Origin of the sequence: Pseudomonas sp. NFACC24-1 (assembly GCF_900115235.1) — a bacterium.
GTDB classification, from domain to species: Bacteria; Pseudomonadota; Gammaproteobacteria; order Pseudomonadales; family Pseudomonadaceae; genus Aquipseudomonas; species Aquipseudomonas fluorescens_AA.
Genome location: NZ_FOVS01000036.1, coordinates 1 through 57,671 on the forward strand (window position 1 = coordinate 1; position 57,671 = coordinate 57,671).

The window sequence follows — 57,671 nt, forward strand, 5'->3', positions numbered from 1 at the left end:
CTGCCTTGGTGTTGGGGATCGCTTCCAGTCGATCTGTTTCTGCGTGATAAATCACCAACTCATCTTTGGCGACATCAACACCCACGATCGGCTTTGCGACAGAAACCGGCATTGCCATTGAAAATCCTCCGGGCTAAGGTTTGAACACTTGAAGGGTTCACCCAGAGGCGCAGGCTTGTTCCTATCGTCGGTCTAGGCCAGATGCATTCTTTATCGGCGCTTGGGTGAAAGGAGGAGGGGTGAAATCTCCCACGGTCTGTACTGCGGCTAACAGTCAGAATCGAGCTTTGTCCCTCCTCCTCCCTTCAAGTCCTACCATACAAGCGAGCTTGCTCGCGATGAGGTCAGCCCAGACACCACAAGAGCATTACTCCACCCGCGTTTCCCCACTGAACACCAAGGTATTGCGACAGCTGCGGCACAAATATCGCCGCCCCTGGCGCACCAGGCTGTGGCGCTGGGCCGAGAACGGGAAGTCGCTGCCATCGCAAGGGCACTTGTAGATGTAGCGGGTCACACTGCGGCGTTTGATTTCGTAGGTGTGGCAACGGTTGGGCGGCAGTTCGTACACGCCGCGCATGATCAGTTGCCACTCTTCGCCATGGGGCTGGATGCGTTCGCCAAACAGTTGGTGGGCGATCAGGTGCGCGACTTCGTGGGCGACGGTCTGCTTGAGGAAGTCTTCGGCGTTTTCCCGGTACAACTGTGGATTGAAGCGCAGCAGGTTTTCATGCAGGTGCGCGACACCGGCCTTCTGGCCACGCAATTTGAAGCTGACCACCGGGCGTTTGAAAGGACGTTTGAAAAAGGATTCGGCTTGTTGGTAACACTCTTCGACGCGGGTATTGAGTTGCTCGAGCATGCTTTACGGGTCTCCAGAAGCCCGAGTATGCCGCAAGCGTCGGCCGTTGCGAATCGCCCAGGCGCCCAGTGGTCGTTTCAAACACAGGAAGGCCGCCTTGCGGCGGCCTGTGTCGGCAGATCCTGCTTTTTTATTGGAGGGCACTACGTCAATTGGTATAGACCGGGCCGACGCCCAGCCCCCAGACGATCACCGTGAACGCCATGATGGCCACCAGCACCACCAGGCCGACCGCGAGCACCGAACTGGAAAACAGAAAACCTTCGTCCTGGGGTATGTTCATGAACGTCGGCAGGCCGACGTACAGCAGGTAGACGGTGTAGCAGATTGCCGCCGTGCCGACGATCATCCCCAGCCACATGTGCGGGTAGAGCGCCGCCAGGCCGCCGATGAACAGAGGTGTCGCGGTGTAGGTGGCGAACGCGACGCAACGGGCCAGGCTCGGATTGGCATCGTAGGTGCGGGCCATCCAATGGATGAAGGCACCCATTACCGCCACGCCGCCCAACATGGCCAGGTACGACATGATGGTCATCCACAGCGCGCTTTCCTGCGTGAGCATGACCGGTGGACGATTGCCGATGACCCATCCCACTTGCGTGGTGCCGATAAATGCCGAAACCGCGGGAATAGCCGCCAGGATCAGCGTGTGGGTGAGGTACATGTGGCTGATGCTTTCCTCCTGATCGCCACGGATTTCTTTCCATTCTTGATCAGGGTGGGTAAAGAGCCCCACGACATGATGGATCATAGTCAGTCACTCCTTTGTTATTGCCATCGCCCCCCAACGGAGCGCCTACGGGCCAAACGGCCAAGTAAGTAAAGGTCTGGATATGTGTGCGACCTTATGTCGCAGTATAGAAAGGAGTTACCCCGAGGGGGATGGAGGGCTTAGAGCAAATCGCGCTGTAGGAGGGTGTATTAATCGCCGATGAGTCTGTGGCGAGGGGATTTATCCCCGTTGTGGCGCGAAGCGCCCCCCCATCCATTGACTCCCCAGTAGGTCAGCCCTGATGAGGGGGCTGCTGCGCAGCCCAGCGGGGATAAATCCCCTCGCCACAATAGCGTTCGTCATGAGCCTTCGCCGAAAATGGGTTTTTTGCGTAAAATGCCGGCCTTTCGTCACACCTCACGGATTTCGCGTCATGGGCACTCTTACGGTCAACCAGAACAAACTGCAAAAGCGCCTGCGCCGCCAGGCCGGTGAGGCGGTCGCCGATTTCAACATGATCGAGGACGGCGACAAGGTCATGGTCTGCCTGTCCGGCGGCAAGGACAGCTATACCTTGCTCGATGTGCTGATGCATTTGCAGAAGGTTGCGCCGATCAAGTTCGACATCGTCGCGGTGAACATGGACCAGAAGCAGCCCGGGTTCCCCGAGCATGTGCTGCCGGCCTATCTTGAGTCGCTGGGCGTGGAATATCACATCGTCGAAAAAGACACCTATTCGGTGGTCAAGGAACTGATTCCCGAAGGCAAGACCACCTGTTCGCTGTGCTCGCGCCTGCGGCGCGGCACGCTCTACACCTTCGCCGACGAGATCGGTGCGACCAAGATGGCCCTGGGGCACCACCGCGACGACATCGTCGAGACCTTCTTCCTGAACATGTTCTACAACGGTTCACTCAAGGCCATGCCGCCCAAGCTGCGGGCCGATGACGGGCGCAACGTGGTGATCCGCCCGCTGGCCTATTGCAGCGAGAAAGACATCCAGGCCTATTCGGATTTCAAGCAGTTCCCGATCATCCCCTGCAACCTGTGCGGCTCCCAGGAAAACCTGCAACGCCAGGTGGTCAAGGAGATGCTCCAGGAATGGGAACGCAAGACCCCGGGCCGTACCGAGAGCATTTTCCGTGGCCTGCAGAATGTCATTCCGTCGCAACTGGCGGACCGCAACCTGTTCGATTTCACCAACCTGCGCATCGACGAAAACGCCACACCGCGGTTCGTCAATGTGGTGAACCTCTGACGGCGCCAACCGCTCTATTCACGGCGCCAGTGGCTATAAGGGCCACTGGCGCCGTTTTCATTTACAACCCCAGGAGAGGGCATGCGCGATTACAAGTGGCTGCACGAGTATTGTCTGAACCGCTTCGGTTCGGCGGCTGAACTGGAAGCCCACCTGCCGGTTCCCAAGACCCCGGCGCAACTGCGCAAGATCAGCGACGACCGCTACCTCTCGACCATGGCGCTGCGGGTCTTCCGCGCCGGGCTCAAGCACAGCCTGGTGGATGCCAAGTGGCCGGCATTTGAGGAAGTGTTTTTCAAGTTCGACCCGGAAAAAGTCGTGCTGATGGGCGCAGAGCATCTGGAGCGACTGATGCAGGACACGCGGATCATCCGCCACCTGGGCAAGCTCAAGAGCGTGCCACGCAACGCGCAAATGATCTTGGACGTAGCCCATGAAAAGGGTAGCTTCGGCGCGCTGATCGCCGACTGGCCGGTGACCGACATTGTCGGCCTGTGGACCTACCTGAAAAAACACGGCCATCAACTGGGCGGTCACTCAGCGCCGCGCTACCTGCGGATGATGGGCAAGGACACCTTCACATCCAGTTATGACGTAGTGGCAGCGCTCAATGCCCAGGACATCATCGACAAAGTCCCCACCAGCCAGCGGGACCTGGCGACGGTGCAGGGGGCCTTCAACCAGTGGCATGAAGAAAGTGGTGGGCGACCGATGTCGCAGATATCGATGATGCTGGCTTTTACCGTGAATCATTGAGACCGCGTTGCCGCCATCGCGAGCAAGCTCGCTCCCATAGGGTGCCATCGAGCCCTTGTGGGAGCGAGCTTGCTCGCGATAGCGGTTTATCAGGCGACGGAGATATCTCCCTCACCAGCCAACCGCCGGTTCAACTGGAACCGCCAGCGCACATACAGCAGGGCCGAGCAGAACACCGCCACGCTCGCCGCCATTTCCAGCACGCCGAACCATTGCCGGTTCGGGTCATAGGCCGCCAGTGCACCTTTGATGAAATACAGGTTCACCACGAAGCACATCCATGAGTGTCCACGGGCGCTGCCGCTGAGCATGCCGGGCGCGAGTATCAGCAGCGGCACCAGTTCGATCAGCAGAATCACCCAGGGCCGCGCGCCGTGCAGGTCGGCGATCAGCAGGTAGTAGGCGCTGAGCAACCCCACCAGGCCGAAAAAGCACAGCAGGCTGAGGACGCGGGCCAGGCATACGCGCGGTTCGAGCCATTGGATGGAAGGCAGGATCTTCGGCTTCTTAGCCACGGCCGTTCTCCAGCAGCAGGGCGGTTTTTGCAAGGCGCGAACCCAAGGCGCGGCACAGGGCGACTTCATGTTCGTTCAAGCCGCTTTTACCGTCGGCCCCGGCATGATGGCTCGGACCGTAGGGCGTACCGCCGCCCTGAGTGTCGATCAGGGCCGATTCGCTGTAGGGCAGGCCGGTGATCAGCATGCCGTGGTGCAACAGCGGCAGCATCATCGACAGCAGGGTGGTTTCCTGGCCGCCGTGCAGGCTCGCGGTGGAGGTAAACACCCCGGCCGGTTTGCCCACCAGGGCGCCGGTCAGCCACAGGTTGCTGGTGCCGTCGAGAAAGTACTTGAGCGGCGCAGCCATGTTGCCGAACCGCGTCGGGCTGCCCAAGGCCAGGCCGGCGCAGTGTTTCAGGTCATCGAGGCTGGCGTAGAGCGGGCCTTGCTCGGGGATGTCCGGGGAAACCGCTTCGCACTCGGCGGAAATCGCCGGCACTGTACGCAGCCTGGCTTCCAGCCCGGCCTGTTCGACACCCCGGGCGATCTGCCGGGCCATTTCGTTGGTGGAGCCGCTGCGGCTGTAATACAGCACCAGGATGTACGGCGTGGTCACGGCAGGATCTCCAGAATCTTCTCCGGCGGCCGGCCGACCACGGCCTTTTCACCGGCTTCCAGAATCGGCCGTTCCATGAGTTTCGGGTGGGCGGCGATGGCCGCGATCAACTGGGCCTGGCTCAGGCTTTCGTCGGCCAGGTTCAGGTCTTTGTATTCATCCTCGCCGGTGCGCAGCAATTGCCGGGCGGTGATGCCGAGCTTGCCCAGCAGGCGTTCCAGTTGCGCGGCGTCGAGCGGTGTTTCCAGGTAGCGGACCACGGTGGGCGTCAGGCCGCGGGCCTCCAGCAGTTCCAGCGCACCGCGGGATTTCGAGCAGCGCGGGTTGTGATAAAGCGTCAGATCGGTCATGAGCGGGTCGCATCTTGCGTAAGGTGGCGGCTATTCTACTGTGCCGCGAAGTCCCTAGCACCTTAGAGAGGCGACGGGTCGCAGCAGCGTTCACATTTCAGACAAGGATTGGTACATGACAAGGCGATTGATGGCGGCACTGACATTCATGGGCATCCTGTTGCTCGCCGGTTGCGGAAACGACTACGGAGTGGACCAGAACGGCCAGGCCATCGACTCGCAGCGGCTGGACAAACAATGGCTGGTGCTCAACTACTGGGCGGAATGGTGTGCGCCGTGCCGCACCGAAATTCCGGAATTCAATGCCTTGGCCGAACAGCTCAAGGGGCGCAACGTCGGTGTGTTCGGGGTCAACTTCGACCAGGTGCAGGGCGAAGAGCTCAAGAGTGCCAGCGACAAGATGGGGATTCGCTTCACGGTGCTGGCCCGGGATCCGGCCGAGATCTTCGACCTGCCTCGCAGTGAAGGCTTGCCGGTGACTTACATCATCGATAACCGGGGCAAGGTGCGCGAACAGATGCTGGGGGAGCAGACGGCGGCGGGGGTAATGGCCAAGCTTGAGGCGTTGCAGGCGTTCAAATAACCCCCTGTTTTGACAGGTGGGATCCCTTGTGGCGAGGGGATTTATCCCCGTTGGGCTGCGCAGCAGCCCCCTGCGTCCCGTCTGACAAACTGCAGCGGCAAATAGATCTGGGGCCGCTTCGCAGCCCAGCGGGGATAAATCCCCTCGCCACAGGGGATTCATGCCGGATTCAGGATCTTCTCCTGGAGGCCTCAGCCCTCTTCCAGCCACCACCGCAGCGGCTTGCCCTGGGCCGGCCAGAAGCGCATCTGCTCGATGGGCGAGATGTCCCAGCGTTCGACCTTTTCCAGGGCCTGCAAGAAGCGCGTCTCCTGCTCCATCAGCGCCGGGGCGCAGAGCTTGCGGGTGCTGCCGATCTTGCCGAAGCTCAAGCGATGGCCTTCCAGGGTGTAGGGCGCGAACCAGTGGTTGCAACCGCCGTTGCCGTAGGCCCGGCCATCATCTCCAAGGGTGATGGTCAGGTGGCTGTAGTCCATCAATGGCCGTTCGCCGATCCATTCCAGGATATAGCTGCGGTTGTGTTGCAACTGCACAGGTTCCGCGGCACACCCCATCAGGCTCATGCCGATCGACGCGGACAGGGCCAAACGTTTCATCAGGCGGCTTCCTGGCATGTCGGGCACAGGTGTTTTTCACCCACGGTGGTCCAGCCCAGTTCGGCGATCCGTGCGCTGGCGGCCGGTTTCTCGGCCTTGACGCCGAGTTTGGCATCGACGGCGAACTCGAAGCTCAGTGCCTTGGCGCAACCGTCGCAGTTGACCTGCCAGGTATGGATCGCCAGTTCGCCGAACACCGGGCCGGTGGTCATGGCCGTCCACTGGCCCATGGGTTTGAGCAGGTGCCGCACGGTGTCCACGGTCAGGCGCATGGACAAATCCTTGCTGCCCTTGAGCGTGACGAGCAGTACATCGTTGGCCTGGATCGAACCGCCATTGCCGGTGACCTGGTAGCGGCCCGGCGCCAGGGCGCGGACTTCGGTCAGGGTGTGCTGCGGGTTCATCAGGGTGTAGCGGAAATCGTGTTCGGCCATGGGTCCTCCAAATAGGCGCGACATGCTAGCACGGGGCATGGCTTGGGATGGTCAACCACGAATCTTGCCGACGAAACTCCCTTCTGTGGGAGCGGGCTGTTTGCGAGAAGGTTTAGCGGTCCACCAGGTTTTTCGGTGTGCCGGCCGCCCAGGCCGCTATGTTGTCCAGGGTGGTCATGGCAATCGCCGCCAAGGCTTCATGGGTGAGGAAGGCCTGATGGGCAGTGATCACCACGTTGGGGAAGGTCAGCAGGCGTGCCAGCACATCGTCTTGCAAGGGCTGGTCGGAGCGGTCCTTGAAGAACAGTTCGGCCTCTTCTTCATAGACATCCAACCCCAAATAGCCCAGTTGACCGCTCTTCAGTGCCTCGATCAAGGCTGGTGTATCCACCAGGCCACCGCGTCCGGTGTTGATCAACATGGCGCCGCGTTGCATCGACGCCAGGGACCGGGCGTTGATCAGGTGGCGGCTCTGCTCGTTCAGCGGGCAGTGCAGGCTGATGACCTGCGCTTGCGCCAGCAATTCATCCAGAGGCAGGTAGCGCGCGCCCAAGGCTTGCACCTGAGGATTGGGGTATGGGTCGTAAGCCAGTAACTGACAGCCGAAACCGGCCATGATCCGCGCGAACGTCGCGCCGATCTGCCCGGTGCCGATCACCCCGACGGTCTTGCCCACCAGGTCGAACCCGGTCAACCCATGGAGGCTGAAATTGCCGTCCCGGGTGCGGTTATAGGCGCGGTGCAGGCAGCGATTGAGGGCCATGATCAACGCCACGGCATGTTCGGCCACGGCATGGGGTGAGTACGCGGGCACCCGGACGATGCTCAAGCCCAGGCGCTTGGCGGCGGGCAGGTCGACGTGGTTGTAGCCGGCCGAGCGCAAGGCGATCAGCCGGGTGCCGCCGTTGGCCAACCGTTCCAATACCGGGGCGCTCAGGTCATCATTGATGAACGCACAGACCACTTCATGCCGTTCGGCCAGGGCCACGGTGTCCAGGTTCAGGCGGGCGGGCTGGAACTGCAGCTCGAGACCGGCGGGCGCCGGGGCTTTGATGAAACTGTCACGGTCGTAGGTCTGGCTGCTGAAAAGAATCGCGCGCATGGCGGCCTCCTGGCAAAAAAATAAACCTGTAGGTCGAGGTCGGAGCGTGGATTTTCAGCGATTCCGATTTCCAGGGTATTGCCCTGGATCAGGCGCTGATACGCGCCTCGCTGGCCAGGCGATTGATCGCACGCTCCAGATCTTCCAGGGCCGCAGCGGCTTTCGGGTCCTGTTGCTTGAGCAGGGTTTCGCTGCGCTGGCAGGCCGCCCGCAACTGCGGCACGCCGCAGTAGCGGGTGGCGCCGTGCAGGCGGTGGACCCGTTCGATCAGGGCGTTGTGATCGTTGGCCTCGCTGGCCTGGCGGATCGCTTCGCGGTCGGCTTCCAGGGACGCGAGCAGCATCGCCAGCATGTCCGCTGCCAGATCGGCCTTGCCGGCGGCCAGGCGCAAGCCTTCTTCATGATCGAGCACCAGCAGTTCGCTGCCTCCCTGGGCATCGCTGCTGCGCTCCGGCGACTGGTTGCGCAGGGCCAGGCCGGTCCATTTGAGCACCACCTGGGCCAGTTGCCGTTCGCTGATGGGCTTGGTCAGGTAGTCGTCCATGCCGCTTTGCAGCAGAGCGCGTTTTTCGTTGGCCATGGCGTGGGCGGTGAGGGCGACGATGGGCAGCGGCGTGCAGTGCCGCTCGCTTTCCCACTGGCGGATCGCCTCGGTGCTCTGGCGACCGTCCATGCCGGGCATCTGCACGTCCATCAATACCAGGTCGAAGGTTTCCTTCTGCACCGCCTTGACCGCTGCGTAGCCGCTTTCCAACGCCAGCACCTTGGCGCCCATGTCTTCGAGCAGGGTCTGCACCAGCAGCAGGTTGGCCGGGTTGTCGTCCACGCACAGCACTTTCGGGGCACGGCTGGAAACCGGCTCACTGGGTTCGCTGCGGGGTGGGCGCGGGTTGACCAGGTCGGACAGCGAGCGGCGCAACTTGCGGGTGCAGGCCGGCTTGGCCTGCAACTGACTGTGGGGGTTGGGCACCGAGAGGTGGTACAGGGTCTGTTCGGTGGTGGGGCACAGCACGAGCACTTTGCAGCCCAAGTGCTCGAGGTCCCAGATGTGCTGGTTGAGGCGCTCCGGCGGCATGTCGTTGCTGGTGATGCCCAGCACGGCCAGATCGATCGCCTGGTCGGTCTGGTGGGCGACGGTGATGCCGTTGGTCAGGCTCTCCAGGGTGTTGAACGGCGTCACTTGCAGGCCGCAGTCTTCGAGCTGGTGCTGCAAGGCCTGGCGGGCCAGTTCGTGGTTCTCCAGCACCGCTACGCGCCGGCCCAGCAACGGCGGGCCCGGCAGGTCTTCGGCATCGTCACGGGTCTTGGGCAGGCGCAGGCTGATCCAGAACTCCGAACCTTCGCCCGGTGTGCTGTCGACGCCGATCTCGCCACCCATCTGCTCCACCAGGCGCTTGGAGATCACCAGGCCCAAGCCGGTACCACCCGGTTGCCGGGACAGCGAGTTGTCGGCCTGGCTGAACGCCTGGAACAGTGCCCGCACGTCCTGGTTGGACAGGCCGATACCGGTGTCCTGGATGCTGATGCGCAACTGCACGCTGTCTTCGTGCTCGTCTTCGAGCATGGCCCGGGCGACGATAGTGCCCTCGCGGGTGAACTTGATGGCGTTGCTCACCAGGTTGGTGAGGATCTGCTTGAGGCGCAGCGGATCGCCCACCAGCGACAGCGGTGTGTCCCGGTAGACCAGGCTCACCAGTTCCAACTGCTTGGCGTGGGCGGCCGGGGCGAGGATGGTCAGGGTGTCTTGCAGCAGGTCCCGCAGGTTGAACGGAATGCTGTCGAGCACCAGTTTGCCGGCCTCGATCTTCGAAAAGTCGAGGATCTCGTTGATGATCCCCAGCAGGCTGTCGGCGGATTTCTCGATGGTGCCCAGGTAATCGAGCTGGCGCGGGGTCAGCTCGCTTTTTTGCAACAGGTGGGTAAAACCGAGAATGCCGTTGAGCGGTGTGCGGATTTCATGGCTCATGTTCGCCAGGAACTCGGACTTGATCCGGCTCGCTTCCAGGGCTTCCTTGCGGGCCAGGTCCAACTCGATGTTCTGAATCTCGATGGTTTCCAGGTTCTGGCGCACGTCTTCGGTGGCCTGGTCGATGCTGTGCTGCAATTCTTCCTGGGCGTTCTGCAAGGTACTGGCCATGCGATTGATGCCCGAGGCCAGTTCATCCAGCTCCTGGCTGCCCAGCGGTGGCAGGCGGGTTTCCAGGTGACCGTCCTTGAGTTGGGCCACGGCTTGCTTGATCTGGCTCAGCGGGCGGTTGATCGTGCGGCCCATGCGCAGGGCCAGCAGCGCGGTCAGGCACAGGCCCGCGGCGATCAGCAGCAGGCTGGCGAACAGGCTGCGATAGCCGCGCAGCAACATGCCGCTGTGGGACAACTCCAGCTCGACCCAGCCCAGCAGGCGGTCGGCTTCTTCGGGAATCAGTTCGCCCGCCAGGTTGCGGTGCTTGCCGAATACCGGCAGCAAGTAGCGCGTGGCGTCGTTGCCGGTGCGTTGCAGCAGTTGTGCACTGTTGCCTTCCGGGGCCCGGTTGAGCATGGTCGGGCCGGCGTGGGCCAACGGCGCGCGGTCGGGGGCGAGGAACGTCACGGCGCGCACGTCCGCTTGCTCCAGGGACTGGGTGGCGATGCGCTCCAGCAGATCGGTGTCCTGGCGGCTCATGGCCGGGGCGACCAGCGGGGCCAGTTGCTCGGCGATCATCTCGCCACGTTGCAGCAACTGGGCGTGCAGGTCCGATTGCTGCATCCAGGTGAAATAGCCGCCCAGGACCAGCGCCATCAGGCTGGTCGGCAACAGGGTCAGCAACAGCACGCGGCCTTTGATTCCCAGTTTCTTGAGCACACTTGTCTCCTGCATCCAGCGGTCTGATTGAGCTGTGCGCGCATCCGGCACGCACCACCTGCGCAGTGTAGCGATTTGCAGGCGGGCGATCTTCGTAAAAATCATGTCGCTGTTCTGATATTTTCGCCCGCTCAAGCTTTGGGGCCGCTGCGCAGCCCAGCGAGAGCTAGCTCCCTCGCCACGGGCCGTGCTTATTCCCATAAGCCATAACCACCACACTTTGCGTGATATGGCCGCGCCAGGTTTGCCGGTATGATAGGCGCCCCCGCAGTCCGGATTGCGAATACGCCATGACTTTGCAGTACCCCACCATCGCCGATTGCGTCGGCAACACCCCGCTGGTCCGCTTGCAGCGCTTGCCCGGCGAGACCACTAATACGCTTTTGCTCAAGCTCGAAGGGAATAACCCGGCGGGTTCGGTCAAGGATCGGCCGGCGCTGTCGATGATCACCCGTGGCGAGTTGCGCGGGCAGATCCAGCCTGGCGATACGCTGATCGAGGCGACTTCCGGCAACACCGGTATCGCCTTGGCGATGGCGGCGGCGATCAAGGGCTACAAGATGATCCTGATCATGCCCGACAACTCCAGTGCCGAGCGCAAGGCGGCGATGACGGCCTATGGCGCCGAGTTGATCCTGGTGACCCAGGAACAGGGCATGGAAGGTGCCCGGGACCTGGCCGAGCGCATGCAGGCCGAGGGGCGTGGCAAGGTGTTGGATCAGTTCGCCAACGGCGACAATCCCGAGGCCCACTACACCACCACCGGCCCTGAGATCTGGCGCCAGACCGACGGTACCATCACCCATTTCGTCAGCTCGATGGGCACCACCGGTACCATCATGGGTACCTCGCGTTACCTGAAAGAACAGAACCCGAACGTGCAGATCATCGGCCTGCAACCGATGGAAGGCTCGGCCATCCCCGGCATCCGTCGCTGGCCCGAAGAGTACCTGCCGAAGATCTATCAGGCCGACCGCGTGGACCGGATCATCGACATGGCCCAGAGCGAAGCCGAGGACGTGACCCGTCGCCTGGCGCGTGAGGAAGGCATCTTCTGCGGCGTGTCTTCGGGCGGTGCCGTGGCGGGGATGCTGCGCCTGTCCAAGGAAGTGGAAAATGCGGTGATCGTGGCGATCATCTGTGACCGTGGCGACCGTTACCTGTCGACCGGCATTTTCGACGCGCCCAACTGATGGCCAAGCAAGAAAGAGGCTTGCGCTTCCAGCCCAGCGGCGGAAGCCGGGCCCCGCAAGTGCCCACCGGTAAAAAGCAGCGCCTGACCATCGAACGCCTGGCCAATGATGGCCGGGGCATTGCCTTTGTCGACGGGCGTACCTGGTTTGTCATCGGTGCCCTGGCCGGCGAAGAGGTCGAGGCACGGGTGCTCGGTGCCCACGGCAAAGTGGTCGAAGCACGTACCGAGCGGGTGTTCCTGTCCAGTGAGCTGCGTCGCGCAACGCCGTGCATCCATGCCGGTCGTTGCGGCGGTTGCAGCGTCCAACATTTGCCCCATGACGAACAGCTCGCCCTGAAACAGCGCATGCTCGCCGAGCAGCTGTCGCGGGTGGCCGGGGTCGAGCCGGATGAATGGGCCGCGCCGTTGAGTGGGCCGGAGTTTGGTTATCGCCGTCGTGCCCGCGTGGCGGTGCGCTGGGATCAGAAGGCGAAAAAACTCGAAGTGGGGTTCCGTGCCGTCGGCAGCCAGGACATCGTCGCCATTGGCGATTGTCCGGTGCTGGTACAGCCCTTGCAGTCGATCATGAGTCGCCTGCCGGAGATGCTTCGACGCCTGGGCAAACCCCAGGCGCTGGGGCATGTGGAATTGTTCGCCGGCTCGTCCCTTGCGGTATTGCTGCGCCACATGGCGCCGCTGTCGGAGGCCGACCTGATCATCCTCAAGGATTTCTGCGCGTTTCATGAAGCCCAGTTGTGGTTGCACGGTGAAGGTGAGCCGCAACCGGTCGAACCCGGACAGGCCCTGGGCTTTCGCCTGGATGCCTGGGACCTTGAGCTGGCGTACCGGCCCGGGGATTTCATCCAGGTGAACGCCGGGGTCAACGACGCGATGATCGCTCAGGCCCTGCAATGGCTGGCGCCGCGTTCCGAGGAGCGGGTGCTGGACCTGTTCTGCGGCCTGGGCAATTTTGCCTTGCCGCTGGCCAAAAGCGTGCGTCAAGTGGTGGCCGTGGAAGGTGTGCAAGCCATGGTGGACCGTGCGGCGGCCAATGCCGTCAGCAACAATTTGAATAACACTGCCTTTTTTCAGGCCGATTTATCCCAGCCTCTGGCGGATGCCGAATGGATCGGCGAAGGCTTTTCTGCGGTACTCTTGGACCCACCCCGTGACGGTGCTTTCGAGGTGGTGCGCAAGCTGTCGTCCCTGGGGGCCAAACGGTTGGTTTATGTTTCGTGCAACCCGGCAACTTTGGCCCGGGATACGGTCGAACTGATCAAGCAGGGCTACCGGTTAAAACGTGCCGGGATTCTCGATATGTTTCCTCAAACGGCGCATGTCGAGGCCATGGCGTTATTTGAAGCGAGCCAGGATGGCTTGTCCGACTGACCCGTTCGTGCCAACCCGCCACAGCCCTGGGCGGAAACACGGGCAGCGAAGGTCAGCGAAGTTGACGCATTGAATCTGCGTCGTAGGGAAGGTAAGTAAAGATGGTACAGGTGAGAGCACACCAGCCGATCAACACCGACGGCAGTATCAATCTCGAGGCTTGGCTCGATCATGCGGTCAGCGTCGACATGGCACTGGATCGCGAAGCCTTGAAGGCCGCCTGCGAGTTCGCTCGCGAGGCGGAGCAGCAACACAACGCGGCGAAGAACCTGTGGTCCGAAGGCACCTCGAGTTTCCAGACGGGCCTGGAGATCGCCGAAATTCTCGCTGACCTCAAGCTCGACCAGGACTCCCTGGTGGCGGCGGTGCTTTACCGCGGCGTGCGCGAAGGGCAGATCCAGCTACCGGTGGTCAGCCAGCGCTTCGGCACCGTGGTGGCCAAGCTGATCGACGGTGTGCTGCGCATGGCCGCTATCAGTGCCAGCCTCAGCCCGCGCCAGTCCATGGTGCTGGGCACCCAGGGCCAGGTGGAAAACCTGCGCAAGATGCTGGTGGCGATGGTCGACGACGTGCGCGTCGCGCTGATCAAGCTGGCCGAGCGCACCTGCGCGATCCGCGCCGTGAAGTCCGCCGATGACGAAAAGCGCAATCGCGTCGCCCGGGAGGTGTTCGACATCTATGCCCCCCTGGCCCATCGTCTCGGCATCGGTCATATCAAGTGGGAGCTGGAGGACCTGTCCTTCCGCTACCTGGAGCCCGACCAATACAAGCAGATCGCCAAGCTGTTGCATGAGCGGCGCCTGGATCGCGAGCGCTTCATCACCGATGTGATGACCCAGTTGCGCGAAGAGTTGCAGGCCACCGGCGTGGAAGCCGACATCAGTGGCCGGGCCAAGCACATCTACTCGATCTGGCGAAAAATGCAGCGCAAGGGCCTGGAATTCAGCCAGATCTACGACGTTCGCGCCGTTCGTGTACTGGTCCCGGAAATGCGCGACTGCTACACCGCGCTGGGGATCGTCCACACCTTGTGGCGGCACATTCCGAAGGAGTTCGACGACTACATCGCCAACCCCAAGGAAAACGGCTATCGCTCGTTGCACACCGCGGTGATCGGCCCCGAAGGCAAGGTACTGGAAGTGCAGATCCGCACCCATGCCATGCACGAGGAGGCCGAGCTGGGGGTCTGTGCCCACTGGAAATACAAGGGCACCGACGTCAAGTCCGGGTCCAACCACTACGAAGAGAAAATCTCCTGGCTGCGCCAGGTGCTCGAGTGGCATGAGGAACTGGGTGACATCGGCGGCCTGGCCGAACAGCTGCGCGTCGACATCGAACCGGACCGGGTCTATATCTTCACCCCCGACGGCCACGCGATCGATCTGCCCAAGGGCGCGACACCGCTGGACTTCGCCTACCGGGTCCACACCGAGATCGGCCACAACTGCCGTGGCGCCAAGATCAACGGGCGGATCGTGCCGCTCAACTACAGCCTGCAGACCGGTGAGCAGGTCGAGATCATCACCAGCAAGCACGGTACGCCGAGCCGCGACTGGCTGAACCCGAACCTGGGCTACATCACCACATCCCGGGCGCGGGCGAAAATCGTCCACTGGTTCAAGCTGCAGGCCCGCGACCAGAACGTCGCCGCCGGCAAGACCCTGCTCGAGCGTGAGCTCGGTCGTCTGGGCTTGCCGCAGGTGGACTTCGACAAACTGGCTGAAAAAGCCAACATGAAAACCGCCGAGGACATGTTTGCCGCCCTCGGTGCCGGCGATCTGCGCCTGGCGCAGTTGGTCAACCTGGCCCAGCAACTGGTGGAGCCGGAGCGTGGCAACGAGCAACTGGAACTGATCCCGCGCAAGGCCACCGGCTACAAACCGGGCAAGCGCGGCGATATCCAGATCCAGGGCGTGGGCAACCTGATGACCCAGATGGCCGGCTGCTGCCAGCCATTGCCGGGGGATGCGATCGTCGGCTACATCACCCAGGGCCGCGGCGTGAGCATTCACCGTCAGGACTGTGCCTCGGTGCTGCAACTGGCCGGTCGCGAGCCGGAGCGGATCATCCAGGTCAGTTGGGGCCCGGTGCCGGTGCTCACCTACCCGGTGGACATCGTCATCCGCGCCTACGACCGATCCGGTCTGCTGCGTGATGTGTCCCAGGTGTTGCTGAACGAGCGGATCAACGTGCTGGCGGTCAATACCCGTTCGAACAAGGAAGACAACACCGCGCTGATGTCCCTGACCATCGAGATTCCGGGGCTGGATGCACTGGGGCGGTTGCTGGGGCGGATTTCCCAGTTGCCGAACATCATCGAGACCCGGCGTAACCGGACGCCAGGTTAAGCGCAGTCCAAAAATGTGGGAGCGAGCTTGCTCGCGATAGCGGTCTATCAGTGACAGAGATGTTGACTGGTGTTCCGCCATCGCGAGCAAGCTCGCTCCCACAGGGCTTTTTTGTGATGGGATGGATTGATGTATAGCCTCGAAGACCTGCTCCACCTGATGAGCCGCCTGCGGGACCCGCAGTACGGCTGTCCGTGGGACATCAAGCAAACCTACGCCACCATCGTTCCTCATACGCTTGAAGAAGCCTACGAGGTGGCCGATGCCATCGAGCGCGGCGATTTCGATCACCTGCAGGGCGAGTTGGGCGACCTGTTGTTCCAGGTGGTGTATTACAGCCAGTTGGCCCGGGAAGAAAATCGCTTCGAATTTGCCGGCGTGGTCGACAGCATCACCCGCAAGCTGATCCGTCGTCATCCCCATGTGTTTCCTACCGGTGACCTGTATGCGCCCGTGGATATCCCGCGCTTGAGCGAAGAGCAGGTCAAGCAGCGCTGGGAAGAAATCAAGGCTGAGGAACGGGCCGAGAAAGCCTCGGCGCCCGAGCAGTTGTCGCTGCTTGACGATGTACCGGGGGCGCTGCCGGCGTTGTCCCGTTCGGCGAAATTGCAAAAACGTGCGGGGCGGGTCGGTTTCGACTGGCCAGGTCCTTTGCCGGTGCTCGACAAAGTCCGCGAGGAACTGGACGAAGTGCTCGAAGCCATGGCCGACAACGATCCGGTGGCCATCAGCGATGAGATCGGCGATCTGCTGTTCAGCGTGGTGAACCTGGCCCGTCACCTCAAGGTCGACCCGGAAACCGCGCTGCGCGATGCCAACGGGAAGTTCGAGCGGCGGTTCCGATTTATCGAACAGGCATTGCGCGACACCCACCGTCCCATGGAAGATTGCACCCTCGAAGAGTTGGACGCCTTGTGGGGCGAAGCCAAACGTCAGGAAAAGAATTTGCCCAGCTGTGGCTGAGGCTGTTGCCTAAGTGAGTAAGCACCATGAGCCTTTCCCTTCGCGACCAGTTGCTCAAAGCAGGGCTGGTCAACCAAAAGCAGGCCAAGCAGGTCGGCAAAGAGAAACAGAAGCAACAGCGCCTGGCCCACAAAGGCCAGATCGAACTGGATGATTCCCAGCAGCGCGCCGCCCAGGAAGCCATGGCCGAAAAGGTCAAGCGCGACCAGGAACTCAACCGGCAGCAGCAGGAAAAGGTCGAGCAGAAGGCCCGGGCCGCACAGATCAAGCAATTGATCGAAGTCTCGCGCCTGCCGAAGCTGACCACTGAGGATTATTACAACTTCGTCGACGACAAGAAGGTCAAGCGCATCTCGGTCAATACGCTGATGCGCAACAAGTTGAGCAGTGGCTCCCTGGCGATCGTCCACCATGCCGGCGGCTACGAAGTGATCCCGCGCGAGGCAGCCCTGAAGATCCAGGAACGCGACCCCAAGCGCATCGTCCAGCTCAACACCCAGACCGAAGAAGTGGATGCCGATGATCCGTACGCGGCGTATCAGATTCCTGATGATTTGATGTGGTAAGCCGGACGCAATGTCATTGAGTTGAAGCACAGAAACTGTGGGAGCGAGCTTGCTCGCGATGGCGTCATATCAGTCAATATCTCTGTCACTGATATACCGCTATCGCGAGCAAGCTCGCTCCCACAGGTTTTTTATAGTTCAGGATTCTGCCATTTCACGCGAGCGCAGTCGTTCCTCACGCTCCAGCTCAGCCTTGTAGCTATGGGCGTCCGTTTCGGAGTGGAACATGCCCACCAGCAGATCCTGTTGGTGCACATCCCAAATTCGGATACCGGCGGCAATGCCTTCGTGGGACATATGGGCGTCGTCGCGTTCAGTTACTTTCACAGTCATCTTGCAAGCTCCAATCTCTGTTATCTGCAGCAAGGCGTGTGCAGGACTTTGTTATAGATTTGGATAGCGTGCTAAGTAAATGCCCCGGTTCGTTAAGAAGTTTTCATGGAAAGCGCAACAATCCTGCAGGCCAGGTGGTGCGCGGCATTCGGTCGCAGGTGTTGTTCATGAAGAAGTTTTCATGTCGCAGTGGTAATCCTCCATGAGCACAAACCCTGTGGGAGCGAGGGAATGTAGGCATTCATGAAGGTTTGGGCAAAAAGAAGCCCCGCAGGTGCGGGGCTTCTTGATATCAGTGTGGGTCAGCTGCCTTTCACAGCCTTGCCGTTGACCGTGCCGTCCTGGAGCATGATGTTGTACTCCTTGCCGTCGGTCTCGACCTGTTGCAGGCGCACCAGCAGGTAATCCCAGTCCTTGGCGAACCAGAGCACGGTGATGCGCTTGCTTTGTGTCGGGTCGCGCACGCGCTCGACCTTGATCGCATCGATCTGTCCGGCCTTGGTGTCGACCTTCTCCGAGCCCAGGACACGGAAGTCATAGGTATCGACTTCGCCATCATCGACGACCTGATAGCTCATGCTTTTCTTGCCCGCCGCCACGTCATGCTGCAGGGCCAACTGGTAAGTGGATTTATCGACCATGCCACGGTTGAGCGGCAGCTTGACCGCGTCACCGCGATCGGTGCCGGTGACCATCTTGGTGTTCCAGTCGAAGTCCAGGTCGGCCTTCTTGGCCTTGCCCAGGCCACCCCGTTCGAAGTGGTAGGACTGTGGCAGCAGGGTGTCCTTGTCCAGGGTCAGGGTGCTTTCTTCGGTCAGGCTGGCGATCATCATTGAAGCCTTGAAGCTCAGCTTCCAGGTGCCGTTGGCCTCCTTGGTCAGGTTGCGCTCGGCGGTGCCGCTCATGGGCAACTGTTTCCAGTCGGCGGTGTAGCTGGCGGAGAACGGTTGAAGTTCTGCGGCCTGTGCCAGGGGCAAGGCAAGCAGAGCGCAAGCGAAGAGCAGGGCGCGACGCATAAAATCTCCTAGTATCGAATCAAATGGCCGCTGGCGGCGAGCAACTGGCCGTCCAGTGAGGCACCGCGATCGTCGAGGGTCAGCCTTCCTTCGGCAAACCAACGTACGGCCATCGGGTAGATCTGGTGCTCGCGGGCGTGAACCCGCTGCGCCAGACTTTGCGGCGTGTCGTGCAACTCTACCGGTATTACTGCCTGTACGACCAGTGGTCCGCCATCGAGTTCCTCGGTGACAAAGTGCACGGAGCAGCCGTGCTCCGTGTCTCCGGCCTCCAGCGCGCGCTGGTGAGTATGTAACCCTTTGTATTTGGGCAGCAGCGAGGGATGGATATTGAACAGGCGGCCCTGGTAGTGACGCACGAAGCCCGCGCTGAGGATGCGCATGAAGCCAGCGAGCACGACCAGTTGCGGATTGAAGGTGTCGATCTGTTCGATCAGTGCGGCGTCGAAGGCTTCGCGGCCCTCGAACGCCTTGTGATCCAGGACACGGGTGTCGATACCTGCGTCCTTGGCACGTTGCAGGCCGTAGGCATCGGCGCGGTTGGAAATCACCGCACGGATACGGACCGGGCTGTCGCCGGTCCGCGTGCTGTCGATCAAGGCCTGCAAGTTACTGCCGGTGCCGGACAGCAGCACCACCACGTCACAGGTTGCGGACATCAGTGTGCCTTAAGGTTTTTCAGCTCGACCTGTGCGGCGCCTTCGGCCGCGGTGGCGATCTGGCCGATGACCCAAGGCTGTTCGCCGGCTTCACGCAGGACGTTCAGGGCGGTCTCGACGTGCTCCTGGGCCACGCAGATGACCATGCCCACACCGCAGTTCAGCACGCGGTGCATTTCGGTTTCATCGACGTTGCCTTTCTCTTGCAGCCAGTCGAACACCGCTGGACGGGTCCAGCTCGCCACGTCGACCACGGCCTGGGCGCCTTTTGGCAGCACGCGCGGGATGTTGTCCAGCAGACCGCCGCCGGTGATGTGGGCCATGGCCTTGACGGCACCGGTGTCCTTGATCAGCTTGAGCAGCGGCTTGACGTAGATGCGGGTCGGGGCCATCAGCAGGTCGGCCAGTGGCTTGCCGTCGAGCTGGGTGTTTTCAATGTCGGCACCCGAGACTTCGATGATCTTGCGGATCAGCGAGTAGCCGTTGGAGTGCGGGCCGGAGGACGGCAGGGCGAGCAGGGCATCGCCGGCAGCGACTTTCGAGCCGTCGATGATCTCGGCTTTCTCCACGACGCCGACGCAGAAGCCGGCCAGGTCGTAGTCTTCGCCTTCGTACATGCCGGGCATTTCAGCGGTTTCGCCGCCGACCAGGGAGCAGCCGGCCAATTCACAGCCGGCGCCGATGCCGGTCACGACCTGGGCGGCGGTGTCGACGTTCAGTTTGCCGGTGGCGTAGTAGTCGAGGAAGAACAGCGGCTCGGCACCGCAGACCACCAGGTCGTTCACGCACATGGCCACCAGGTCGATGCCGATGCTGTCGTGCTTGTTCAGGTTCAGGGCCAGGCGCAGCTTGGTGCCGACGCCGTCGGTGCCCGAGACCAGGACCGGTTGCTTGTAGCCGGCCGGGATCTCGCAGAGGGCGCCGAAACCGCCCAGGCCGCCCATGACTTCCGGGCGCGCAGTGCGCTTGGCGACGCTCTTGATGCGTTCGACCAATGCTTCACCGGCGTCGATGTCTACACCGGCGTCCTTGTAGCTCAGGGAGGGTTGCTTGCTCATGGTCCAGGCCTTTAGGGGGGATTTCTGGGTAACGACCGACCGCCAGGGCCATTGAATAACCGTTGTACGAATTATTCCGGGGGCCCGGCCGTTGCCGGTCTGCGAAGGCGCGCGATTTTATCAGGCTTGAGGGGCAGCGGCCATCCTCGCGCCGACGGGCAGGGACATATCCGCGGAAAAAAACCGATATTTCTTATATTGGTACTGCGCAACGCCTCTGTATAAGGTGTAGCGGTAACCGGTTATGGTGATGACCGTGCGAAACTTCCACCGGGCGTGTGAATGTTTTGCCGGGTGCTGTGGTCTCAGCCATGCTCAATCTTCTTCACACGGCCTGTTCCAGCCGTTATGTCCGGGAATCTTCCATGCGTTTGTTCAAATTCTTGTCCGTGGGCTGCTTGTCGCTGATCAGCCTGGCGAGCCATGCCGAAACCGTCAGCGGCCTCTATCAAGTGCTCGAACCGGTCACCAACCAGACGCCGGAGGAGCGCAACCAGGCGACGTTGCGCGCCCTGGACACGCTGGTGCTGCGCCTGACCGGCGATACCAAGGCGGCCCAGAATCCCGGGTTGGCGGCCATTCGCCAGGACCCGCAACAGATCATTCTTCAATATGGCTACGACGCCGGCCCGCCGGAAAGCCTCAAGGTGGATTTCGACCCGGCGAGCACCGACCGGGCGTTGCGCTCGGCAGGCTTGTCGCTCTGGAGCGCGAACCGGCCATCGATCCTGGGCTGGTGGCTGAACGACTCGGCCGAGGGCTCCAGCCTGGTGGGCGATGGCCAAGCCAGCGCCACGCCGTTGCGGCGTGCCGCGCAGCACCGGGGCCTGGCTTTGCACCTGCCGCTGGCGGATCTGAGCGAGCAGATTGTCGCCACTGCGCCGAACCTGGAAGGCAGCGACCCGGCGCCTCTGCGCGATGCGTCGGAGCGCTACGCGGCGGACGCTTTGCTGGCGGTCCATGCGAAGGAAGAAGGCGGTCAGTGGCACGGTACCTGGCGCCTGTGGCTGGGGGACCAGCGTGAGCAGGGCACTGCCCAGGGTGCCGATCCTGCGGCCCTGGCCGATGCGGTCATGCTCGCGGTGAGCCAGCGCCTGGCGCCGCGTTTCGTCGCCAAGCCGGGGGTGGCCACAGAACAACTGCTGGAAGTGCAGGGCATGAACCTGGAGCGCTACGCGGCGCTGGGGCGTTTGCTCGAACCATTCGCTGGGCAGTTGCAGCGGGTCGAAGGGGACCGGATCGTCTATCGGGTCAACGGCAGCGCCGAACAATTGAAGGCGCAGTTGGCCCTGGCAAGACTGCAGGAGGTTCCAGCCGGTGAGGCCATCGCGCCGGTACCGGTCGCACCGCCCGCCGCTGATGGCTCGGCCCCGGTTGCAGCACCTGCGCCAGCACCGGCCGCCAATTTGCGGTTCCGCTGGTAGGTTGTCTTTCTTTATATAGCTAGGAGTGGTTCATGGGCGATACGCGGCGTTGGTTCTGGTTGGGTGGGGTTGCCCTGCTGTTCGCCCTTATCTATTTGCTGCATCCGATCCTCACACCGTTCCTGGTTGCGCTGCTGTTGGCCTATCTGTTCGATCCGGTGGTGGATCGCCTGGAAAAACTCGGCCTGTCGCGGACCTGGGGTGTGGTGGCGGTGTTTGCGCTGTTCACACTGATTGTGAGCGCCCTGTTACTGGTGCTGATACCGATGCTCGCCAAGCAACTGGTGCGCCTGTACGAATTGGCGCCGCAGATGCTCGATTGGTTGCAGCACAGCGCGATGCCGTGGGTGCAGTCGAAATTGGGTTTGGCCGACGGTTTCTGGAAGTTCGACAAGGTCAAGGCCGCCATCAGCGAGCACATGGGCCAGACGACCGACATCGTTGGCGTGGTGTTGAGCCAGGCGACGGCCTCGGGCCTGGCGTTGATCGGTTGGCTGGCGAACCTGGTGCTGATCCCGGTGGTGGCTTTCTATCTGCTGCGGGACTGGGACCTGATGATGGCCAAGATCCGCAGCCTGCTGCCGCGTCATCGCGAAGAACGCATCATGACCCTGACCGGCGAATGCCATGAAGTCTTGGGGGCGTTCGTGCGCGGGCAGTTGCTGGTGATGGTGGCCCTGGGTTTCATCTACGCGGCCGGCTTGATGCTGGTGGGGCTGGAGCTGGGGCTGTTGATCGGCTTGATCGCCGGGCTGGCGGCCATCGTGCCGTACATGGGCTTTGTGATTGGTATCGGTGCGGCGTTGATCGCTGGGTTGTTCCAGTTCGGCGGCGACTTGTACCCGATGGTCGGCATCGTAGCGGTGTTCATGGTCGGGCAGGCCCTGGAGGGCATGGTGCTGACGCCGCTGTTGGTGGGCGACCGCATTGGCCTGCATCCCGTGGCGGTGATCTTTGCGATCCTGGCCGGTGGCGAGTTGTTCGGATTCACCGGGATCTTGCTGGCACTGCCGGTGGCGGCGGTGATCATGGTGCTGGTGCGGCATATGCACGATCTGTACAAGGATTCGGACATTTATAGCGGCGCTGAAGACCCCGATCTGTAGGGCGAATGACCGGCGGGGTGTCAGGGAAACTGACGCTTCGCGCCCTTGCCGCTGCAAACCTTTGATTTTGCTCGTGGTCCGGCGCATTGTGCGGTCCGTGTCACGGGTATAAACTTTGCGAACTTTACACAGAGGCCACTAACGGTTCCTTTGGAACTGTTCAGTCAGCATGAAACCGATTCAGCTGCCCCTAGGTGTGCGTCTGCGTGATGACGCCACCTTTATCAACTACTACCCAGGCGCCAATGCCGCTGCACTCGGCTATGTCGAGCGGCTTTGCGAAGCCGACGCCGGCTGGACCGAAAGCCTGATCTACCTGTGGGGCAAGGACGGGGTAGGGCGCACGCACCTGTTGCAGGCGGCGTGCCTGCGGTTCGAGCAATTGGGCGAGCCGGCCGTGTATCTGCCGCTGGCTGAATTGCTGGATCGCGGCGTTGAAATCCTCGATAACCTTGAACAGTACGAACTGGTCTGCCTGGACGACCTCCAGGCCGTGGCCGGCAAGGCTGACTGGGAAGAAGCGCTGTTTCACCTGTTCAATCGGTTGCGCGACAGCGGTCGGCGCTTGTTGATCGCCGCCTCGACGTCGCCTCGGGAGCTGCCGGTGAAACTGGCGGATCTCAAATCCCGTCTCACCTTGGCGCTGATTTTCCAGATGCGCCCGTTATCCGACGAAGACAAACTCCGTGCCTTGCAGCTGCGCGCTTCCCGACGTGGCCTGCACCTGACCGACGAAGTCGGGCATTTCATCCTCACCCGTGGCACCCGCAGCATGAGCGCATTGTTCGAGCTGCTCGAGCGCCTCGACCAAGCCTCGCTCCAGGCCCAGCGCAAGCTGACTATTCCTTTTTTGAAAGAAACTTTGGGCTGGTAGAACCGTTGTGCGTAGTGGCTCATGGCCTGTTCTGGACACGGCGAAACCCGCGGTCCTGCTGGGTTGCAGGCTGCGTGACGTTCAAAATGGGCTTAAGCGCTTAGATGTAAACGTAAAACCGAGAAGTCACATTTGCATCGATTGAATTTGCAAATGAGGTTGATAGAAGGCATAGTCTCGCCATCTTTACTACTTCAGCCACGGTCGTGCCCATGCTAAATCGCTTCGCACCCCTCGTGCCTCTCGCACTCGTTACCCTGTTGTTCGGTTGCGCTGCCCACTCTCCAGTGTCCCAGCAAGCGCCACAACCACAGGTCCGGAATTCCGTTACCGCCCAGTCTTCCTCCGTTGCGTTCCAGGAAGAAATGGCCTCCGACAAAGAACTCGCAGCCTTCGCCGGCAGCAAGCCTTACCAGCTTCCAGTATTGGCTGACAGCATCCTGGAACGTGGCATGTCGCTGATCGGTACCCGCTACCGTTTTGGCGGTACTTCTGAAGCCGGCTTCGATTGCAGCGGTTTCATCGGTTATCTGTTCCGCGAAGAGGCTGGCATGAACCTGCCGCGCTCCACGCGAGAAATGATCAACGTGAACGCCCCATTGGTAGCGCGCAACCAGCTGGAGCCCGGTGACCTGCTGTTCTTCAGCACCAACGGTCGTCGCGGTCGTGTCAGTCATGCAGGTATCTACCTGGGCGACAACCAGTTCATCCATTCCAGCAGCCGCCGCAGCGGTGGCGTGCGGATCGACAGCCTGGGCGACAGCTACTGGAGCAAGACCTTCATCGAAGCCAAGCGCGCCCTCGCCATGGCACCGACTGTGGTCACTGCTCGCAAGTAAGCACACAGTTTGTAAGGCAAACTTAAAGTCTTACTTGAAGTTTGCCCCATAGCCGCTAGAATCCTTGATCATTGATTGATGGCAATCCGCCTGCGTACTACGCAGGCGGATTTGTTTTCATGCCCACGGCAGAAAAGCCGCATCCAGATCAGGATTGTTCTGCATATGTCGACGTCGGCCCGCCTCGCGCTCATCTTCCTCGCCGCACTGCTCAGTGCGTGCGCCAGCCGTACCCCGCCGCCAGCACCTGTGGTACGGGCCCCGGTGGTCTTTGCTCCCTCGCAATCCTTTTCCCCGGCCGCCGAAGACGTTCTGTTCCGGGCCCTGGGCCTGGTGGGGACGCCGTACCGCTGGGGCGGCAACACGCCGGATTCGGGCTTCGATTGCAGTGGCTTGATCGGTTATGTGTATCGCGACGCCGCCGGTATTTCCCTGCCGCGCTCCACGCGCGAGATGATCGGCATGCGCGCGCCGGATGTCGGCAAGAATGCCTTGCAGACTGGCGATTTGATTTTCTTCGCCACCAACGGCGGCTCTCAGGTCAGCCATGCCGGGATCTATGTCGGCGAGGGGCGCTTCGTCCACGCGCCGGCCACGGGCGGTACGGTCAAGCTCGACAGCCTGTCCAAGGCTTATTGGCAAAAGGCTTACCTGGGTGCCAAGCGTGTGTTGCAGTCGGAGCACTTGGCGCGTAATCCCTGATGCGAAGGTTCAGGCCAGCGCAAATCTGTGGCGAGGGGATTTATCCCCGCTGGGCTGCGCAGCAGCCCCCTAAAATAGTGGCTTGGATGTGATCGGCCTGAAAATTCGGGATTTCAGGCTTTAGGGCTGCTTTGCAGCCCAGCGGGGATAAATCCCCTCGCCACAAGAGAGTGCGATCAGCACTATTTGGCAGACACCCGCCAGATCTTGTTCCCCACATCATCAGCCACCAACAACCCACCCTGTTTATCGATCACCACACCCACTGGCCGGCCCTGGGCTTTTTCGTCGGCATTCAGGAAGCCGGTCAGCACATCCACCGGTTGCCCTACGGGTTTACCGCCGTTGAACGGTACGAAAATCACTTTATAGCCACTGTGGGGCTTTCGGTTCCAGGAACCGTGCTGACCGACAAAAGCCCCTTCGGTAAACGGTGGGGGCAAGGTGCTGCCTTCGGCGAAGGTCAGGCCCAGTGAGGCAGTATGGGGGCCAACGGCGTAGTCCGGGGCGATGGCCTTGGCCACCAGGGCTGGGTTCTGTGGTTCGACCCGGACATCGACGTGTTGCCCGTAGTAGCTGTAGGGCCAGCCATAGAACGCGCCGTCCTTGACCGAGGTGATGTAGTCCGGCACCAGGTCGCTACCGATCTCATCCCGTTCGTTCACGGCCGTCCACAGGGCTCCGCTGCGGGGCTCCCAAGCCAGGCCGTTGGGGTTGCGCAGGCCTGAGGCGAAGATCCGGTGATTGCCGCTGGCACGGTCCACTTCCCAGATGGCAGCGCGACCCTCTTCGGCCTCCATGCCATTTTCTGCGACGTTGCTGTTCGAACCGGTGGTGACGTACAGCTTGCTGCCGTCACGGCTGGCAATCACGTTCTTGGTCCAGTGATGGTTGAGGGTGCCGCCCGGCAGGTCGACGACCTTGGTCGGCTGCGCCTTGATCTGTGTGTCACCGTCCTTGTAGGGGAAGCGGATCAGTCGGTCGGTGTCGGCCACGTACAGGTCATTGCCCACCAGGGTCATGCCGAACGGTGAATTGAGGTTTTCCAGGAATACCGTACGGGTTTCGGCGATGCCATCGTGATTGGCGTCGCGTAATAGCGTGATGCGGTTGGGGCTGGGCACCCCGGCGCCAGCGCGGCCCATGACCTTTTTCATCACCCAGCCACGGATGCCCTTGCTGTCGTCTGGCTTGGGCGGGGCATTGGTTTCGGCCACCAGCACATCGCCATTGGGCAGCACGTAAAGCCAGCGCGGATGGTCCAGTCCTTCGGCGAACGCACCCACTTGCAGGCCCTGGGCCGGGGTCGGCTTGGCGCCTTGTGGCCAGCCGACGGCTTCGGCGATGTTGACGGTGGGGACCAGCGTTTTGTTCGGTTCAGGCAGTTTCGGCGCGGGGCCGGTGCCATCGGAAACCTGCAGGGTGGACGACTCGCCACAGGCGGCAAGTCCGGCGGCGAGGGCGACGATCAGAAGGTGTGGTGGCTTGAGCATGCTGGCTTCCCTATGAATGCATGAGGTTCTTCATAGAGAAGCGTAGACGCGTGATGGTTCAACTGCGGGTAGGCCAGTCTGCCAGGCCAAACCTTGTGGGAGCGGGCTTGCTCGCGAATGCGGTGTACCAAATGACATATTAGTCAACTGACACGCCGCATTCGCGAGCAAGCCCGCTCCCACAGTTCTTGCGTGGAATGAGTCAGCCATGGGCCTGTTTGAACAGCACGGCAATGCCTGGATGGTATTGGCCGGCCTCGTTGCGCAACTTGCGATAGGCATAGGGGAAGTACCAGGCCACGGCGCAGGTGTTTTCCTTTTGCAGGTCGTCGATCATGTCCTGCAGTTCTTCGGGCGTGGCGCTCTGCTGGGCCTTTTGCGGCGAGACGAACAGGCAGCCCAGCTTCAGGTCGCTGGCGTAGCTGATGCGCTTGGCATCGCTGGTGGCTTCCGACAGCGGTTGGGTCAGGTTCAGGTTGTTGACCTTGGGCCAGCGTTGGGTGGCCTGGATGAAGGCCCGCTCATCGGTGCTGGCGATGAACAGGTCGGCGCTGACGTTGCGTTCGCCTTCTTCATTCTGCTTGCGGGTCGGCGCGTTCTGCAGCGTGACCATCTCGGCCATCCAGGCGGCGGCCGACAGCAAGCTGAGATTGGCTCGTTCATCGAACCAGTAGGGTGTGTCGTTATCGCCGCGCACTGCGTTGTAGCGGTCGATACAATCAAACCAACGTTCCAGCACCGGGCGCAGGAATTCCAGTTTTGGATTGCTGATGAGCATGCCTTGCATGTTTTGCCCTCTTGTTCTTGTGATATCGGGTTGTAATGTCGCTTTGATATCACTTGCCGCAGGATCACACAAGATTGACGTCATTTTATTGATCGGTGCCAATGAGCACCCCCGACAGGCGGCTTTAATTGACGCTCCACCCCCAACCCTCTAACCTTCGCCGCTTGTTTCAGGTGCTCTGTGGCCGCTTGGTCGACAGAGTGAAACAGGGAAGCCGGTGAGTGCAGACGAACCCGGCGCTGCCCCCGCAACGGTAAATGAGTCAACGCTGTGCCTAAGCCACTGTGTCGCACGACATGGGAAGGCGCGCAGCCCGGCGCCACGCCGCTCATGAGCCCGGAGACCGGCCTGATTCATCCAACGGCATCACGGTGGGCGATGCCAGGCTTGTTGCCGTCTTTTTTTGTGCCCCGCCCGCCGTTATCCAATCCCAACGGAGAGCTCCCCATGACCGACACCCCTGATCGCGACGAACGCCACCTGGCGCGCATGCAGCGCAAGAAAGCCGTGATCGACGAGCGCATCGCCAACTCGCCGAATGAATGCGGGTTGCTGCTGGTGCTGACCGGTAACGGCAAGGGTAAGAGCAGCTCGGCGTTCGGCATGCTGGCACGGTCCATGGGCCATGGCATGCAATGCGGTGTGGTGCAGTTCATCAAGGGGCGCAACAGTACCGGTGAAGAGCTGTTTTTTCGCCGCTTCCCGGAGCAAGTGCGTTTTCATGTCATGGGGGAAGGTTTCACTTGGGAAACCCAGGATCGCCAGCGCGACATCGCCGCCGCCGAAGCCGCTTGGGCCGTATCCCGTCAGTTGCTCGGCGATCCGTCCATCGGCTTGGTGGTGCTCGACGAATTGAATATCGCCCTCAAGCACGGCTATCTCGACCTCGACCAGGTGCTGAGCGATCTGCAGGCTCGCCCGCCGATGCAGCACGTGGTGGTGACCGGTCGCGGCGCCAAGCCGGAGATGATCGAGCTGGCCGACACCGTGACTGAAATGGGCATGATCAAGCACGCGTTCCAGGCGGGTATCAAGGCGCAGAAGGGCGTCGAACTGTGAGTGACCCTTGCCTGGCAAGCCGCCACTGTCCGGCGGTGCTGATCGCCGCCCCGGCTTCGGGACAAGGCAAGACCACCGTCACCGCGGCGCTGGCCCGCTTGCATCGCAACCAGGGACGCAAGGTGCGCGTCTTCAAGTGTGGCCCGGACTTTTTGGACCCGATGATCCTGGAGCGGGCCAGCGGCGCGCCGGTCTATCAATTGGACATGTGGATGGTCGGCGAGCAGGAAAGTCGCCGGCTGTTGTGGGAAGCCGCCGCCGAAGCGGACCTGATCCTGATCGAAGGGGTGATGGGGCTGTTCGACGGCACCCCGTCCAGCGCCGACCTGGCGCGGCATTTTGGCGTACCAGTGCTGGCGGTGATCGACGGCACGGCCATGGCCCAGACCTTCGGTGCCCTGGCCCTGGGCCTGGCCCGTTATCAACCGGACCTGCCATTCGCCGGGGTCTTGGCCAACCGGGTCGGCACCTTGCGTCACGCGCAGTTGCTCGAAGGCAGCCTGACCGAAGGCCTGCGCTGGTACGGCGCGCTGTCCCGGGAAACCGGCATCGAATTGCCCAGCCGTCATCTCGGGTTGGTCCAGGCCAGTGAATTGAACGATCTCGACCTGCGCCTCGACGCGGCGGCCGATGCCTTGGCCGGTAGTTGCGAAGTGGCGCTGCCGCCGGCGGTGGAATTCGCCGCGCCGCAGGTGATCGCCGTTGAGCCGAGGCTCGCCGGGGTGCGCATCGCCGTGGCCCGTGACGAAGCGTTCGCCTTCACCTATGGCGCAAGCCTTGATCTGCTGCGGGCCATGGGTGCGCAGTTGAGCTTTTTTTCACCGATCCATGACACCGAACTGCCCGAGGCGGACAGTCTTTATCTGCCTGGCGGTTATCCGGAGCTGCACCACGTTGCGCTGGCCCGGAATACGCCGATGCTGGCCGCGATCCGTGCCCACCACGCCACCGAGAAACCGTTACTCGCCGAATGCGGCGGCATGTTGTATCTGCTCGATTCATTGACCGATGTCGACGGCGTGCGTGCCGAACTGCTGGGTTTGCTGGCCGGCGATGCGCAGATGCAAAAGCGCCTGGCGGCCCTGGCGCTGCAGTCGGTGGATTTGCCGGAAGGCAACCTGCGTGGGCACACCTATCATCATTCCCTGACCAGCACCGAGGTTGAACCGATTGCTCGTGGCCATAGCCCCAATGGCGGGCGAGGGGCGGAGGCGGTTTTCCGGCAAGGGCGGATGACGGCTTCCTATGTGCATTTTTATTTCCCGTCCAATCCCAGGGCGATTGCCGCGCTGTTTGCGCCTGACCTTGAGGCCGCCTTCGCGAGCAAGCCCGCTCCCACATTTGATCACCTGAACCCTGTGGGAGCGAGCTTGCTCGCGAAAAGGCCATGACCGACAACGCTTTCTCCCTGGCCGAACGCGACGCGGTCTACCGCGCCATCGCCGAGCGCCGCGACATGCGCCATTTCAGCGGCGGCACGGTAGAGCCGGCCCTGTTGCGCCGTCTGCTGGAAGCCGCGCACCAGGCCCCGAGCGTCGGCCTGATGCAGCCGTGGCGATTCATCCGCATCAGCGACCGCGCCTTGCGTGGGCAGATCCGCCAACTGGTGGAGCAGGAACGCATTCGCACCGCCGAGGCCTTGGGCGAGCGCAGCGATGAGTTCATGACGCTCAAGGTCGAAGGCATCGACGCCTGTGCCGAAGTGCTGGTGGCGGCGTTGATGGAGGATCGCGAGCGGCACATCTTCGGTCGTCGGACGTTGCCGGAAATGGACCTGGCCTCGCTGTCCTGCGCCATCCAGAACCTGTGGCTGGCTTCCCGCGCCGAAGGGCTGGGGATGGGCTGGGTGTCATTGTTCGAACCTCAGGCCCTGGCCGACCTGCTGGGCCTGCCCGCCGGGGCCAAGCCGCTGGCGATCCTTTGCCTGGGCCCGGTGGAAGGGTTTTACCCAGCGCCGATGCTCGCCCTGGAAGGTTGGGCGCAACCGCGTCCGCTCAATGAACTGCTGTATGAAAACCGTTGGGGAGTGAGCCCATGAGCGTGGCGTTGCTCAGTGCCGCCGCGGTGGCGCTGGATGCGCTGTTGGGCGAGCCCCGGCGCTGGCATCCGCTGGTGGCGTTCGGTGGCTTTGCCGATCGCATCGAACAACGTTTCAACTCTGGCGGACGTGGCTGGCGCAGCCACGGGGTCACGGCTTGGGTGATCGCCGTGGTGCCGTTGACCTTGCTCGCCACGGCCCTGTCCTGGGCGCCGATGGTGGGCTGGCTGGTGGAGATCCTGGCGTTGTACTGTGCCCTCGGCCTGCGCAGCCTCGGCGAGCATGTCGAGCCGGTGGCGCGGGCACTGCGCAGCGGTGATCTGGAACAGGCGCGCCAGCGCGTCGGCTACCTGGTCAGTCGCGAGACGGCTGGACTGGATGAAACCGCCGTGGCCCGCGCCGCCACCGAGTCGGTGCTGGAAAACGGCAGCGACGCGGTGTTCGCCGCGTTGTTCTGGTTCGCCGTGGCCGGCACGCCCGGGGTGGTGCTGTACCGCTTGAGCAATACCCTCGACGCCATGTGGGGCTATCGCAACGAACGCTTCGAGCGCTTCGGCTGGGCGGCGGCCAAGATCGACGATGTGCTCAACTACATTCCGGCGCGCCTGGTGGCGTTGACCTACGCACTACTCGGCAAAACACGCTTGGCGCTCAAGTGCTGGCGCACCCAGGGCCCGACCTGGGACAGCCCCAACGCCGGGCCGGTGATGGCCGCCGGGGCCGGAGCGCTGGGTGTCGAGCTGGGCGGGGCGGCGGTTTACCACGGCGAACTGCACCAACGTCCGCCCTTGGGCGAAGGTGTGCCGGCGAGTGCCGATTCCATTGATCGCGGCTGGCAATTGGTCCAGCGCGGGGTATGGTTGTGGTTGCTGATTCTCTGCCTGGGAGCTGAGTTCTATGCTTGAGCACGGTGGACGCTTGCGCAACGCGGCCCGGCAATACGGCATTGCCGAGGCCGATTGGCTCGATTTGTCCAGCGGTCTCGCGCCTTGGCCGTTCGACGTTCCGGCGATTCCCCTGCGGGCTTGGGCGCGCCTGCCGGAAACCGATGACGGCTTGGAGCAGGCCGCCTGCGATTACTACGGTGCGTTGGATGTGCTGCCGGTGGCCGGTTCGCAGATGGCCATCCAGCTGTTGCCGCGCCTGCGTCGCAGCGGCAAGGTCGGCGTCTTGTCGCCGTGTTACGCCGAGCACGCCGAAGCCTGGCGCCGCAGCGGTTATATCGTGCGCGAAGTGCTGGAAGCGGAAGTGGATTTCTTCCTCGACAGCCTCGACGTGCTGGTGGTGGTCAATCCGAACAACCCCACGGGCCTGAGCCTGGCGCCCGAGCGTTTGCTGGATTGGCATGCCCGCCTGGCCCAGCGCGGTGGCTGGTTGGTGGTGGATGAAGCGTTCATGGACGTCACACCGGCGCTGAGCCTGGCGGCGTATACCCATCTGGTCGGGCTGATCGTCCTGCGTTCGTTCGGCAAGTTCTTTGGCTTGGCTGGGGTTCGCCTGGGCTTTGTATTGGCCGAACGCCGCTTGCTCAAGTTGCTTGCCGAACAAGTCGGGCCGTGGGCGGTCAGCGGGCCGACCCGGGTGCTGGGCCAGGCGTGCCTGCTGGATAGCGATGCCCACGCAGCCCAGCGCCAACGCTGCGAAGCCACCAGCCAACGCCTGGCGCTGTTGCTCGAACGCCACGGCTTCAAGCCGCAGGGCGGCTGCGGATTGTTCCAATGGCTGATCACCGAACACGCCCAGGGGCTTCACGATTTCATGGCCCATCGCGGCATTCTCCTGCGCCTGTTCGTGAACACCAGCAGCCTGCGTTTCGGGTTGCCGGCCGACGACAGCGAATTCCTGCGCCTCGAACAAGCCTTTGAAGCCTACGCCAAGGACACCCCATGACCACAGTGATGGTGCAGGGCACCACCTCCGATGCCGGCAAAAGTACCTTGGTCACGGCCTTGTGCCGCTGGGTCAGGCGCCAAGGCGTGGGCGTGGTGCCGTTCAAGCCACAGAACATGGCCCTCAACAGCGCCGTGACCGCTGACGGCGGCGAAATCGGTCGGGCCCAGGCGGTGCAAGCCCAGGCGGCGGGGCTCGAACCGCACACCGACATGAACCCGGTGCTGCTCAAGCCCAACAGCGACACCGGCGCCCAGGTGATCATCCAGGGTCGCGCCGTCACCACCATGAACGCCGTGGCTTATCACGATTACAAAGCCATCGCGATGCAAGCGGTGCTGGCCTCCCATGCGCGCTTGAGCGCGGCCTATGCGGTGGTGATGGTGGAAGGCGCCGGCTCGCCGGCGGAGATCAACCTGCGCGCCGGTGACATTGCCAACATGGGCTTTGCCGAGGCGGTGGACTGCCCGGTGCTGCTGATCGCCGATATCAATCGCGGCGGGGTGTTCGCCCATCTGGTCGGCACGCTGGAGTTGCTTTCCCCCAGCGAGCAGGCGCGGGTAAAGGGCTTCATCATCAACCGTTTTCGTGGCGACATCGCCTTGCTGCAACCCGGCCTGGACTGGCTGGAGGCGCGCACCGGCAAACCGGTGATCGGCGTGTTGCCGTACGTCATGGATTTGCACTTGGAAGCCGAGGATGGCCTCGATCAGCGCCAGATCGACAAGGCCGAGCAGGTGCTGAAAGTGGTGGTGCCGGTCTTGCCGCGCATCAGCAACCACACCGATTTCGATCCGTTGCGCTTGCACCCGCAGGTCGACCTGCAATTCGTCGGCCCCGGCCAGCCCATCCCGCCGGCCGACCTGATCATCCTGCCTGGCTCGAAAAGCGTGCGCAGCGACCTGGCCTACCTGCGGGCCAACGGTTGGGAGACAGCGATCCATCGTCACCTGCGCTACGGCGGCAAATTGCTGGGCATCTGCGGCGGTTTGCAGATGCTTGGCCAGCAGGTCCACGATCCGCTGGGGCTGGAAGGCGCGGCGGGTTCCAGTGCCGGTCTGGGCCTGCTGGATTTCGAAACGACCCTGGAGCACGAGAAGCAACTGCGCAATGTCCGTGGGCGGCTGGCCTTGGAAGCGGCCGAGGTCAGCGGCTATGAGATCCACGCGGGCGTAACCACCGGCCCGGCCCTGGAGAACGCTGCGGTGCACCTGGAAGATGGCCGTTGCGACGGCGCCCAGAGCCTCGACGGACAGGTGTTCGGCACCTACCTGCACGGGCTGTTCGAGTCGCCCCAGGCCAGCAGCGCGTTGTTGCGTTGGGCTGGGTTGGCGGATGTGCAAACGGTGGATTACCACGGCTTGCGCGAGCGGGACATCGAGCGGTTGGCGGATCTGGTGGAGCGGCATCTGGATACTGGATTGTTGCGTGAGCTCTGTGGGATCTAAGGTGTTGCTGCTGGCCTCTTCGCGAGCAAGCCCGCTCCCACAAGGACTCATTGTGTATATGAAATTTATAGTCACAACAGAACCCCTGTGGGAGCGGGCTTGCTCGCGAAGGCGTCAGTCGCCACACCGCCAATACGCCAATAAAAGGTAATGCACCATGCTGCAACTGATCCTCGGCGGCGCCCGCTCCGGCAAGAGTCGCCTGGCTGAAAAACTCGCGGCGGACACCGGCTTGCCAGTGACTTACATCGCCACCAGCCAATCCCTGGACGGCGAGATGAACGATCGCATCGCCCAGCATCGCGCCCGGCGGCCGGCCGAGTGGGTGCTGGTGGAGGAGCCCTTGGCCCTGGCCCGGGTGCTGCGGGAAAACGCCGCCCCCGGGCAATGCCTGCTGGTGGATTGCCTGACCCTGTGGCTGACCAACCTGCTGATGCTCGACGCTCCCGAGCAACTGAACGCCGAGCGCGAAGCACTGTTGGACAGCCTGGCCGCGCTGCCTGGGGAGATCATTTTTGTCAGCAACGAGACCGGCATGGGCGTCGTGCCGCTGGGCGAGTTGACGCGCCGTTATGTCGATGAAGCCGGTTGGCTGCATCAAGCCTTGGCCGAACGTTGTCAGCGCGTCGTGCTGACCGTCGCGGGCCTGCCCCTGACTCTCAAAGGTACTGCGTTATGAATCATCGCTGGTGGCTGGACCCGTGCAAGCCCGTCGATAACCAAGCGCTGGAACTGGCCGCGGCCCGTCAGCAACAACTGACCAAGCCGGCCGGTTCCCTGGGGCGGTTGGAGTCGGTGGCGGTGCAACTGGCGGGTCTGCAAGGGCAGCTCAAGCCGCGCCTGGAGCTGCTGTGGATCGCGATTTTCGCCGGCGACCATGGCGTGGTCGCAGAAGGCGTATCGGCTTATCCCCAAGAGGTCACCGGGCAAATGCTGCTCAATTTCGTCAGCGGCGGCGCGGCCATCAGCGTCCTGGCGCGACAACTGGGCGCGTCCCTGGAAGTGGTCGATCTGGGCACCGTCACGCCTGCGCTGGACCTGCCCGGTGTGCGGCACCTGAACCTCGGGCCGGGCACGGCGAATTTCGCCCAGGGCCCGGCAATGACGGTGAAACAGGGCGAGCAAGCCTTGCACGCCGGGCGCGACAGTGTGCTGCGTGCCGTCGCGGCCGGGACGCAATTGTTCATCGGCGGCGAGATGGGCATCGGCAACACCACCGCCGCCAGCGCCCTGGCCTGCGCCTTGCTCGAATGCCCGGTGGCGCATCTGGTCGGGCCGGGCACGGGATTGGACGCCGCGGGTGTCAGCCGCAAGGCCCAGGTGATCGAGCGGGCCCTGGCGTTGCACGCTGCCCAGGGTCACGACCCGTTGCAGACGTTGTTCAACCTCGGCGGTTTTGAAATCGCCGCGTTGGTCGGCGCGTACCTGGCCTGTGCCCAGCAAGGCGTTACCGTGCTGGTGGACGGCTTCATCTGCAGCGTCGCAGCCCTGGTGGCGGTGCGCCTCAATCCTGAATGCCGGCCATGGCTGCTGTTCGGTCATCGCGGCGCCGAACCGGGCCATCGTCACGTGCTGGAAACCCTCGGCGCCGAACCGCTGCTGGATCTCGGCCTGCGCTTGGGCGAGGGCAGTGGCGCGGCGCTGGCGGTGCCGCTGTTGCGCCTGGCGTGTGATCTGCACGGGCAGATGGCGACGTTTGCCGAAGCGGCCGTGGCGGACCGCCCGGCATGACCTTGCGCCTGGACCTGCTGCGTCACGGCGAAACCGAACTGGGCGGCGGCTTGCGCGGCAGCCTCGACGATGCCTTGACGACCAGGGGCTGGGAGCAGATGCACACAGCCGTCGCTCAAGGCGGACCCTGGGATCGCCTGGTCAGCTCACCCTTGCAGCGCTGCGCCCGTTTCGCCGAGCAACTCGGCGCCCGGCTCAACGTGCCGGTGCACTTGGACAAAGACCTGCAAGAGCTGCATTTTGGCGCCTGGGAAGGTCGCAGTGCAGCGGCGTTGATGGACACTGACGCCGAGGCGCTGGGCCAGTTCTGGGCCGATCCCTATGCCTTCACGCCCCCCGAAGGCGAGCCGGTGCAGGCGTTTGCCAGCCGCGTCCTGGCGGCGGTCGAACGCCTGCACGCGGCCTATGGCGGTCAGCGGGTCTTGCTGGTCAGCCATGGCGGCGTCATGCGCCTGCTGCTGGCCCAGGCCCGCGGCCTGCCTCGCGAGCAATTGCTCAATGTCGAAGTCGCCCATGGCGCGCTGTTCGCTCTTCAGGTGGCATCCGGTCCCGCACTGAACGAGGTGGGTTAGGCATGCTGCCATTCTGGATCGCCCTGCAATTTCTCAGCAGCCTGCCGGTGCGATTGCCGGGCATGCCCGAACCTGAACAACTGGGCCGTTCCTTGCTGTTCTACCCCTTGGTGGGCTTGTTGTTCGGCGGCCTGCTCTGGCTGCTCAATGCATTGCTGACCGGCGCACCGCCACTGCTTCACGCCGCGTTGCTGCTCACCGCTTGGGTCCTGCTCAGCGGCGGCCTGCACCTCGATGGCCTGGCCGACAGCGCCGACGCCTGGCTCGGCGGCTTCGGCGACCGCGAACGCACGCTGTTGATCATGAAAGACCCGCGCAGCGGGCCGATTGCGGTGATCACTCTGGTGTTGGTGCTGTTGCTCAAGTTCGTCGCGTTGCTGGCGCTGATAGAGCAGGGCCAAAGTCTGGCTTTGCTCATCATCCCAGTGCTGGGGCGCGGGGCGTTGCTTGGGTTGTTTCTTACCACGCCTTATGTGCGTGCTGGTGGGTTGGGGCAGGCGTTGGCTGATCATCTGCCGCGGCGCGCTGGGTGGCAGGTGTTAGCCGGTTGTGCGCTGGGCTGCGTGCTGGTGACTGGGTGGAACGGGATACTCGCGCTGGTGATTGCCTTGGGAGTGCTTGTTGGCTTGCGGCGGATGATGGTGCGCAGGTTGGGGGGCTGCACCGGGGATACAGCCGGGGCGTTGCTTGAACTGTTGGAAGTGGCGGTGTTGGTAGGGTTGGTTTCGGCCTGATTTAATCAAACCACCTGTCAACTCTGACAGTATCGGTGATCGCCAATAGAGTTTTAAATCATTGCCAGGCCCTTAGCGGCCATCCAATACCTACGAAGTGTCTGCGGACTGTTTTCTCGATCAGGTGGCTGAATTTATTCACGGCCAGGGCTCGCCCGTGGCTGGACATGATTCGACTCACGCGCGAGGGCAGGGCGATGACCAAGCTATACAGAACACGTCAGGGTGAGGAAAACCGAGACGCCTACACCCGGGCGCGCAGGGAACCCAAACTTGTGGGGGAGATGACAGCGCCCGGTGTTCTTGATGCGTTGCCTGGTGATCCGGATGGGTTGCTCCTCAGGAGAACGCTCGATGCCCCGATACGCATTGAAATTCCCATCTTTGACCTGGGGGACAACCCTGCCTTTCCCAGTTCCGTGTATTTCCAGTGGCGGCGGGAAAATAATGAAGAATACGAAACGATCAGCGACCCTGTTGAACTCAGGCCTGACGGGTCCGTCACTTTTCCTGTTCCCCAGCAAATCGAGATGGAGCATTTCGACGATCAGGAAGGGCAGTTCCTGTTGCGTTACCGTGCCACGCTCTGGGCCGGCAACGAGGATTATTCCTTAGATACTCGAGTCCGCCTGGATCGAACCGGGCCCTATCTGCATTTGCAGGACCCCCATGATATCCCACCCGTGGCAGTGCTGACTTCCAACCCCATCACCGATGCGACCTTGGACGCTGAGAATGGGGTGGAGATTGAGATTCCGGATTTCCAAGACCCGGACAGGGATCGAATCAGCGTAGCAGTCGGTTGGACCAAGGAAGTACCCGACCCCTCAGAACCTATCGTTCCTGACATTCTGCTTCCGTTGCCTCCGAGCCGAAAAGTGACGGTTCCCAGGGACAAGGTCGAATCCCTTCGTTCCGGCACCCATTACGTGACTTATGTACTGATCGACCCGGCACAGAATGTCAGCAAGCCATCGCGGGTACGGGACGTGCCCGTGGCCCTGGGGGTGTTGCCCACCAATCTTCACCCACACAGCGTACCGCTGGCGGACGATGGGCTGATCAATCGCGCCGACGCCAGTTATGGCGTGACGGTTGATTTCCGGCGCTACGACAACCCTCAGCCCGAGGACCAGATAGTCGTCGAGTGGGGGGGCACGACCCTGCAGCCCTTTCCGGTGGGTGAGGTTCCGCCAGACACCTTTAGGATCCCGGTGTCCTGGAACCGTTTGAAACAGGAATACGACTTCATTGCCCAGGGCGTGCAGACCGTTACCGTGGGTTATCGGGTCGAGCGCGCGCCACAGGTAGTCTTCCGGCCCACCCCGGCCACCATCGACGTCGATGTGGATTTCTCCATCACCGGGCCTGTCGAACCGGGTGACCCCGATCCAAATCCGGTCAACCCCTTGCTGGACAAGGTCAAGATCATCAGCAGCACCGATGCCGAAGATGAATTGACCGAGGCGGATTTCAACCGGCCGGCCAGAGCCCGGTTCAGGGCACCTTATCCAATAGTCGCCGGCGATACCTTCATCCTGTATTGGAAAGGCGTCGCGGTGGCCCATAAGTATGTGGCCGATGGCTCGGAACGGCCTGGTGCTGAAATCATCATCAATATCACCTGGGGTGAAATTGAGGACGGCGGTACAAATACCAAGCTGCCGGTGTATTACGCCATGACGCATCCCGACTCACCGAATAACGAGCACGAGTCGGTGACAACGGATGTCTGGGTCCATGCGGTTCCGATTGTGCTCAGCGAGCCGGCATTTACTGATATAGGTAACAGTCCTGTGCTTAATTGCAGCCACTTGCGCAGCGTGGGTGGGGTGGTGGGGTATAGGATAAAAGTCTCGCCTTCGCCCTTCCTGGTTACAGGCGAAGACATCACGCTACGCTGGAGGCCTTTCGAGGCCGATGGAACGACGCCTATCAGCGTAGCGGACAAGACTTCAGCCATTCCCATTCCAGAAGGCGCGGCGACAGCAGGTCTCGACTGGTTCGTCGAGTATGACGCACATGTCTTGCCAACGGACCCTGGTTCAGGTACCAGACACGCCCAAATAGAAGTCGATTACACCATCCCCATCAATGGTTCGCCGGAACCTTCTATTAAACTGCGCAAAACCATGTCCATCGCGCTGGGTTCGGATGGTGCAACCTGCGACCTGGATATCGTTGTTCCGGCACCATGAAACCATCGTTCGCCCAGGATTGGGACGGCCAGTCCTGGGCGTCGGTGAGCTCCTGGGGGGAGGGAAGACGGTTAAGGAATAATCCCTGCGACAACAGGAATTTTCCTACATAGCGAATGGAGGTCAATCTGTAGTCTTCGGCACCTCTTCAGTAGTGCCGTCCAAGGTTATGGGGATTTACCTGCGGCGCTGGTGTTAAACCGGAATTTCTATACGGTACTTTCCATGACGTATGTAAAAACCTTTGCCCTGCGCCCCCTGACCCAGGCGCTGAAGCTTCTTTCCATCACGCCTTTGCTGGTGCTCAGCCCACAGACCCTCGCGCGGGTCATCGATGGCGGCCCTCCCGTGGTCATCGATGGCAGTACCGCGCCGGACAGCTACACCCTGCGCAACGAAGCCGAGTTGACAGCCAACGGCGCGTCCACTCGCGAAATCCTGGTGCAAAGTGGTTCCCAACTCAACCTGAACGGTTCAGCCGTCAACGCCAGCGGGATAGTCGAAGGCGTGCGCTTGTTGGAAAGCAAGGCAACCATCAACGGCAGCGCCATCACCAGCAACCGTACAGGCCTGCTCCTGACATACCAGGCGGGTTCTTCCATCGGTGCCGAGGCCATCGTTGCCGACAGCTCGATTACCGGTGGCACCCGTGGCGTGACCCTTGCCAGCCTGGGCGTGCTGGATCTGTCACGTTCGACCGTCACCGCGACCGACGGCAGCGGTATCGGCCTGCAAATGACCGAAGCTTCGGTGATAGCACGGGCCAGCACCATCAGCGGTGGCCAGAATGGCATCCTGATGATGTCCAGTGGCAGTGGCCCGGCCGGGGCGTCGCGCACCCTGGAGCTCGACGGCACCCATGTCGAAGGTTTGACCGGTGCAGCCATCAGTGTCATCGACCCCGGTGCAACGTCGGTGCCGGCAGACATCCTGATCAGGAATGGTTCGACCCTGACCGGGGGCAACGGCGTATTGCTGGAGGTACAGGGCGGGGCCAGCGCCAACGCCACCGTGGACAACAGCGATCTGGTGGGCGATGTGATCGTCGACGCCGGCAGCACGGCCAACCTCACCTTGCAGAACTTCGCGACCCTGACCGGGCGCCTGCAGAATGTCGAGACCCTGGACCTCAACAGCCAGGGCAAGTGGATCATGGTCGAGGACGGCCAACTGAACAACCTGAACATGGGCGGTGGTTCGGTGCAGTTCGGTCAGTCGAATGAATACCTGCGCCTGTCGGTGGCCAACCTCAGTGGCAATGGCAACTTCATCATGCACACCGACTTTGCCAGCGGGCAGACTGACTTCCTCGAGGTCACCGGCACCGCCACCGGCAGCCATACCCTGGACATCGCCAGCAGCGGCGCCGATCCCCTGTCCGACAAACAGATCCATGTGGTGCACACCGCCGGCGGCGATGCTGCGTTCTCGTTGCTCAACGGGCGGGTCGACCTCGGTACCTACTCCTATGACTTGCAGCAGGTGGGTGCCAATGACTGGTACCTGGACGCCGCCAGCAAGGTGATCAGCCCGGGCACTGCCTCGGTGCTGGCGCTGTTCGATGCCTCGCGCTCGGCCTGGTACGGCGAGCTGAGCACCCTGCGTACCCGGATGGGTGAAGTGCGCATGAACAGCGGCCAGGCCGGCGGCTGGATCCGCACCTATGGCAATCGTTTCGATGTTTCGGCCGAATCCGGCATGGCCTACAAACAGACCCAGCACGGCCTGTCCCTGGGGGTCGATACGCCGGTCCCGGCGTTGGGCGATGGTCAATGGGTGATCGGCCTGCTGGGTGGCTACAGCCGTTCCGACTTGCAGATCAAGCACGGCACCTCCGGCGAGGTGGACAGCTTCTATGTCGGTACCTATGCCACCTGGCTGGATGCCGACAGCGGTTACTACTTCGATGGCGTGCTCAAGCTGAACCGCTTCCAGAACGAATCCAAGGTGGCCCTCAGCGATGGCGCCAAGGCCAAGGGCAGCTACGACACCCATGGCGTGGGCACCACGCTGGAGTTTGGCCGGCATATCAAGCTCGACGACGGTTACTTCGTCGAACCTTTTGTCCAGGCGGCCGCGCTGGTGGTGCAAGGCAAGGACTACTCGCTGGATAACGGCATGACCGCCGAGGGTCGCCGCAGTCATTCGCTGCTGGGCACGGCGGGTGCCACGGTGGGCCGGGATATCGACCTGGGCGGCGGGCAGATTCTCCAACCGTACCTGAAGGCGGCCCTGGTGCATGAGTTTGCGAAGGAGAACGAGGTCAAGGTCAACAACACCCGTTTCGACAACGACCTGTCCGGTTCGCGCCTGGCCTTGGGTGGCGGGGTGGCGATGAAGGTCACGGACAAGGTCCGGTTACATGCCGACCTCGACTACAGCCATGGCGACAAGATCAAGCAACCCTGGGGCGTCAACCTCGGCGCATCTTATGCCTGGTGATCTATCGAAATAACGACAAAGGGCTGGTTATTCCAGCCCTTTGTCGTTTTTGCACACCGGGTTCCAAACGGGTTGTCAACCTAGCAGTTCTATCAGTACTCAAGTTGCAGAGTGCGGTGTTAAATGCTCCTTATTACGTCGGGGCTGATGGATGAAGTTGATAGTTCATTGGCATGTTTGTTCCTGCTTGAAGGAGTATCGCCATGGCTGATGACAACTCTCCACGCCGCCTACTGCGTAAGCCGATTGTTTCAGTACTGCTGCCCGATAGTTCCGATTGGGACGAAACCGGATTGTTGCCGGTTGAGTATGTGGGTAATCCCTTGCGGGTTGAAATTCCACCTTGGATCGATTCACCGCAAAGCTCCGGTCTGAAGTCGTATCTACGGGTTTACTGGGATAACCTGCCCCGTCCCGTTTATGAAAAGGAATGGACATCGACTGACTGGGGGAGCGGAAACAGCCCACCGCCTGCCGATCTGTTTTTCGATCTTGGGGCTCTGCATGTTGTTCATGGTATCCATGACCTGTGGTACGACGTGACGCTTTTCCTCGGCAATTATGACCCCTCTGAACATCTGACGGTCACCATCGATGAAATCCCCCCCAACCTCGGCAGCGATCCCAGGCTGGTCTTCGACACCACCGAGGTGACCAACCAGTACCTGGACAACAACGATGACAAGTTGATGGGGGATGTGCCGCCGTATGCGGGTGGCGCCCCAGGCGATGTCATCACCTGGTACTGGAGCCAAGTTGCGTTTCCGGTGAACCCGGCGGATAAAGTCGATTCACGCACGTTGTTTCGTGGCGAAAGTGGCCAGCCGCTGCCGCTGGAGTTCCCGGGCACGTTCATTCGTAACAGTAACAATGGCGAGCGTTTTGCGTATTACCAGATCAGCGACCGCGCCGGTAATGTCTCCACCTCTCGCGAGATGCGCCTGAATGTGAACATCCGGCCGCCTACGCCACGGCGTTTTCCCACCGTGAAGGAGGCGAGCAGTACCCCGTCGGGCACGGGCACGTTGAATCCATTCAACGGTGGCTCAGGGGTGACCGTGGTGGTGGAAGCCTCGGAGGTCGATCCCCACGAAGACGTCATTGTGGACTTCGTCGGCCTGGGCGGCGAGGACGGTGTCGGCTCCATCACGGGCGTGCGCCCCATCACCGCCGGCGGGTTGGAATTTGCCATCCCGGCAGCCGTCGTCGCGGCGAACATTCCGGTGGACAGCTCCGACTTGCGCAAGGTCGAAACCTATTACTGGCCCGGCACGTCCCCCCAGCATTCGGCGATTTATACTCTGCGCATCAACCCGTTCGCCGTCGGGGCGCTGGGGCAGGTGCATTGCCGCCAGGCGCAGGTGGGATCGCCGGCGACCCTTTCCAAGTCGCGCGTTCCGCCAGAGGGTGCGGACCTGGAAATTGCCAGGTGGATCTACCAGGCCCGGGGCCAGCGGATGAACGTGTGGGCCATCGCGGAGGGCGTGCGCACCGATTTCCAACGCGGGGTCCCGCATGGTTTCGATGGGACATTCAGCATGAAGATCGCGAAGGATTATGTGGATAGGCTGGCGCTTGATTCCATGTTTACGCTTTATGCGGGGGTGAGTTTTGATGGGGGGGAGAGTTATATTGAGTTCAGGAGTTTGGCGTTGAAGGTGGTGGCGTAGTGCATTACAGAAAATCACCCGGAAGATGACTTCGCGGGTGATTTTTTGAGATGACAGAGTGCGCTAGTTAACTTTGAGCTCTTCTTATGACCATCTTTAACTTTTCAAGGTTCCTTGTGAGTGTTCCAACTCCCTGGGCTGGCTGGCCGGCATTCTTGTAAGCAAGATTAGATGCACCTCCTACTTCACCAAAAATTCCCCTTCCGGCTATGCCGGGACCATGAGCTACCCCAGGAGCTACGATCTGGCCGCTGCCACTAATATCACCACCATCTACCGTTGAGGCCGCCGAGGGGGGGGGGGGGTTATTGTTACGTGGCTTAGGAGGAGGGACAGGCCCCTGCTTAGTGATATTCGTAGGGGCGGTGGCTGGCGGCCGACGAACGGGGCTGAAGCGATTCGGAACGAGTTCTCTGTTCAATCTATCGGCTGCCTCGGTAGTAGTGCTACGTTGTGCAGAATTTACGCTTTGCACCGTCGCTATCGCTCCATCATCAGCCGCGCTAGCGGCTACCGGCCTGGCCTTGATGTTGACCGTTGCCCCGGCAAATTCGTTCATGGTGACTAAGCGTTCTTTGAGATGTGAGTGCCAGCTCTGCTGGGCAGCCGCAGCAGCGGCAGTCTTAGTAGCCGCCTTCATGGCTTGCGACAGACCCCAAACACCAAATAACGTGTCCAAACCACCAGAAATCAGCGCACTTGTCTGCTTTCTTTCACGATCTCGCAATCTTGTAGCGTGGGTAGCCATGATGCCTTCATACATGCCATAAACACCCGTACCAATCCCCAACAAGGTGAAGGTACTCGTAACACCTATCGCCAGCGCCCCAACCGGAGGCGCAATGACCACCGCCGCTATCGACAACGCAATACCAATCGCCGACAGCGCCGCGCCCAGCGCGCCCAGCCAGTTCACGCCGCGATTGGCATGCCCGGTGGGGTCGACGAAGTTGATCGGGTCGCCCGCCGTGTACATGTAGGGGTTGATCCCTCCGGCATCGAACGGGCTCAGCGAGTCCGGGCTGTGGAAGCACATCAGCGTCGGGTTGTAGGCGCGGTAGCCGCGGCCCAGCAGATACCAGCCACTGGTTTCATCGCGGACTTCGCCGTTGAAGCCCAGCAGGCATTGCAGGTCATCCTGCGGACGGCGCTCACCATAGGCGCCATATACGGCCTTGCGCAACTCATCCTGGCTGCTCTCGCCCAGCACGCTGTTTTTCGCATCGGTCAGCAGCAGCAGGGTTCGCTCGGGATCGTCCTGTTGCTGCTGGCCCAAGGGTTGGCCGTCGATTCCCAGATAATGGATCTTCCTGTCGCCTTGTTCGGTCCGGGTCAGGCTGTCGTCATCGTAGAAGCGTAAGGTTTCCTCGTCCGCCTCGCGGGTGACGCCGAACAAATGGTCGTGGGCGTCGTAGCGGTATTGGCTGACGGTCTTGCCGTCGCTGTCGGTGACGCGCAACAAACGACCCTGGCTGTCATACGTCAGGCGCTGGCCGTTTTCGTCGTGCAACAGGTTGCCATCCTCGTCGTAGTCGAGCTCGATGCTGTCCGGATAGTCGGGGTGCTTGTGGGTAATCCTGACCAATTGGCAGTGATCGTCATCGGCAAAAGTGCGCACGGTTTCGTCGCGGCTGCCGTCGGCGAACAGCGTGTAAACCTCGGTGATATTGTCCAGCGCATCGAAGGCGAACAGCTGTTCACAAATCCCGTTGCCGTAGCGGTCTTGGGGCAGTTGGCTGCCTTCGCAGTTGTACTGCACCAGCCGTCCGCGCGGGTCGTAGCCGAAGGTTTCGAGCAGTTCGGTTTCATCGCCCTGTTGCCGATGACGGCTGTGCAGCTTGCTGTCGGCCCGGTAGACCTGGGTGATCGTCTGCTGCGGGTGACCACTGCTCAGGTTTATCTGGCGGAGTATCTCGCGGCCCTGGTCGTCGAAGCTCAGCCGGGTTTCCAGTGACTGCCGGGTATGGGTGTTCTGCGTGGTGATCAGGCTGATCTGGCCGAGGCTGTCGTATTCGAAAGCCGCGTGGATCTGGCCCTGGGTCACGCTCTTGAGCCGGGCCTTTTCGTCATAGTCATAGGTGCAAAGCAGGCCATTGTCGTTGGTGCGGGTCAGGGGGCGGCCGTTCAACGTATGGGTGTAGTGGCTTTGCCATTGTTTGCCCGAGCGCTTCTCGGTCCAGCTCTCGCGTCGCAGCTGGCCGGTGGAGCTGTAGTCGAAGCTGTGCTGGCCCTGAGTGTTTTCCGAAAGCGTGAGTTGCGCACTCTGCTGGTCGTAGTTAAAGCTCGACTGCTCGTCCGGGGCGATGCTGGCGACCGGTGCGCCGGTCAGTCCCAACTGGTACTCGTAGCTGATGGATTGGTTGCTGGCGGTGATCCGGGTATCCACCTGGAGTTGTCCGCCTTTGTACTGGAACTGTTGCAGGCGCGGGCCGACTTTCAGTGTGGTCTGGCGATCCAGCCCGTCGAAGGTCTGCGAGCCGACGCAGGTGCTCGTCTCATTGGCGACCACCTCAAGCTTGATGGGTAACTCATCGGCGCTGTGACGGGCGTACGTGCGATGGATTTCACTGTAGTCGGGCAATGTGGTGGCCTGCACCCGGCCGTACAGGTCGTAGGTGAAACGGGTGGATTCGCCCATCGGGTCGATCTGCTCGACACAATTGCCCAACCCGTCATAGAAAAACTGCATTTCGCTGACCGTCTTGCCCGCTGTGTCCAGCGCCTCGACTTTGTCTTCCTTGCCAAAGCGATTGAGCGTCGAGCGGGTCTTGCCCGTTATTTTCACCGGGGTGGCAACGCTCTCGCTCCAACTGCGCAGGGTTTGCGAGGGCGGGTCGTTTTCAGTGACATGCGCCACGCCATCGCTGCCGATGACCTTGTATTGCTCGCCCCAGGCGTCGTACTCGTAGCGGCTGGTCAGGGCAACATTCTTGCTGCCTTCCCAATCGATGTCGGTCTCGCTGGCCAGTTGTCCGAGGGCGTTGTAGGTCGCCCGGTAGGTATCTCGCAAGGCATCGGGTTCGCCGCCCATGGCATCGGCATCCTGACGCTGCACTTTCAATACGCGGTTCAAGCCATCCAGCCAGGTAATGGTTTCGACGCCCTTGGCATCCTTGGCCCACTGCTGCGCCTGTTGCTCCGGTGCATGGGTCAACGTGTAGCTGTAGGTGCGCTTGGCGTGGTAGGCGGTTTCCGGCGCCACGCTCTCCTCGATCACCCGGCCCAGGCGATCGTATTGGTAGACGATCTCGGTGCCGACATCATCGGTGCTGAGCAGTCTGGCGCCATTGAGCAGCGAGTGTTCTTCGATGATCGTTTTGCGGATCGGCGCACGGGGTTGGTCGTCATAGCCGACCAAGGTGGTTTCGGTGCGCATGACCATGGCCCCGGTACGGGCGCTACGGGTCATGCTGTAGGCGTATTCGGTGGTGGTCAGGGTATCGTCCTGGCCGTGCAGCGTTTGCCGCATTTGGCTGATCAACCCGTGCTGGCGGGGATCATCGGGGTTGACCAGATACTCATGGGCGATACGGCGCAACTCGGTCTGTGGTTGGTCGTCCACCACCTGGAACAGGGTCTCGTCGCTCAAGGCCAGCCAACGGTCGCTGCCGGCGAGCCCGGGGTATTCAACGTAGCGATAGCAGGTTTGCAAAACAGGCGCATCACCGTATTCGGAAGCTGCCGGCGTGACGGTCTTGCTCTTGATATTGCGCACGAACCCGTGCGGATCGGCCGGGCAGTCAGCCTCGCCCAAGGCGCTGTACCAGGCGTTGGTTTCGGTCACGCCATTGGCATTGACCTGCACCAGCAGGTTGCCGAAATCATCGTAGGTGCTGGTCGTCACTTCACTGTGCCGGGGCACGGTGGCGGCGGCATTGCGCCAGGTCTGGGTCAGGCGCTTGGGCAACTGGAAGTAGGTCGGTTGGTCCTTGAAGTCATCCAGCGGGTCGCCGTAATACTCGGTCTCGGTCACCAGCAGGGAATCGTCCTTGCCCGGTGCGCTGGCTTTTTGCGAAGTCTCTTCAAGCACCTGCAGATGAAACCGGTTGAACACCCGGCGGGTGGTTCGTATCGGTTTCTGGGCCAGGGCGTCCCAGAGAATCTCGCTGGTTTCATAGCGATAGCCCCGGACCACGCCATCGCGATACAGGTTATCCAGGCCATTATTGGTCCAGGTGACACCACTGCCATAACCGAGAAAGTTGTTGCCGGTGCGATCGTACTCGTAATGCGTTTCGATGATCGGTTGCCCGAATCCCGGATCGATCTTGTGCCAGTGGACCCGTGGCAGCGTACGGTCGAGCACGCCTGGGAAGGAATGCGGTGTGCCTGAATAGCTGACGGTTTCATGGCCGCCAGCGGGGGTACGGACCTCCTTGAGCAGGGTCAGGCCGCTCAGGGAAATGTATTCGAAACGCCAGGACGCCAGATCGTCGGTGGGCAGCACCACGCTTTTGGTTTCGCCGCCGAGGATATTCAGCACGAACAGGGCTTCCAACGCGGTGTCGGGATACAGCTTCACCTCCAGGATGTTGGCGCTGCGTTCCAGCCTGAGCAGCTCGGTACGGTCGGCATTGCGGATTTTGTTCAGCAGTGGCTGGGTACCGAAGGCTGTGTATTCCAGGGTCACGCTATGACCCTGGGGCGAGAGCATTTCCACCGGCATCGCGACCTGGCCCTGGCCCACCTGGAGGATTTCCACCAACCCGGATTTATGCACGACCTTGTAGCGTTGATCCCCCAGGTCGTGGAAGTGAAAGGTATCGAGTTTCTTTTCCGGGATCTCCATGCCATCGGGCCCGGGATCGACCTTGAAGGTTTCTCCGGAATACAGGGAAAGTATCCGGCTGTGCGGGTTGTACTGGGACAGTTGCAGGTCCCAACCTTTGCCAAAGCCACTGTCGCTGGTGTTGAGCGCATTGAAATTCAGTTGCAGCGGTACGACTGGGCCACAGAGGTTATTGGCCTTGAGTTCGGGCAGGGAGATGGCGCAAGTGTATTGTCCGGTGCGAGGGTCGACCTGGCTGAGGATGAAGTTCATGAAGTTGAAGGCGTTGGAGGGCACGGAGGTGGCGGTGGTCATGGGGGTGGTCCTCGGTGTGCGCGGTGATGGGGCTGCCTGTTGAAAGTGTTTGGATTAGTTAGCGGGTTGTGAGCGTTCGATGTAGACGCAACTGAGGCGCTCGTTGAGGTTCTTACTGGCTAGATCAGAACCTACAAAAACGCCGTCGGCTTCAACGCGCAAATTCTTCCCGCCGATCAGCTCTCCCGGGCGCAGGGTTCGCAATGAGTCGATGGACTGTGTCACGGCGCTGTGAGGAGTCCAGTCAGTGGGTTGCTTGACGGTCTTCAACAGGAAGAAAAAATTACTCGGGACTTTTCCATTAGAGCAGGACTCATTTTCAAAGAACTGAATCAATGTTGCCGAGGGCACATTTTCCAGCCAGAAAGTTGAAACCATATTATTTTCACAGTATTGATTCGGTCGGCTGAAATCCGCTGTCAGGGTTGTTTCAGGGATTGCCAGAATGCACTTTTCTTCGCCTTTGTCATTATTAAAGTGAATGCTCCCGAAAGCATTTTTTGTGGTATTACCCCGGTCGGGTGCCACGCACGAAATAGTGCCGAGAGCACTGACACTGATAAGCGTCATCCAGGCACAAGTTCTCAACATCGATTTAAGCGAGTTCATGGTCGGATACCTCTCTTTAAATTGACCGAGGCTGTTTAGAAGGGGCGGCTGCACAGTTACCTTCTGGTCGAATCTAGCACTCACAAGAACCTTTGGAACCTAGTAGTTCTGCTAGTACCCAGCCAGATTGGCCAAGCGTATAAATAAAAAAACTCAGGTATTAGCACGGGCAATTGTCCGGCTATCGGCATTGATTTGAAGGGTGGCAATATGACTACAAGCCATATCAAAGACGGAAAAAAAAGGCCGACCAAACCTCGTCAGGATGGCCTGCTACCCGCGCCGCAAATCAAGGAATCCCACGACCAGCACCTGGATGCCGACAAGATCGATGGCAGCATGACCCTCGCGGTCGTGCCCTATCCCGGCATGGCCAACGGTGATGTGGTCCGCTTGTTCTGGGTGGGGACCCGTGCCGATGGGATCGCTGGCCCTCCGGTCAATCTGCCAGCCAAGACCTTGAGCGATAGTGATACCGACCCGAGCAACAACCCCGGCTCGGTGCTGACCTGGACCGTGTTGAAATCTAATGCCGCGGCGGTGCGCGGCGGCACTATCGCCCTGCGCTATCAGGTCGATTACGCGTCCCCCTCGCAGCCCGATGACGAATCGGTGGAACGCACGATCCTGGTCACGCCACCCAGCACACCCGAACTGCCAGCGGCGACTGTCAAGGACCTGACCGGCAGCGTGATCAATCCCATCCAGTTCCCCGAAGGGATCCGGGTGGTGGTGGCGCCTTACCCGGGGATCCTCGCGGGTGACGATTTGCTGGTCTACGGCACACGCACCGGGTTGGGCAGTGGGCAGAACAAAAACACGGTCCAGTATTTGCGCATCGACCAGGCGATGATCGACAGCGGCCGGATCGAGGTGCCGATGCCGCTTCAGTGGCTGCTCGACAATCAGGGCGGCGCCGTCAGCCTGCGCTACCAGTATGCCCGTGACGATGCCGCCGGATCCGGCGAAACCCTGGAACTGACGATTCGCGAACCGCTGGTATTGCCGACACCCACGGTCGACAACAGCGTGGTCACCGAGGGCCGTGACGAGTTGAACCCGATCACCGCCATCAATGGTGCCTTCATCAGCATCCCGCCGAGCGCGACCATCGGTGACGATGACTCGGTCATCGCCCATTGGAAAGGCTTCGGGGCCGAGGGCTCGTATGACGCGGTGGATCCTGCCCAGACCAATCCATTGAAATTCATGGTGCCTTCGACGGCCTTACCGCCAAACTTCGGCAAGACGGTGGAAGTGACGTATAGCGTCTCCGGCCAGGAGGCCCAGCCCCCGTTGCAGTTGTTCGTGCGTGAGCTGACCAGTCATCCGGCGATTACCTGCGAAGGCGCCCAGGTCGGCTCGCCGGCGACCCTGAGATTGTCCGCTATTCCCCCCGGCGGTGCGTTGTTGAGCCTGGGGCTCTGGTCGTTCATTTCAACGGCCCAAAGCGTGCGCCTGTGGTTGACCTCCAGCGCCATTGCCGAGCGCGACATCATTGCCGTGCGCCAGGTCCTGCCCGCCGAGACGACTTCGGGGGTCACGGCGCGCCTGACGACCACGCACCTGGCGGGAATCCCGGTTAATTCACTGTTCACTCTGCGTGCGAGCGTCAGTTTCGATGGCGGGCACTCGACTGTGGTGTTCAAGAATCCGCTGCAGTTGAAGTTATTGGATTGATTACCCATCCGTGCTCTTCATGGGCACAGGGACGATTGAATCATGAGCAAAATGTCGTTGACGAGTCTGATCGCCAAAATGCATGGCAGGACCTTGACCTGCGGGTGGGATGCGTTGGTGCTTTACGATCAACGCAAGACCAATGAGTTGTTGATGCAGCTGTATATCGAGCGGGTCAATAGCGAAAATGGCTATATCGAGCCCATGTCAATGGTCGCCCCTTGGGGCGAGGATGCCTACAAGGAATATATACATGACCTTAAGCTGAGCGCACCTCGCCTGTCGTTTGAAAATGCCGATCCCAAATTGGCGGCCAAGGCGCGGCTGACCATGGACATGATCGGTGGCATGATCGTCAGCGCCAAGAAGCCTCCTGGCGGGCCTTTTTACATATCGAAGTTACTCAAGATATTACCCGTCGGTGGTCCGCAACTGTGGATGGACCAACCCGTGACCAAGGCTGTGGTCAATGGGCTTGGGGATGTGCTGATCGACTTGGCGAAAGCCGATAACTTCAACGCAAACTTTGTGCTTGGCAAGCTTTCGATGGAAGAGGTCGGCAGTCGTTTCCAGTATTATTTTGAGGAGAATATTCCCGCCGAGATGAAGGTGTTTCCCCTCGGTCGTCTGGATGGCCAACTGAATGGCGTATTGACCCCGCAAAACTTTGAAGTGAGGTTGACCAAGTCCACTCCCACGGCCGTGATGGGCGACGAGCGATACGGCGAGGGCGCGGTGATGCTGTTTATTACTTTGAAGGGGGGACGCGATAGCAGCCGTTTTCCTGACGCGCAGGCGCCTTATTTGATACCGGCGGACGGCGGTGCCGCAAAATATACCGGCACTCTGATTTTGTCGAGCAAGGTCTTTGCTGAGTCAATTTTAAAACCTGCTCTGGAAAATTCCATCGGGAAAGACTTGGTATTGGCGGTTGTCAGTCAAGGCCAGGATTCTGCTTCAATGCCGCAGGCGATCTCTGGTGGAAGTAACATTGGTTTTGATACGGCGACGTATCCCTATTGGAGTGCGTCAAATCAAAACATTGGTTTTATCAACAGCAAGCTGGAGCCGTTTGCTTATCAGTTCAAATGGTTGCCCGCCGTTCCCAGTGGCTTGAATGTTTTTTATGGTGCAAAGGGGAACGTTTATATTCAGTGGCTCGGTTCCGTTTCAGGGCAATGTAAGGTACCTGCCAGAAACCCAACGTATAACTTTGGCTATCAGTGCAGTCATACGCTGGAGATAGCGCTTGAAGCCGGTATAGATCCGGTAAGCAGTCACGTGGAGTTGGGCAATCCAGTCGCTGAGGTACTACGTATCCAGACCACGTTCAACGGGAGTGCCGGCCACTATTGGAATCAGGACGGTGAGTCCGAGACCAGAAGGCATATCGACGAAAGAGTCCGCTCGGTTATTGTCGGTGTGGTCGATAAAATCCAAATACCGTCAATCGACACCTTTACGCTGAGAAACCTTTTGTTTCCGGGGCACAACGCGCTCCATTTGACCAAGGCTTATGTTCCCGGCGACCTTGCCCTGTTTGGTGAAATCGACCCGCTACGCACCAGTGCGAAACTTTCTCCGCTCAACTCGACCGTTGAAGCTGGCAGCGGGTTTCAATTCGACCTGACCCCGATGCCGAGCAATGTGACCTGGTCGGCGCGGGATATCGATGGCCGGGTGTCGCTGCCGGAGGTCATCAGTGCGAGCGGATACTTTACCGCGCCATCCCAAAGCCAAATGCCCGAGGGCTTTCTCGCCATTGTGGTGACCGCGCGGGGCATGTTGGACGGAGCACCGGTGCAAAGCTCGGCGTTGGTTTCGGTGTTGGGCAGCATGGTCTTGACCAACCCTCTTTACGACAGCTGTGATCCGGGAGAAACGAAACAATTGACTGCCGAGTCCCTGGAAGGTGGCGCCCTGGAATGGAATATCCTGACGCCGCAATGGGGCTCAAGCTTGACCCCGGTATCGGGTGAACCGACCAAAAGAACCTATACGGCTGGCGGCAGTTCGGACCGCTATACACCGTTTTCCCTGGACAAGATCGAAGTCAGGCAAACGTCCAACGGCCAGGTGGGCTATATCCATATCCTGATTCAAAACCAGGCGGTCACCACGCCATTGCGAATTTCCGAGGCGAGCGACCCTGACAATGGCACGGTGCAGTTTGAACTGCGCGGCACGCCTGGCCCGGTCGACCCCTCCTGGGTGACCTGGAAATTGCTCGGTGGGCCGGGCACTTTCGATGAAAGTACAGGGTTTTATCGTGAACCGGCCTCCGTCGCGCCGGGCAGCTTTATCGTCGTGTCGGGTATGGTCCCCGACGAGTTCCAGGACATGCTCGCTGTTGCCGCGATCCCATTGCCGCTGAGCAAATATGTGGAATTGCTTGAAATCCTGAATGAGACGGTCCCGCCTGTAGATTCCTCTCTTCCGATTCCCGGAAACTTTCGCTTGGAACACAATAATTACTATCCAATCCAGTTTCAGTGGAATGCATCGAGTAATGCGGTCAAGTACAGGCTTTACCGATGGTGGGTACCGATCGCCGATATTACCGGTACCGAATATACCTCCAATGTTCAAGGGTATAACCGCTTTCATCTGCGTGCAGTCGATGCTGCCGGAAATTTATCCGAGCGAACGCATTACGTATATTTTTATCCGCCGGGCTATTTGTCCAACGAATCGGATGAGGCTATGTCAAGCGGCAAAGAGGATAAGTAAGCGGTTGGTCATGTAAATGGCTTAAAAATATTGCTGACGACGGACCGGAGTGACGAGTCATGAGTAAATTGACGTTAACGCAATTGATCAATCAGATGCAAGGCAAGTCCTTTACCAAAGGCTGGGACGCAGTGACGCTCTATGATCAACGCAAGACCAATGAGCTGCTTTTTCAACTGTATGTCGAAAGATTCAACAGTGAAGATGGTTATATTGAGCCAATCACCATGGACGCCCCTTGGGGAGATGGTACTTATGTAGAGCACATCTACGGGCTGAAATTAGGCGCGCCGCGTTTGTCTTTCGAAAACTCCAGTTCGGACTCGCCAGCCAAGACGCGCCTGACCATGGACATGATCGGCGGCATGATTGTCAGTACGAAAAAATACTCGGGAGGGCGGCTTTTTGTTTCCAGGATGCTGAAGGTGATGCCGGTAGGCGGCCCGCAGTTATGGATGGATCAACCGGTGACCAAGGTAAGGGTTTCCGGCCTGGGTGACGTACTGATCGATTTACGCGACGCTGACAATTTTAAAGCGAATTTTGTGGTTGGTAGTCTTGCGATGGCCGCCGTGGGTGAGCGTTTTGAAGAATACATCAAAGCGTTGGGTCCTAAATTGACATGGTTTTCCATAGGGCGCCTTGAAGGTATCGAGAACGGGATTCTGACTCCGCAGAACTTCGAAATCCGGACCATGAAATCCGATCCGAATGCTTTGTTTGGTGACGCGCAGTATGGCGATGGGGCAGTGATGCTATTCATTACCCTCAGGGGAGGGCAGGACGGCCCCGAATATTATACTTCCGAAGACCCCTATATGATTCCGGCTGACGAGGGAGGTAAGCGGTTTACTGGAGCGATGTTGCTGTCGAGCCGCGTTCTTGCGGACAAGATACTGAAGCCAGCACTCGAGGCTTCCATCGGGAAGGGGTTGCAGCTGAGAGTGGCGGATTCAGGTCGGGATATGGCTTCTACGTTGGAAGCTACGGCTGGTGGGGCAGATATAGGTTTTGCGACGGCGATGTACCAATATTGGTATGCACCCAGTCAAGGCTACGCTTGGGCTAATAGTAGGTTGGACCCGTTTGCTTACGTCTTTAGGAAAGTCGACGGCATATTAACGGGTTTAACAACGAATTATGCCACCCCAGGCGGCTTCGCAATCGACTGGAAAGGTATCGTGGCAGGACGCTGCAAGGTGCCTGCGGATAACCCAAGTCATGATTTTGATTATAGTTGTAATTATCATGTCGGGCTGAAACTTGAAGTTGTATTGGATGCCGAAACGAATTATGTGGAGCTAGGCAATCCACAAGTTTTACATGCGGAGGCGGATACCACGTTTGGGGGAACTCCTGGCTATTTCTGGAACATGGAAGGTGAGGAAGATACAAAGCGTCATATCAGGGATAGAGTCACGTCCACCATTTCTGATGTGGTTAAAAAGGTTGAAATTCCGTCCATTGACACTTTCCTGCTCAGGAACCTCCTGTTTCCCGGTCATAACGCCCTGCACTTGACCGAAGCCTTTAATCCCGGTGACCTCGCGGTGTTTGGCGATATAGATCCGCTGCGTACTACAGTGGTCCTTTCGCCGGCAAATTCAACGATCGAGGCGACCTACGGGTTTCAGTTCGCCTTGAGCCCAACGCCGGACAATGTCACCTGGGCGGTGCGCGACATTGATGGGCAGGTCGACATGTCGCAATTGATCAGTCCAAGTGGTTACTTCACCGCTCCGCAAGCAAACCAGTTACCTGACGGCTTCCTTGCTGTAGTGGTGACGGCCGAAGGAACCCTGAATGGGACGGCGTTCAAAAGCTCTTCACTGGTCACGATTCTTGCCAGCGCGATTGTCGCCAATCCGATATACGACGCTGGCGACCCGGGTGATAAGACTACGTTTACTGCCCAATCAGTGAATGGCGGAACCCTTGAGTGGATCAATCTCACCCCTCAATGGGGGTCAAGTCTGGAACCGGTGGATGATAAGCCCAACGAGCGGAGATACACCGCAGGGCCGGGTAGCAGCGATCCGAACGTTGCGTTTTACGTGGACAGGTTCGAGATCAAGCAAACTGTCAACGGGGTGACGACATCCGCCTACATCCATTATCTGATCACCAAGCTCGGCGTCACCACGCCCATGTGGATTTCCGAGGCAAGCGATCCCTCCACCGGTACCGTGCAATTCGAACTCCGGGACAGGGACGGTAATCCGGTCGATCCGTCCAGGGTGACCTGGAAACTGCTCGCCGGAGCGGGAACCTTTGACGATCAGACCGCGATGTATCAGCAACCGGCATTCGTTCCACCCGGCAGCCTTGTGGTGGTCACGGGGATGGTTCCGGGAATGCTCCAGGACACTCATGCCCTCGCTGCCGTTCCCCTACCGCTTGATCGATACGTGGAACTGATTGGCAGCGTGGGGAATACGCTCAAGTCCGATTGGGAATCTGAATGACATCCATATAAGTGCCGCACTGATCGGTACTTGTTGCCCTGTTTTATACACAGTCGATTTATATCGCTGAAGGCAAAAGCCATGACTACTTATTCGTTAAGTGCACTCACTGACAAAATGAGAGGCAAGTCGGTCACACTCGGTTGGGATGCCCTGGTATTCATGAATCGAGCCAAGGTCAACAGTTTGCTGGAGCAGCAATATATTACCCGCTTTAATCGCGAAAGCTTCCTCAAGCGTATCTTTGGCGCACCGCCCATGACGCCGGATAGCAGCGAATACCTGGAGATGAGTGGGTTGATCCTTAGCCATCCGCGCTTGAGCTTTGAAAAAGCCTCGCTGCGTGATTCCCGGGCCACTGCCACCATGGATATCGTCGCAGGCACTGTCTCCTATATACGCAAGGGCACAGGCCAAGTTCCCGGTGCGATTCTTTACAGCTATGTAGTCACTGTTAATCAGGGTTATACCTTGACCATGGATATCGACCTGGCCGCCAGCCGCGGTACGGTCAACGAACAGGGCAGGGTTATTGTTGATATTGGTACTGGTTATAACTGCCGTTGCAATCTGGTTACAGAGGACCGCGCCCAGGAAACCCTGGGGAATTTTTTCAAAGAGCTGTTTCTCGAACAGAAACCTGAAGACAGAATATATGAGCTGGGGATGCTTGATTTACGCGATGTCGATCTTCTGGCGCCGCGTTCCTTCCTGATCCGCACCATGGCTACGGACGAGGGCAAGAATCGGAATTCCGACGATTACGGTGAAGGGGCCGTGGTGTTATTTGTCAGGACCAAGGGCAATCCGAATGAAGGTGGCGACCCTAATGAACTTGCAGTGGATTATTTGATTCCCAATGATCGGCATCCGACGACGGGTAAGGCGATGTACTCGGGCTCGTTGGTGTTGGCCAGCCGGGTGGTGTTTGACTGGTATGTGCAGGATGCTGTTGAAAAGCATATAGACGCGAACTTAAGGCTAAGGTCGTCAGAGTCAAACCATGTGGCTCGCACATTAACTGCGGTTGCAGGGGGGTACAATATTCCGGGGTTTAGGTTCGTGTGGGCCAAGAAGATTGGCTCAGAGGTTAGCTTAAGTAATCGTGGCCCTATTTTTTTTGGCCTGGCTGATCCCAATCCAGAAAATTCACTTCAGATAACTTCGAATGAATCTTCGTTCCTTGAGTTGTCTCTCCAGGGCGGGCGATTGTTGCCATTCCATTTGCGTAAATGGCTGTGGTTGCATCCAACCGTCAATATTTATTGGGACGCTATAGCCACAGCTCGTGTGCAACTTGAATTTGTACCGGTATTGTCGGATTTAAATTATGTGAGGTTCGAGCAATCATCCGACTCGGTCATCGAGTTTCATGGGGATTGGGATCCAGAGGGTAAACTGAGTAACTTTCCTCCCTACCTTGAATTACCTGAAAAGTTGGAAGCAGCGTTAACACCTCCATTTCTGGAGATTATGAAAGCGTTCCACACTTTGGACTTGCCCGGTCTCAATGTCTTAGCCATCAGTAACTTGCTATTTCCCGAGCGCAATGCCCTGCAACTGACCGAGGCCCGATTGCCGGGCGACCTGCTGATGGTTGGGCAAATCGATCCAAAAGAAACCACGTTCACCCTTGATCCCTTGTTGCCGGTAGTGAAGGCGGGCGATTCGCAGACGTTCACGATTCGGCAACTGAGTCATCGGACTTCGAATGTCATCTGGAGCGTGCGCAGTGTCGACGGCAGTCGTGCGCTGGGGACCATCGATAACGGTGAATATGTGGCCCCCGATGTTCACCTGCTCGATGGCAGCGCCATACGCAACGTAGTCACCGCCAGCTACACCGATCCGGACACTGGTAAGGACGTCACGGCCTCGGCCTTGGTAGTGGTCGTGCTGACCAGTGTCGTAGTAACGCCTTCGATGTCGCTGATCCCTATGAGTGATCGCCGCGACGTGCGGCTCAAAGCAACTTCATTGGGCGCC

Annotated in this window: 47 protein-coding genes, 1 pseudogene and 1 riboswitch (1 of these 49 running past the window's edge); of the genes and pseudogenes, 30 read left to right on the forward strand and 18 right to left on the reverse strand. The window is 60.5% G+C overall.

Annotated features, from left to right (window positions below; genetic code table 11):
* The 3 genes and pseudogenes from BM317_RS31240 to BM317_RS25065 all read right to left on the reverse strand — a co-directional run.
* Positions 1–118: pseudogene (locus tag BM317_RS31240) on the reverse strand (IS110 family transposase); the annotation flags it as partial.
* Positions 119–367: 249 nt separating this feature from the next.
* Entirely contained in the window at positions 368–862 is a 495-nt protein-coding gene (locus tag BM317_RS25060) for a SprT family zinc-dependent metalloprotease (RefSeq protein WP_003204703.1), read from the reverse strand.
* Positions 863–1,010: 148 nt separating this feature from the next.
* Positions 1,011–1,613: a Yip1 family protein gene (locus BM317_RS25065; protein WP_039591896.1), complete on the reverse strand. Its 603-nt coding sequence runs from the start codon at positions 1,611–1,613 to the stop codon at positions 1,011–1,013.
* 394 nt (positions 1,614–2,007) lie between these two features.
* On the opposite strand from BM317_RS25065, the gene ttcA reads away from it, so the two are divergent.
* Positions 2,008–2,832, forward strand: coding sequence for a tRNA 2-thiocytidine(32) synthetase TtcA (gene ttcA, locus BM317_RS25070; RefSeq protein WP_003204698.1), 825 nt, complete (start codon positions 2,008–2,010; stop codon positions 2,830–2,832).
* Positions 2,833–2,913: 81 nt separating this feature from the next.
* Positions 2,914–3,588, forward strand: a complete 675-nt coding sequence (locus BM317_RS25075) for a DNA-3-methyladenine glycosylase I (protein ID WP_092476656.1) — start codon at positions 2,914–2,916, stop codon at positions 3,586–3,588.
* Between the two features lie 89 nt (positions 3,589–3,677).
* Here the strand turns inward: BM317_RS25075 and BM317_RS25080 are convergent, their stop codons facing one another.
* From BM317_RS25080 to arsC, 3 genes are read right to left on the reverse strand one after another with little or no spacing between them, the layout of a single operon-like run.
* Complete coding sequence (locus BM317_RS25080; protein ID WP_092476658.1) at positions 3,678–4,103, reverse strand: DUF2069 domain-containing protein; 426 nt, start codon at positions 4,101–4,103, stop codon at positions 3,678–3,680.
* Positions 4,096–4,701 carry an NAD(P)H:quinone oxidoreductase gene (gene wrbA / locus BM317_RS25085; protein ID WP_060741054.1) on the reverse strand — a complete coding sequence of 202 codons (606 nt, stop codon included), beginning with the start codon at positions 4,699–4,701 and terminating at the stop codon, positions 4,096–4,098. The genes BM317_RS25080 and wrbA overlap by 8 nt, the downstream gene beginning before the upstream one ends.
* Positions 4,698–5,051, reverse strand: a complete 354-nt coding sequence (arsC, locus tag BM317_RS25090) for an arsenate reductase (glutaredoxin) (protein ID WP_092169972.1) — start codon at positions 5,049–5,051, stop codon at positions 4,698–4,700. The genes wrbA and arsC overlap by 4 nt, the downstream gene beginning before the upstream one ends.
* Positions 5,052–5,166: 115 nt before the next feature.
* On the opposite strand from arsC, the gene BM317_RS25095 reads away from it, so the two are divergent.
* Positions 5,167–5,634: a TlpA disulfide reductase family protein gene (locus tag BM317_RS25095; protein ID WP_092476660.1), complete on the forward strand. Its 468-nt coding sequence runs from the start codon at positions 5,167–5,169 to the stop codon at positions 5,632–5,634.
* A 191-nt stretch (positions 5,635–5,825) separates the two neighbouring features.
* Here BM317_RS25095 and BM317_RS25100 read toward each other — a convergent pair whose 3' ends face one another.
* From BM317_RS25100 to BM317_RS25115, 4 genes are all read right to left on the reverse strand, one after another.
* On the reverse strand, positions 5,826–6,230 hold the full coding sequence (locus BM317_RS25100; protein WP_060741057.1) for an META domain-containing protein: 405 nt from the start codon (positions 6,228–6,230) through the stop codon (positions 5,826–5,828).
* A complete protein-coding gene (locus tag BM317_RS25105; RefSeq protein ID WP_092257718.1) occupies positions 6,230–6,664 on the reverse strand; it encodes a hypothetical protein in 435 nt (144 codons plus the stop codon). Before BM317_RS25105 ends, BM317_RS25100 begins: the two co-directional genes overlap by 1 nt.
* Positions 6,665–6,776: 112 nt before the next feature.
* Positions 6,777–7,766, reverse strand: a complete 990-nt coding sequence (locus tag BM317_RS25110) for a 2-hydroxyacid dehydrogenase (RefSeq protein WP_092169988.1) — start codon at positions 7,764–7,766, stop codon at positions 6,777–6,779.
* An 88-nt stretch (positions 7,767–7,854) separates the two neighbouring features.
* Positions 7,855–10,605, reverse strand: a complete 2,751-nt coding sequence (locus tag BM317_RS25115) for a response regulator (protein WP_092476662.1) — start codon at positions 10,603–10,605, stop codon at positions 7,855–7,857.
* Between the two features lie 290 nt (positions 10,606–10,895).
* Here BM317_RS25115 and cysM point away from each other — a divergent pair, with 290 nt between their 5' ends.
* The 5 genes from cysM to BM317_RS25140 all read left to right on the forward strand — a co-directional run bounded on the left by cysM (position 10,896) and on the right by BM317_RS25140 (position 17,045).
* Positions 10,896–11,798 carry a cysteine synthase CysM gene (gene cysM / locus BM317_RS25120; protein WP_060741061.1) on the forward strand — a complete coding sequence of 301 codons (903 nt, stop codon included), beginning with the start codon at positions 10,896–10,898 and terminating at the stop codon, positions 11,796–11,798.
* Positions 11,798–13,168, forward strand: coding sequence for a 23S rRNA (uracil(1939)-C(5))-methyltransferase RlmD (gene rlmD / locus BM317_RS25125; RefSeq protein WP_092476664.1), 1,371 nt, complete (start codon positions 11,798–11,800; stop codon positions 13,166–13,168). The genes cysM and rlmD overlap by 1 nt, the downstream gene beginning before the upstream one ends.
* Before the next feature lie 101 nt (positions 13,169–13,269).
* On the forward strand, positions 13,270–15,516 hold the full coding sequence (relA, locus tag BM317_RS25130; protein WP_014339754.1) for a GTP diphosphokinase: 2,247 nt from the start codon (positions 13,270–13,272) through the stop codon (positions 15,514–15,516).
* Between the two features lie 129 nt (positions 15,517–15,645).
* Positions 15,646–16,479, forward strand: coding sequence for a nucleoside triphosphate pyrophosphohydrolase (gene mazG / locus BM317_RS25135; RefSeq protein WP_092476666.1), 834 nt, complete (start codon positions 15,646–15,648; stop codon positions 16,477–16,479).
* Between the two features lie 26 nt (positions 16,480–16,505).
* Positions 16,506–17,045 (forward strand): DUF2058 domain-containing protein, encoded by a 540-nt coding sequence (locus tag BM317_RS25140; protein ID WP_053124301.1) that lies wholly within the window; start codon positions 16,506–16,508, stop codon positions 17,043–17,045.
* Between the two features lie 138 nt (positions 17,046–17,183).
* Here the strand turns inward: BM317_RS25140 and BM317_RS25145 are convergent, their stop codons facing one another.
* From BM317_RS25145 to purM, 4 genes are all read right to left on the reverse strand, one after another.
* Positions 17,184–17,378 (reverse strand): hypothetical protein, encoded by a 195-nt coding sequence (locus BM317_RS25145; protein WP_025215049.1) that lies wholly within the window; start codon positions 17,376–17,378, stop codon positions 17,184–17,186.
* A 302-nt stretch (positions 17,379–17,680) separates the two neighbouring features.
* Positions 17,681–18,394 carry a DUF3108 domain-containing protein gene (locus BM317_RS25150; RefSeq protein WP_060741064.1) on the reverse strand — a complete coding sequence of 238 codons (714 nt, stop codon included), beginning with the start codon at positions 18,392–18,394 and terminating at the stop codon, positions 17,681–17,683.
* An 8-nt stretch (positions 18,395–18,402) separates the two neighbouring features.
* Complete coding sequence (gene purN / locus BM317_RS25155) at positions 18,403–19,053, reverse strand: phosphoribosylglycinamide formyltransferase (RefSeq protein WP_003204660.1); 651 nt, start codon at positions 19,051–19,053, stop codon at positions 18,403–18,405.
* Positions 19,053–20,111: a phosphoribosylformylglycinamidine cyclo-ligase gene (purM, locus tag BM317_RS25160; protein WP_092170007.1), complete on the reverse strand. Its 1,059-nt coding sequence runs from the start codon at positions 20,109–20,111 to the stop codon at positions 19,053–19,055. The genes purN and purM overlap by 1 nt, the downstream gene beginning before the upstream one ends.
* Before the next feature lie 365 nt (positions 20,112–20,476).
* On the opposite strand from purM, the gene BM317_RS25165 reads away from it, so the two are divergent.
* From BM317_RS25165 to BM317_RS25185, 5 genes are all read left to right on the forward strand, one after another.
* A complete protein-coding gene (locus BM317_RS25165; protein ID WP_092476668.1) occupies positions 20,477–21,535 on the forward strand; it encodes a DUF2066 domain-containing protein in 1,059 nt (352 codons plus the stop codon).
* 32 nt (positions 21,536–21,567) lie between these two features.
* Positions 21,568–22,641 (forward strand): AI-2E family transporter, encoded by a 1,074-nt coding sequence (locus tag BM317_RS25170; protein ID WP_092170019.1) that lies wholly within the window; start codon positions 21,568–21,570, stop codon positions 22,639–22,641.
* A 169-nt stretch (positions 22,642–22,810) separates the two neighbouring features.
* Complete coding sequence (gene hda / locus BM317_RS25175) at positions 22,811–23,515, forward strand: DnaA regulatory inactivator Hda (RefSeq protein ID WP_003178999.1); 705 nt, start codon at positions 22,811–22,813, stop codon at positions 23,513–23,515.
* Positions 23,516–23,727: 212 nt separating this feature from the next.
* Positions 23,728–24,354: a C40 family peptidase gene (locus tag BM317_RS25180; protein WP_060741069.1), complete on the forward strand. Its 627-nt coding sequence runs from the start codon at positions 23,728–23,730 to the stop codon at positions 24,352–24,354.
* Between the two features lie 165 nt (positions 24,355–24,519).
* Positions 24,520–25,056: a C40 family peptidase gene (locus tag BM317_RS25185; protein ID WP_092443608.1), complete on the forward strand. Its 537-nt coding sequence runs from the start codon at positions 24,520–24,522 to the stop codon at positions 25,054–25,056.
* A 182-nt stretch (positions 25,057–25,238) separates the two neighbouring features.
* Here BM317_RS25185 and BM317_RS25190 read toward each other — a convergent pair whose 3' ends face one another.
* A complete protein-coding gene (locus tag BM317_RS25190) occupies positions 25,239–26,549 on the reverse strand; it encodes a PQQ-dependent sugar dehydrogenase (protein WP_092476670.1) in 1,311 nt (436 codons plus the stop codon).
* A 202-nt stretch (positions 26,550–26,751) separates the two neighbouring features.
* Positions 26,752–27,336 carry a hypothetical protein gene (locus BM317_RS25195; RefSeq protein ID WP_092170032.1) on the reverse strand — a complete coding sequence of 195 codons (585 nt, stop codon included), beginning with the start codon at positions 27,334–27,336 and terminating at the stop codon, positions 26,752–26,754.
* A gap of 154 nt (positions 27,337–27,490) precedes the next feature.
* Positions 27,491–27,703: riboswitch (cobalamin riboswitch) on the forward strand.
* A gap of 80 nt (positions 27,704–27,783) precedes the next feature.
* On the opposite strand from BM317_RS25195, the gene cobO reads away from it, so the two are divergent.
* From cobO to BM317_RS25260, 13 genes are all read left to right on the forward strand, one after another.
* Complete coding sequence (gene cobO / locus BM317_RS25200) at positions 27,784–28,395, forward strand: cob(I)yrinic acid a,c-diamide adenosyltransferase (protein WP_092170037.1); 612 nt, start codon at positions 27,784–27,786, stop codon at positions 28,393–28,395.
* Positions 28,392–29,786: a cobyrinic acid a,c-diamide synthase CobB gene (locus BM317_RS25205; RefSeq protein ID WP_092476672.1), complete on the forward strand. Its 1,395-nt coding sequence runs from the start codon at positions 28,392–28,394 to the stop codon at positions 29,784–29,786. The genes cobO and BM317_RS25205 overlap by 4 nt, the downstream gene beginning before the upstream one ends.
* Entirely contained in the window at positions 29,783–30,433 is a 651-nt protein-coding gene (gene bluB, locus BM317_RS25210) for a 5,6-dimethylbenzimidazole synthase (RefSeq protein ID WP_092170045.1), read from the forward strand. Before BM317_RS25205 ends, bluB begins: the two co-directional genes overlap by 4 nt.
* Entirely contained in the window at positions 30,430–31,338 is a 909-nt protein-coding gene (gene cbiB / locus BM317_RS25215) for an adenosylcobinamide-phosphate synthase CbiB (RefSeq protein WP_092170049.1), read from the forward strand. Before bluB ends, cbiB begins: the two co-directional genes overlap by 4 nt.
* A complete protein-coding gene (cobD, locus tag BM317_RS25220) occupies positions 31,331–32,323 on the forward strand; it encodes a threonine-phosphate decarboxylase CobD (RefSeq protein ID WP_092170052.1) in 993 nt (330 codons plus the stop codon). Before cbiB ends, cobD begins: the two co-directional genes overlap by 8 nt.
* Positions 32,320–33,771 carry a cobyric acid synthase gene (locus BM317_RS25225; protein ID WP_092476674.1) on the forward strand — a complete coding sequence of 484 codons (1,452 nt, stop codon included), beginning with the start codon at positions 32,320–32,322 and terminating at the stop codon, positions 33,769–33,771. Before cobD ends, BM317_RS25225 begins: the two co-directional genes overlap by 4 nt.
* Positions 33,772–33,928: 157 nt before the next feature.
* Entirely contained in the window at positions 33,929–34,450 is a 522-nt protein-coding gene (gene cobU, locus BM317_RS25230) for a bifunctional adenosylcobinamide kinase/adenosylcobinamide-phosphate guanylyltransferase (RefSeq protein ID WP_092476676.1), read from the forward strand.
* On the forward strand, positions 34,447–35,502 hold the full coding sequence (gene cobT / locus BM317_RS25235; RefSeq protein WP_092476678.1) for a nicotinate-nucleotide--dimethylbenzimidazole phosphoribosyltransferase: 1,056 nt from the start codon (positions 34,447–34,449) through the stop codon (positions 35,500–35,502). Before cobU ends, cobT begins: the two co-directional genes overlap by 4 nt.
* A complete protein-coding gene (gene cobC, locus BM317_RS25240; protein WP_092170068.1) occupies positions 35,499–36,074 on the forward strand; it encodes an alpha-ribazole phosphatase family protein in 576 nt (191 codons plus the stop codon). The genes cobT and cobC overlap by 4 nt, the downstream gene beginning before the upstream one ends.
* Before the next feature lie 2 nt (positions 36,075–36,076).
* Positions 36,077–36,808: an adenosylcobinamide-GDP ribazoletransferase gene (locus tag BM317_RS25245; RefSeq protein ID WP_092476680.1), complete on the forward strand. Its 732-nt coding sequence runs from the start codon at positions 36,077–36,079 to the stop codon at positions 36,806–36,808.
* A gap of 197 nt (positions 36,809–37,005) precedes the next feature.
* On the forward strand, positions 37,006–39,006 hold the full coding sequence (locus tag BM317_RS25250) for a hypothetical protein (protein WP_139236064.1): 2,001 nt from the start codon (positions 37,006–37,008) through the stop codon (positions 39,004–39,006).
* 225 nt (positions 39,007–39,231) lie between these two features.
* Positions 39,232–41,448 carry an autotransporter outer membrane beta-barrel domain-containing protein gene (locus tag BM317_RS25255; RefSeq protein WP_092476684.1) on the forward strand — a complete coding sequence of 739 codons (2,217 nt, stop codon included), beginning with the start codon at positions 39,232–39,234 and terminating at the stop codon, positions 41,446–41,448.
* A 203-nt stretch (positions 41,449–41,651) separates the two neighbouring features.
* On the forward strand, positions 41,652–43,118 hold the full coding sequence (locus BM317_RS25260; RefSeq protein ID WP_139236065.1) for a hypothetical protein: 1,467 nt from the start codon (positions 41,652–41,654) through the stop codon (positions 43,116–43,118).
* A 67-nt stretch (positions 43,119–43,185) separates the two neighbouring features.
* On the opposite strand, the gene BM317_RS25265 is transcribed toward BM317_RS25260, so the two are convergent.
* Both BM317_RS25265 and BM317_RS25270 read right to left on the reverse strand, forming a co-directional pair.
* On the reverse strand, positions 43,186–48,201 hold the full coding sequence (locus BM317_RS25265) for an RHS repeat domain-containing protein (protein ID WP_092476687.1): 5,016 nt from the start codon (positions 48,199–48,201) through the stop codon (positions 43,186–43,188).
* 54 nt (positions 48,202–48,255) lie between these two features.
* Positions 48,256–48,810, reverse strand: a complete 555-nt coding sequence (locus BM317_RS25270; RefSeq protein WP_092170094.1) for a hypothetical protein — start codon at positions 48,808–48,810, stop codon at positions 48,256–48,258.
* 210 nt (positions 48,811–49,020) lie between these two features.
* Between BM317_RS25270 and BM317_RS25275 the strand changes: the two genes are divergently transcribed.
* From BM317_RS25275 to BM317_RS25290, 4 genes are all read left to right on the forward strand, one after another.
* The gene (locus BM317_RS25275) at positions 49,021–50,490 is read left to right on the forward strand and encodes a hypothetical protein (protein WP_092476689.1); all 1,470 of its coding nucleotides are present in this window, start codon (positions 49,021–49,023) and stop codon (positions 50,488–50,490) included.
* Between the two features lie 42 nt (positions 50,491–50,532).
* Positions 50,533–53,220 (forward strand): fibronectin type III domain-containing protein, encoded by a 2,688-nt coding sequence (locus BM317_RS25280; protein WP_139197869.1) that lies wholly within the window; start codon positions 50,533–50,535, stop codon positions 53,218–53,220.
* Positions 53,221–53,279: 59 nt separating this feature from the next.
* Complete coding sequence (locus BM317_RS25285) at positions 53,280–55,685, forward strand: hypothetical protein (RefSeq protein WP_092476691.1); 2,406 nt, start codon at positions 53,280–53,282, stop codon at positions 55,683–55,685.
* An 81-nt stretch (positions 55,686–55,766) separates the two neighbouring features.
* Positions 55,767–57,671: part of a hypothetical protein coding region (locus BM317_RS25290; RefSeq protein ID WP_092170111.1), annotated on the forward strand (this coding region is incomplete at its 3' end). Its footprint extends 605 nt past the window's final position; the window shows 1,905 of its 2,510 annotated nt.

Excerpts from the sequence above, each read along its gene's own strand:
- BM317_RS25100 (WP_060741057.1), bottom strand. The coding sequence starts at position 6,230 with ATGAAACGTTTGGCCCTGTCCGCGTCGATCGGCATGAGCCTGATGGGG.
- BM317_RS25275 (WP_092476689.1), top strand. The coding sequence starts at position 49,021 with ATGACTACAAGCCATATCAAAGACGGAAAAAAAAGGCCGACCAAACCT.
- rlmD (WP_092476664.1), top strand. The coding sequence starts at position 11,798 with ATGGCCAAGCAAGAAAGAGGCTTGCGCTTCCAGCCCAGCGGCGGAAGC.
- BM317_RS25170 (WP_092170019.1), top strand. The coding sequence starts at position 21,568 with ATGGGCGATACGCGGCGTTGGTTCTGGTTGGGTGGGGTTGCCCTGCTG.
- BM317_RS25105 (WP_092257718.1), bottom strand. The coding sequence starts at position 6,664 with ATGGCCGAACACGATTTCCGCTACACCCTGATGAACCCGCAGCACACC.
- cobC (WP_092170068.1), top strand. The coding sequence starts at position 35,499 with ATGACCTTGCGCCTGGACCTGCTGCGTCACGGCGAAACCGAACTGGGC.
- cysM (WP_060741061.1), top strand. The coding sequence starts at position 10,896 with ATGACTTTGCAGTACCCCACCATCGCCGATTGCGTCGGCAACACCCCG.
- cobT (WP_092476678.1), top strand. The coding sequence starts at position 34,447 with ATGAATCATCGCTGGTGGCTGGACCCGTGCAAGCCCGTCGATAACCAA.
- BM317_RS25145 (WP_025215049.1), bottom strand. The coding sequence starts at position 17,378 with ATGACTGTGAAAGTAACTGAACGCGACGACGCCCATATGTCCCACGAA.
- cobU (WP_092476676.1), top strand. The coding sequence starts at position 33,929 with ATGCTGCAACTGATCCTCGGCGGCGCCCGCTCCGGCAAGAGTCGCCTG.
- BM317_RS25110 (WP_092169988.1), bottom strand. The coding sequence starts at position 7,766 with ATGCGCGCGATTCTTTTCAGCAGCCAGACCTACGACCGTGACAGTTTC.
- BM317_RS25255 (WP_092476684.1), top strand. The coding sequence starts at position 39,232 with ATGACGTATGTAAAAACCTTTGCCCTGCGCCCCCTGACCCAGGCGCTG.
- arsC (WP_092169972.1), bottom strand. The coding sequence starts at position 5,051 with ATGACCGATCTGACGCTTTATCACAACCCGCGCTGCTCGAAATCCCGC.
- BM317_RS25250 (WP_139236064.1), top strand. The coding sequence starts at position 37,006 with ATGACCAAGCTATACAGAACACGTCAGGGTGAGGAAAACCGAGACGCC.
- BM317_RS25245 (WP_092476680.1), top strand. The coding sequence starts at position 36,077 with ATGCTGCCATTCTGGATCGCCCTGCAATTTCTCAGCAGCCTGCCGGTG.
- BM317_RS25060 (WP_003204703.1), bottom strand. The coding sequence starts at position 862 with ATGCTCGAGCAACTCAATACCCGCGTCGAAGAGTGTTACCAACAAGCC.
- BM317_RS25165 (WP_092476668.1), top strand. The coding sequence starts at position 20,477 with ATGCGTTTGTTCAAATTCTTGTCCGTGGGCTGCTTGTCGCTGATCAGC.
- cobO (WP_092170037.1), top strand. The coding sequence starts at position 27,784 with ATGACCGACACCCCTGATCGCGACGAACGCCACCTGGCGCGCATGCAG.
- cobD (WP_092170052.1), top strand. The coding sequence starts at position 31,331 with ATGCTTGAGCACGGTGGACGCTTGCGCAACGCGGCCCGGCAATACGGC.
- BM317_RS25190 (WP_092476670.1), bottom strand. The coding sequence starts at position 26,549 with ATGCTCAAGCCACCACACCTTCTGATCGTCGCCCTCGCCGCCGGACTT.
- BM317_RS25095 (WP_092476660.1), top strand. The coding sequence starts at position 5,167 with ATGACAAGGCGATTGATGGCGGCACTGACATTCATGGGCATCCTGTTG.
- BM317_RS25285 (WP_092476691.1), top strand. The coding sequence starts at position 53,280 with ATGAGTAAATTGACGTTAACGCAATTGATCAATCAGATGCAAGGCAAG.
- BM317_RS25260 (WP_139236065.1), top strand. The coding sequence starts at position 41,652 with ATGGCTGATGACAACTCTCCACGCCGCCTACTGCGTAAGCCGATTGTT.
- BM317_RS25150 (WP_060741064.1), bottom strand. The coding sequence starts at position 18,394 with ATGCGTCGCGCCCTGCTCTTCGCTTGCGCTCTGCTTGCCTTGCCCCTG.
- relA (WP_014339754.1), top strand. The coding sequence starts at position 13,270 with ATGGTACAGGTGAGAGCACACCAGCCGATCAACACCGACGGCAGTATC.
- bluB (WP_092170045.1), top strand. The coding sequence starts at position 29,783 with ATGACCGACAACGCTTTCTCCCTGGCCGAACGCGACGCGGTCTACCGC.
- ttcA (WP_003204698.1), top strand. The coding sequence starts at position 2,008 with ATGGGCACTCTTACGGTCAACCAGAACAAACTGCAAAAGCGCCTGCGC.
- BM317_RS25065 (WP_039591896.1), bottom strand. The coding sequence starts at position 1,613 with ATGATCCATCATGTCGTGGGGCTCTTTACCCACCCTGATCAAGAATGG.
- BM317_RS25185 (WP_092443608.1), top strand. The coding sequence starts at position 24,520 with ATGTCGACGTCGGCCCGCCTCGCGCTCATCTTCCTCGCCGCACTGCTC.
- BM317_RS25075 (WP_092476656.1), top strand. The coding sequence starts at position 2,914 with ATGCGCGATTACAAGTGGCTGCACGAGTATTGTCTGAACCGCTTCGGT.
- BM317_RS25270 (WP_092170094.1), bottom strand. The coding sequence starts at position 48,810 with ATGAACTCGCTTAAATCGATGTTGAGAACTTGTGCCTGGATGACGCTT.
- BM317_RS25225 (WP_092476674.1), top strand. The coding sequence starts at position 32,320 with ATGACCACAGTGATGGTGCAGGGCACCACCTCCGATGCCGGCAAAAGT.
- cbiB (WP_092170049.1), top strand. The coding sequence starts at position 30,430 with ATGAGCGTGGCGTTGCTCAGTGCCGCCGCGGTGGCGCTGGATGCGCTG.
- BM317_RS25280 (WP_139197869.1), top strand. The coding sequence starts at position 50,533 with ATGAGCAAAATGTCGTTGACGAGTCTGATCGCCAAAATGCATGGCAGG.
- hda (WP_003178999.1), top strand. The coding sequence starts at position 22,811 with ATGAAACCGATTCAGCTGCCCCTAGGTGTGCGTCTGCGTGATGACGCC.
- BM317_RS25180 (WP_060741069.1), top strand. The coding sequence starts at position 23,728 with ATGCTAAATCGCTTCGCACCCCTCGTGCCTCTCGCACTCGTTACCCTG.
- mazG (WP_092476666.1), top strand. The coding sequence starts at position 15,646 with ATGTATAGCCTCGAAGACCTGCTCCACCTGATGAGCCGCCTGCGGGAC.
- purN (WP_003204660.1), bottom strand. The coding sequence starts at position 19,053 with ATGTCCGCAACCTGTGACGTGGTGGTGCTGCTGTCCGGCACCGGCAGT.
- purM (WP_092170007.1), bottom strand. The coding sequence starts at position 20,111 with ATGAGCAAGCAACCCTCCCTGAGCTACAAGGACGCCGGTGTAGACATC.
- BM317_RS25195 (WP_092170032.1), bottom strand. The coding sequence starts at position 27,336 with ATGCAAGGCATGCTCATCAGCAATCCAAAACTGGAATTCCTGCGCCCG.
- BM317_RS25140 (WP_053124301.1), top strand. The coding sequence starts at position 16,506 with ATGAGCCTTTCCCTTCGCGACCAGTTGCTCAAAGCAGGGCTGGTCAAC.
- BM317_RS25265 (WP_092476687.1), bottom strand. The coding sequence starts at position 48,201 with ATGACCACCGCCACCTCCGTGCCCTCCAACGCCTTCAACTTCATGAAC.